Source organism: Actinoplanes sp. NBRC 103695, from assembly GCF_030269485.1.
Classification (GTDB): Bacteria; Actinomycetota; Actinomycetes; order Mycobacteriales; family Micromonosporaceae; genus Actinoplanes.
In genome coordinates, this window is the sequence record NZ_BSTL01000025.1 from 56,684 (window position 1) to 112,490 (window position 55,807).

General features: G+C 70.6%; 55 protein-coding genes and 1 pseudogene (2 of these 56 cut by a window edge). 23 read left to right on the forward strand and 33 right to left on the reverse strand.

The genetic code is table 11. The annotated features are described in order from the left end of the window. Together QSK31_RS35855 and QSK31_RS35860 are read left to right on the forward strand one after the other, a co-directional pair. Positions 1–781, forward strand: partial view of a potassium transporter Kup gene (locus tag QSK31_RS35855; protein ID WP_285689131.1) — the 3' end only. It extends 1,124 nt beyond the left edge of the window; 781 of the gene's 1,905 nt are visible here — the last part of the coding sequence; its start codon lies off the left edge, out of view; it ends in the stop codon at positions 779–781. 75 nt (positions 782–856) lie between these two features. Further along, entirely contained in the window at positions 857–2,206 is a 1,350-nt protein-coding gene (locus QSK31_RS35860) for a discoidin domain-containing protein (protein WP_285689132.1), read from the forward strand. On the opposite strand, the gene QSK31_RS35865 is transcribed toward QSK31_RS35860, so the two are convergent. The 4 genes and pseudogenes from QSK31_RS35865 to QSK31_RS35880 all read right to left on the reverse strand — a co-directional run bounded on the left by QSK31_RS35865 (position 2,182) and on the right by QSK31_RS35880 (position 4,916). Further along, positions 2,182–2,472: a hypothetical protein gene (locus tag QSK31_RS35865; protein WP_285689133.1), complete on the reverse strand. Its 291-nt coding sequence runs from the start codon at positions 2,470–2,472 to the stop codon at positions 2,182–2,184. The genes QSK31_RS35860 and QSK31_RS35865 overlap by 25 nt on opposite strands. A gap of 127 nt (positions 2,473–2,599) precedes the next feature. Beyond that, positions 2,600–3,049 (reverse strand): annotated as a pseudogene (locus QSK31_RS48935) (CPBP family intramembrane glutamate endopeptidase); the annotation flags it as partial. 109 nt (positions 3,050–3,158) lie between these two features. Beyond that, positions 3,159–3,740, reverse strand: a complete 582-nt coding sequence (locus QSK31_RS35875; RefSeq protein ID WP_285689135.1) for a TetR/AcrR family transcriptional regulator — start codon at positions 3,738–3,740, stop codon at positions 3,159–3,161. Positions 3,741–3,770: 30 nt separating this feature from the next. Next, positions 3,771–4,916, reverse strand: coding sequence for an epoxide hydrolase family protein (locus tag QSK31_RS35880; RefSeq protein ID WP_285689136.1), 1,146 nt, complete (start codon positions 4,914–4,916; stop codon positions 3,771–3,773). Positions 4,917–4,963: 47 nt separating this feature from the next. Between QSK31_RS35880 and QSK31_RS35885 the strand changes: the two genes are divergently transcribed. Beyond that, the gene (locus QSK31_RS35885; protein ID WP_285689137.1) at positions 4,964–8,137 is read left to right on the forward strand and encodes an ATP-binding protein; all 3,174 of its coding nucleotides are present in this window, start codon (positions 4,964–4,966) and stop codon (positions 8,135–8,137) included. Here the strand turns inward: QSK31_RS35885 and QSK31_RS35890 are convergent. From QSK31_RS35890 to QSK31_RS35905, 4 genes are all read right to left on the reverse strand, one after another. Next, a complete protein-coding gene (locus tag QSK31_RS35890) occupies positions 8,134–9,261 on the reverse strand; it encodes an FAD-dependent oxidoreductase (protein ID WP_285689138.1) in 1,128 nt (375 codons plus the stop codon). The genes QSK31_RS35885 and QSK31_RS35890 overlap by 4 nt on opposite strands. A 305-nt stretch (positions 9,262–9,566) precedes the next feature. Further along, positions 9,567–10,511 (reverse strand): SMP-30/gluconolactonase/LRE family protein, encoded by a 945-nt coding sequence (locus QSK31_RS35895; protein ID WP_285689139.1) that lies wholly within the window; start codon positions 10,509–10,511, stop codon positions 9,567–9,569. A gap of 5 nt (positions 10,512–10,516) precedes the next feature. Next, positions 10,517–11,251, reverse strand: coding sequence for an SDR family oxidoreductase (locus QSK31_RS35900; protein ID WP_285689140.1), 735 nt, complete (start codon positions 11,249–11,251; stop codon positions 10,517–10,519). Between the two features lie 142 nt (positions 11,252–11,393). Beyond that, a complete protein-coding gene (locus QSK31_RS35905) occupies positions 11,394–11,717 on the reverse strand; it encodes a hypothetical protein (RefSeq protein ID WP_285689141.1) in 324 nt (107 codons plus the stop codon). Between QSK31_RS35905 and pdxY the strand changes: the two genes are divergently transcribed. Then, positions 11,676–12,527 (forward strand): pyridoxal kinase PdxY, encoded by an 852-nt coding sequence (gene pdxY, locus QSK31_RS35910; protein WP_285689142.1) that lies wholly within the window; start codon positions 11,676–11,678, stop codon positions 12,525–12,527. The genes QSK31_RS35905 and pdxY overlap by 42 nt on opposite strands. 211 nt (positions 12,528–12,738) lie before the next feature. On the opposite strand, the gene QSK31_RS35915 is transcribed toward pdxY, so the two are convergent. From QSK31_RS35915 to QSK31_RS35940, 6 genes are all read right to left on the reverse strand, one after another. Next, positions 12,739–13,980 (reverse strand): PP2C family protein-serine/threonine phosphatase, encoded by a 1,242-nt coding sequence (locus QSK31_RS35915; RefSeq protein ID WP_285689218.1) that lies wholly within the window; start codon positions 13,978–13,980, stop codon positions 12,739–12,741. Between the two features lie 93 nt (positions 13,981–14,073). Then, positions 14,074–14,937: an alpha/beta fold hydrolase gene (locus QSK31_RS35920; RefSeq protein WP_285689143.1), complete on the reverse strand. Its 864-nt coding sequence runs from the start codon at positions 14,935–14,937 to the stop codon at positions 14,074–14,076. Positions 14,938–14,968: 31 nt separating this feature from the next. Next, complete coding sequence (locus QSK31_RS35925; protein WP_285689144.1) at positions 14,969–15,628, reverse strand: response regulator; 660 nt, start codon at positions 15,626–15,628, stop codon at positions 14,969–14,971. Further along, positions 15,625–16,794 (reverse strand): sensor histidine kinase, encoded by a 1,170-nt coding sequence (locus tag QSK31_RS35930; protein ID WP_285689145.1) that lies wholly within the window; start codon positions 16,792–16,794, stop codon positions 15,625–15,627. The genes QSK31_RS35925 and QSK31_RS35930 overlap by 4 nt, the downstream gene beginning before the upstream one ends. 32 nt (positions 16,795–16,826) lie before the next feature. After that, complete coding sequence (locus QSK31_RS35935; protein ID WP_285689146.1) at positions 16,827–17,993, reverse strand: alpha/beta hydrolase family protein; 1,167 nt, start codon at positions 17,991–17,993, stop codon at positions 16,827–16,829. A gap of 93 nt (positions 17,994–18,086) precedes the next feature. Continuing rightward, positions 18,087–18,479 (reverse strand): hypothetical protein, encoded by a 393-nt coding sequence (locus tag QSK31_RS35940; protein WP_285689147.1) that lies wholly within the window; start codon positions 18,477–18,479, stop codon positions 18,087–18,089. 135 nt (positions 18,480–18,614) lie between these two features. Between QSK31_RS35940 and QSK31_RS35945 the strand changes: the two genes are divergently transcribed. Then, complete coding sequence (locus tag QSK31_RS35945; RefSeq protein WP_285689148.1) at positions 18,615–19,772, forward strand: sensor histidine kinase; 1,158 nt, start codon at positions 18,615–18,617, stop codon at positions 19,770–19,772. Continuing rightward, positions 19,769–20,413 carry a response regulator gene (locus tag QSK31_RS35950; protein ID WP_285689149.1) on the forward strand — a complete coding sequence of 215 codons (645 nt, stop codon included), beginning with the start codon at positions 19,769–19,771 and terminating at the stop codon, positions 20,411–20,413. Before QSK31_RS35945 ends, QSK31_RS35950 begins: the two co-directional genes overlap by 4 nt. Positions 20,414–20,453: 40 nt before the next feature. Here the strand turns inward: QSK31_RS35950 and QSK31_RS35955 are convergent, their stop codons facing one another. Then, positions 20,454–20,639 (reverse strand): hypothetical protein, encoded by a 186-nt coding sequence (locus tag QSK31_RS35955; RefSeq protein ID WP_285689150.1) that lies wholly within the window; start codon positions 20,637–20,639, stop codon positions 20,454–20,456. Between the two features lie 332 nt (positions 20,640–20,971). Here QSK31_RS35955 and QSK31_RS35960 point away from each other — a divergent pair, with 332 nt between their 5' ends. Further along, positions 20,972–21,484 (forward strand): DUF1990 domain-containing protein, encoded by a 513-nt coding sequence (locus QSK31_RS35960; protein ID WP_285689151.1) that lies wholly within the window; start codon positions 20,972–20,974, stop codon positions 21,482–21,484. Between the two features lie 46 nt (positions 21,485–21,530). Here the strand turns inward: QSK31_RS35960 and QSK31_RS48940 are convergent, their stop codons facing one another. The 9 genes from QSK31_RS48940 to QSK31_RS36005 form a co-directional block, all read right to left on the reverse strand. Beyond that, a complete protein-coding gene (locus tag QSK31_RS48940) occupies positions 21,531–21,941 on the reverse strand; it encodes a YkvA family protein (protein WP_352244531.1) in 411 nt (136 codons plus the stop codon). Positions 21,942–21,944: 3 nt separating this feature from the next. Next, entirely contained in the window at positions 21,945–22,637 is a 693-nt protein-coding gene (locus QSK31_RS35970) for a cation efflux transmembrane domain-containing protein (protein WP_285689152.1), read from the reverse strand. Next, on the reverse strand, positions 22,637–22,966 hold the full coding sequence (locus QSK31_RS35975; protein ID WP_285689153.1) for an ArsR/SmtB family transcription factor: 330 nt from the start codon (positions 22,964–22,966) through the stop codon (positions 22,637–22,639). The genes QSK31_RS35970 and QSK31_RS35975 overlap by 1 nt, the downstream gene beginning before the upstream one ends. 277 nt (positions 22,967–23,243) lie before the next feature. Next, a complete protein-coding gene (locus tag QSK31_RS35980) occupies positions 23,244–24,506 on the reverse strand; it encodes an MFS transporter (RefSeq protein ID WP_285689154.1) in 1,263 nt (420 codons plus the stop codon). Continuing rightward, the gene (locus QSK31_RS35985; RefSeq protein WP_285689155.1) at positions 24,503–25,927 is read right to left on the reverse strand and encodes an FAD-dependent oxidoreductase; all 1,425 of its coding nucleotides are present in this window, start codon (positions 25,925–25,927) and stop codon (positions 24,503–24,505) included. Before QSK31_RS35985 ends, QSK31_RS35980 begins: the two co-directional genes overlap by 4 nt. Before the next feature lie 8 nt (positions 25,928–25,935). Then, the gene (locus tag QSK31_RS35990) at positions 25,936–26,442 is read right to left on the reverse strand and encodes a GNAT family N-acetyltransferase (RefSeq protein WP_285689156.1); all 507 of its coding nucleotides are present in this window, start codon (positions 26,440–26,442) and stop codon (positions 25,936–25,938) included. Beyond that, complete coding sequence (locus QSK31_RS35995; protein WP_285689157.1) at positions 26,439–26,768, reverse strand: ArsR/SmtB family transcription factor; 330 nt, start codon at positions 26,766–26,768, stop codon at positions 26,439–26,441. Before QSK31_RS35995 ends, QSK31_RS35990 begins: the two co-directional genes overlap by 4 nt. Before the next feature lie 9 nt (positions 26,769–26,777). Next, the gene (locus QSK31_RS36000; RefSeq protein WP_285689158.1) at positions 26,778–27,995 is read right to left on the reverse strand and encodes a M28 family metallopeptidase; all 1,218 of its coding nucleotides are present in this window, start codon (positions 27,993–27,995) and stop codon (positions 26,778–26,780) included. After that, positions 27,992–28,228 carry a hypothetical protein gene (locus tag QSK31_RS36005; protein ID WP_285689159.1) on the reverse strand — a complete coding sequence of 79 codons (237 nt, stop codon included), beginning with the start codon at positions 28,226–28,228 and terminating at the stop codon, positions 27,992–27,994. The genes QSK31_RS36000 and QSK31_RS36005 overlap by 4 nt, the downstream gene beginning before the upstream one ends. A 92-nt stretch (positions 28,229–28,320) precedes the next feature. On the opposite strand from QSK31_RS36005, the gene QSK31_RS36010 reads away from it, so the two are divergent. The 3 genes from QSK31_RS36010 to QSK31_RS36020 are packed head-to-tail and all read left to right on the forward strand — an operon-like array spanning position 28,321 to position 29,843. Beyond that, positions 28,321–28,695, forward strand: coding sequence for an ArsR/SmtB family transcription factor (locus tag QSK31_RS36010; RefSeq protein ID WP_285689160.1), 375 nt, complete (start codon positions 28,321–28,323; stop codon positions 28,693–28,695). Further along, complete coding sequence (locus tag QSK31_RS36015; RefSeq protein WP_285689161.1) at positions 28,688–29,443, forward strand: aquaporin; 756 nt, start codon at positions 28,688–28,690, stop codon at positions 29,441–29,443. The genes QSK31_RS36010 and QSK31_RS36015 overlap by 8 nt, the downstream gene beginning before the upstream one ends. Further along, positions 29,436–29,843 carry an arsenate reductase ArsC gene (locus tag QSK31_RS36020; protein ID WP_285689162.1) on the forward strand — a complete coding sequence of 136 codons (408 nt, stop codon included), beginning with the start codon at positions 29,436–29,438 and terminating at the stop codon, positions 29,841–29,843. The genes QSK31_RS36015 and QSK31_RS36020 overlap by 8 nt, the downstream gene beginning before the upstream one ends. A gap of 51 nt (positions 29,844–29,894) precedes the next feature. Here the strand turns inward: QSK31_RS36020 and QSK31_RS36025 are convergent, their stop codons facing one another. The 3 genes from QSK31_RS36025 to QSK31_RS36035 form a co-directional block, all read right to left on the reverse strand. Next, on the reverse strand, positions 29,895–30,341 hold the full coding sequence (locus QSK31_RS36025; RefSeq protein WP_285689163.1) for a hypothetical protein: 447 nt from the start codon (positions 30,339–30,341) through the stop codon (positions 29,895–29,897). 522 nt (positions 30,342–30,863) lie between these two features. Next, positions 30,864–31,478: an NAD(P)H-binding protein gene (locus QSK31_RS36030; protein WP_352244532.1), complete on the reverse strand. Its 615-nt coding sequence runs from the start codon at positions 31,476–31,478 to the stop codon at positions 30,864–30,866. Positions 31,479–31,517: 39 nt separating this feature from the next. Then, a complete protein-coding gene (locus QSK31_RS36035; protein WP_285689164.1) occupies positions 31,518–31,709 on the reverse strand; it encodes a hypothetical protein in 192 nt (63 codons plus the stop codon). A 64-nt stretch (positions 31,710–31,773) separates the two neighbouring features. Here QSK31_RS36035 and QSK31_RS36040 point away from each other — a divergent pair, with 64 nt between their 5' ends. Beyond that, the gene (locus QSK31_RS36040; RefSeq protein WP_285689165.1) at positions 31,774–33,180 is read left to right on the forward strand and encodes an amidase; all 1,407 of its coding nucleotides are present in this window, start codon (positions 31,774–31,776) and stop codon (positions 33,178–33,180) included. 202 nt (positions 33,181–33,382) lie between these two features. On the opposite strand, the gene QSK31_RS36045 is transcribed toward QSK31_RS36040, so the two are convergent. Continuing rightward, positions 33,383–34,132 carry an NADPH-dependent F420 reductase gene (locus QSK31_RS36045; protein WP_285689166.1) on the reverse strand — a complete coding sequence of 250 codons (750 nt, stop codon included), beginning with the start codon at positions 34,130–34,132 and terminating at the stop codon, positions 33,383–33,385. A 97-nt stretch (positions 34,133–34,229) separates the two neighbouring features. Between QSK31_RS36045 and QSK31_RS36050 the strand changes: the two genes are divergently transcribed. Further along, on the forward strand, positions 34,230–34,586 hold the full coding sequence (locus QSK31_RS36050; protein WP_285689167.1) for a MerR family transcriptional regulator: 357 nt from the start codon (positions 34,230–34,232) through the stop codon (positions 34,584–34,586). 472 nt (positions 34,587–35,058) lie between these two features. Here the strand turns inward: QSK31_RS36050 and QSK31_RS36055 are convergent, their stop codons facing one another. Together QSK31_RS36055 and QSK31_RS36060 are read right to left on the reverse strand one after the other, a co-directional pair. Continuing rightward, entirely contained in the window at positions 35,059–36,303 is a 1,245-nt protein-coding gene (locus QSK31_RS36055) for a sensor histidine kinase (RefSeq protein WP_285689168.1), read from the reverse strand. Then, complete coding sequence (locus tag QSK31_RS36060; protein ID WP_285689169.1) at positions 36,297–36,965, reverse strand: response regulator transcription factor; 669 nt, start codon at positions 36,963–36,965, stop codon at positions 36,297–36,299. Before QSK31_RS36060 ends, QSK31_RS36055 begins: the two co-directional genes overlap by 7 nt. A gap of 164 nt (positions 36,966–37,129) precedes the next feature. On the opposite strand from QSK31_RS36060, the gene QSK31_RS36065 reads away from it, so the two are divergent. The 5 genes from QSK31_RS36065 (at position 37,130) to QSK31_RS36085 (ending at position 44,171) form a co-directional block, all read left to right on the forward strand. Next, positions 37,130–37,651, forward strand: a complete 522-nt coding sequence (locus tag QSK31_RS36065) for a hypothetical protein (protein WP_285689170.1) — start codon at positions 37,130–37,132, stop codon at positions 37,649–37,651. Further along, the gene (locus QSK31_RS36070) at positions 37,648–38,715 is read left to right on the forward strand and encodes a peptidoglycan-binding protein (RefSeq protein ID WP_285689171.1); all 1,068 of its coding nucleotides are present in this window, start codon (positions 37,648–37,650) and stop codon (positions 38,713–38,715) included. The genes QSK31_RS36065 and QSK31_RS36070 overlap by 4 nt, the downstream gene beginning before the upstream one ends. Next, a complete protein-coding gene (locus QSK31_RS36075) occupies positions 38,712–39,410 on the forward strand; it encodes an ABC transporter ATP-binding protein (RefSeq protein WP_285689172.1) in 699 nt (232 codons plus the stop codon). Before QSK31_RS36070 ends, QSK31_RS36075 begins: the two co-directional genes overlap by 4 nt. Further along, on the forward strand, positions 39,407–40,627 hold the full coding sequence (locus tag QSK31_RS36080) for an ABC transporter permease (RefSeq protein ID WP_285689173.1): 1,221 nt from the start codon (positions 39,407–39,409) through the stop codon (positions 40,625–40,627). Before QSK31_RS36075 ends, QSK31_RS36080 begins: the two co-directional genes overlap by 4 nt. A 400-nt stretch (positions 40,628–41,027) precedes the next feature. Beyond that, positions 41,028–44,171, forward strand: coding sequence for a tetratricopeptide repeat protein (locus QSK31_RS36085; RefSeq protein WP_285689174.1), 3,144 nt, complete (start codon positions 41,028–41,030; stop codon positions 44,169–44,171). A 44-nt stretch (positions 44,172–44,215) separates the two neighbouring features. Here the strand turns inward: QSK31_RS36085 and QSK31_RS36090 are convergent, their stop codons facing one another. Next, complete coding sequence (locus QSK31_RS36090) at positions 44,216–45,274, reverse strand: hypothetical protein (RefSeq protein WP_285689175.1); 1,059 nt, start codon at positions 45,272–45,274, stop codon at positions 44,216–44,218. A 42-nt stretch (positions 45,275–45,316) separates the two neighbouring features. Here QSK31_RS36090 and QSK31_RS36095 point away from each other — a divergent pair, with 42 nt between their 5' ends. From QSK31_RS36095 to QSK31_RS36115, 5 genes are all read left to right on the forward strand, one after another. Next, positions 45,317–45,802: a hypothetical protein gene (locus QSK31_RS36095; protein ID WP_285689176.1), complete on the forward strand. Its 486-nt coding sequence runs from the start codon at positions 45,317–45,319 to the stop codon at positions 45,800–45,802. Continuing rightward, entirely contained in the window at positions 45,802–46,071 is a 270-nt protein-coding gene (locus tag QSK31_RS36100; RefSeq protein ID WP_285689177.1) for a hypothetical protein, read from the forward strand. Before QSK31_RS36095 ends, QSK31_RS36100 begins: the two co-directional genes overlap by 1 nt. A 598-nt stretch (positions 46,072–46,669) precedes the next feature. Continuing rightward, positions 46,670–52,072, forward strand: coding sequence for a diguanylate cyclase (locus QSK31_RS36105; RefSeq protein ID WP_285689178.1), 5,403 nt, complete (start codon positions 46,670–46,672; stop codon positions 52,070–52,072). 225 nt (positions 52,073–52,297) lie between these two features. Continuing rightward, positions 52,298–52,528 carry a DUF6461 domain-containing protein gene (locus QSK31_RS36110; RefSeq protein ID WP_285689179.1) on the forward strand — a complete coding sequence of 77 codons (231 nt, stop codon included), beginning with the start codon at positions 52,298–52,300 and terminating at the stop codon, positions 52,526–52,528. Then, entirely contained in the window at positions 52,497–52,838 is a 342-nt protein-coding gene (locus QSK31_RS36115) for a DUF6461 domain-containing protein (protein ID WP_285689180.1), read from the forward strand. Before QSK31_RS36110 ends, QSK31_RS36115 begins: the two co-directional genes overlap by 32 nt. Positions 52,839–52,952: 114 nt before the next feature. On the opposite strand, the gene QSK31_RS36120 is transcribed toward QSK31_RS36115, so the two are convergent. After that, positions 52,953–53,303: a hypothetical protein gene (locus QSK31_RS36120; protein WP_285689181.1), complete on the reverse strand. Its 351-nt coding sequence runs from the start codon at positions 53,301–53,303 to the stop codon at positions 52,953–52,955. 754 nt (positions 53,304–54,057) lie between these two features. Between QSK31_RS36120 and QSK31_RS36125 the strand changes: the two genes are divergently transcribed. Beyond that, on the forward strand, positions 54,058–54,747 hold the full coding sequence (locus QSK31_RS36125; RefSeq protein WP_285689182.1) for a nucleoside/nucleotide kinase family protein: 690 nt from the start codon (positions 54,058–54,060) through the stop codon (positions 54,745–54,747). A 454-nt stretch (positions 54,748–55,201) separates the two neighbouring features. On the opposite strand, the gene QSK31_RS36130 is transcribed toward QSK31_RS36125, so the two are convergent. Beyond that, on the reverse strand, positions 55,202–55,807 hold the 3' portion of the coding sequence (locus tag QSK31_RS36130) for a lactonase family protein (protein WP_285689183.1). 489 nt of this gene lie beyond the right edge of the window; the window shows 606 of its 1,095 coding nt (coding positions 490–1,095); its start codon lies off the right edge, out of view; it ends in the stop codon at positions 55,202–55,204.

Here is a 55,807-nt window from a genome sequence, read left to right on the forward strand (position 1 = left end):
GGTGACCGGGACGATCACGATCACCACGCTGTTGTTCTTCTACGTCGCCCGGTGGAAGTGGCATGCGCCGCTGTGGCTGATCGGGATCGGCGCGACCGTACTCCTGCTCGTGGATCTGTTGTTCGTGGCGGCCAACCTGACGAAGCTGGCGCACGGCGCGTGGCTGCCGCTGCTGATCGGGCTCACCGCGTTCACTCTGATGACGACCTGGCAACGCGGCCGCCAGATCGTCACGGCCGAGCGGGAACGCCGCGAGGGATCGCTCCGCGAGTTCATCGACGACCTTCGTGACAACACGTCGTCGACCGCGCGGGTGCCCGGCACCGCGGTCTTCCTGAACCGCGGCAAGCTGACCGCGCCGCTGGCCATGCGGGCCAACGTCGAGCACAACCGGGTACGCCACGACCAGGTCGTCATCATGTCGCTGCAGACCGAGCCGGTCCCACGGGTGCCGGCCGACGAGCGGGTCACCGTCGACGACCTCGGCTACGACGAGGACGGCATCATCCACGTGACCGCCCGGTTCGGGTACATGGAGACCCCGGACGTGCCGGCCATCCTGCGATCGCTCGGTCCCGCGACGACCGAGGGGCCGCTGCAGCTGGACCAGGCGTCGTACTTCCTGTCGAAGATCGAGCTTCGTGCGGGCCAGGCCCGCACGATGGCGTCGTGGCGGAAGCGCCTGTTCATGGCCACCTCGTACGTGACCGCCGACGCCGCCGAGTACTTCGGCCTCCCCCGCGACCGCACCGTCATCATGGGCTCGCACATCGAGGTCTGAGGGAAGATCCCTTGACCCGGAGTTTGCGCAACGCCCACTATGGAGATCGACATGCTTCGATCAAAGGCGGTGCGTATGCGCGTCCGAGTCGGGATTCTCCTGGCCGTAGTGGCTTCGCTGGTCATGACGGGACAGCCGGTGGTGGCCTCGGCGGCGCCCGCGCAACCGCTGGCCGCCGGGCGGTCGGCCATCTACGGCGGCGGCCCGTTCTACAGCGGCGGCCAGCCCGTCATGGACACGCTGCGAGCCTCCGGTTTCACCACCGTCATCCTCTGGGCCATCCACGTCCGCGCCGATACGGGTGACCTGTGGCTGAACGACATCCGCATCGTGTCCAACGGGCAGTACGTGGGCGACCCCGGCTGGCCGGCCCGGCTCGCCACGCTCAAGCAGGCGCCCACGTCGGTCAACCGGATCGAGGTCTCGGTCGGGTCGGCCGGGCCCGACGACTGGGGCGCGATCGCCACCCTGATCGCTCGGGACGGCACCGGCAGCGGCAGCGTCCTCTACCGCAACTTCCAGGTGCTGCGCATGATCACCGGCGCCGACGCGATCAACGACGACGACGAGCAGTCGTACAACCTGACGGCCAGCACCGCGTTCGCCAACATGGTCATCGGGCAGGGCTACAAGTTCACCTTCGTGCCGTACACCAACATCACGTTCTGGCGGAACCTCAAGAACAACCTGGGCGCCGCCGTCGACCGCGTCTACCTGCAGCTCTACGCGGGCGGGGCGGGAAACAACCCGGCCACCTGGGCGCAGCAGCTGGGCATGCCGGTCGATCCGGGACTGTGGAGCCGGCACGGCTCCGGCTGTTCGAGCGGCGACACCCCGGCCACCGTCGAGAGCCGCATGCGTGGCTGGGTGACCTCGGCCGGCATCCAGGGCGGCTTCCTGTGGCTCTACGACGACATGCAGGCCTGCTCCGCGCAGGGCACACCCGCCCAGTACGCGGCGGCGGTCAACAACGGCACCAGCTCCGCACCTGTGACCCTGCCGCCCGGTCGCAACCTCGCGGTGAACAGGACGGCCACCGGCTCGGCGTCGTGCAGCACCACCGAAACCCCGGCGAAGGCAGTCAACGGCAGCGTCTCCGGCGGCAACAGCGACAAGTGGTGCTCGCTCGCCGCCACCAAGCAGCTCCAGGTCGATCTCGGCGCCGGCACGTCGATCACCGGTTTCGTCGTGCGTCACGCCGGGGCTGGTGGCGAGCAGCCCGCGTGGAACAGCCGCGACTTCGACATCCGGGTCTCCAACGACGGGACGACATGGACGACGGTGGTCCAGGCCCGGGGCAACGCGGCCGACGTCTCCAGCCACGTCACTTCGGTGTCCGGCCGCTACGTACGCCTCGACGTGATCACCGCCGAGCAGGCCGCCAACTCCGCCGCCCGCATCTACGAGTTCGAGATCTTCGGCTGACGCCGCGACACCGTGACGAACCTGCCCTGCCGGTGAGCCTTGCGGAGCATCAGGAATCCGGCGACGCCGCAGACCAGGACGGAGAAGATGCTGGCCTCCGGGCCGAAGTCGCCGCCGCTGACGATCGCCGCGCCGTGCGGGGCGCCGTCGAGCAGGCCACCGACGGAGCCGTCGGAGCCGGACACGGTGGCGCCGAAGATGCCGGACAGGGCGAAGTTCCAGCCCAGATGGACGCCGATCGGGAGCCACAGCTTGCGGGTGAGCACGAAGGCGCCGGCGGTCAGCAGGCCGGCCTGGACGGCGATCGCGATGGCGCCCCAAGACGGTGCCCGCGGGGTTGAGCAGGTGCAGCGCGCCGAACAGCACGCTCGACGCGGCCAGCGCCACGATGGTGCCCGCCCACTCCTCGACGATCCGGAACAGCACGCCGCGGAACAGCAGCTCCTCGCAGGTGGCGACGCCGATCATCATGCCGAACGTGGCGATCATGTCGCCGACGGAGCCCCAGCCCGCGCGGTAGCCGTTGCAGATCGTGATGAGCAGCATGGTGAGGGTGAACAGCCCGGCGCCGACGCCGAGGCCGCGGGTCACCTGCGGTCGCAGGGCGGTCAGCGCGATCTCCGGGGTGGCTCGCTGTTCAACCCAACCCACGATCTTGGCGTACGCGACCAGCGCGGCGGCCGCGGTCGCCACGCCGGCCAGCAACCCGGTGATCGGATTGTTGACGGCCACCGAGTTCAGGGCGGCGAACGCCAGCATGACGACGGTGAAGACGACGATCAGGAACAGCAGCCGGAGCCCGATCGGTCGCAGCCAGCGCGGCGGGGTTCGCTTGTCTTCCATGACTCTCCCTCATCTCGTTGATCGACAAGGAAGACGCTAGGGAAGTCCGGGCCATCGATCGTCACCATCGGGTGGACACTTCCTTGTCCCCCACGAGAGCGACAGGCAGCTACCGGCCCCCGCGCAGCACGGGCAGGAGGACCGCGTCGACGAACGCCTCGCGCTCCTCCGGGCCGGGCGGCTGCCCGTTCAGCAGTGTGCGGGCGAACACGTGCTCGAAGGCCAGCCGGACCACCGCCGGGCCGAGAGCCGGATCGGCCGGTTCGCCCCGGGCCGCGGCCTGGGCGCACAGCGTCGCACCGTCGGCGTCGCAGCGGTCATAGATCTGCCCACGCACCAGGTCGCGCAACTCAGGGTCGTCTCGGACCGCATCGGCGAGGTTGAGCAGGTTGCCTCCGCCGGACATCGACCGGACGATGCCGTCCACGGTGGCGACCAGGTCGGAGCGCAGGCTGCCGGTGTCGGCTGCGATCGGCGCCGGGCCCTCGGACTGCCGGCGTAACGCGTCGGCGATCAGCACGGCCTTGCTGGGCCACTTGCGGTACATCGTCATCTTCGACGCACTCGCGCGGGCCGCGATGGCATCCGTGGTAACCCGGCCGTACCCGAGCTCGCTCACCAGTTCCAGCGCCGCGGTGAGGATCGCGTCCTCGCGTTCCCGGCTACGCCGGCCGGCCGCTCTCTCGGCCACGCGCACACCTCCCTCTGCGTCGGCTCCCGTTCATCGCAGGCCGGCGAAGGTTGCGCGGACGTCGGCGACGAAGCCGCCGGGTTGTTCCAGGGCGGTGAAGTGTCCCCCGGCGTCGAGCTCGTTGAAGTGGACGATATGGGTGTAGCGGCGTTCGAGCCACCGGCGCGACTTCCGCACGTGCTCTTTCGGGGACATGGTGAACCCGGTCGCGAGCGTGGTGGGCGCGTCGACGGTGGCCGGGGCGGACCAGCCGGACTGGGCCATCTCCCAGTACAGGCGGGCGGCCGAGGCCCCGGAGTTGGGCAGCCAGTACAGCATGATGTCGTCGAGCATTTCGTCGAGCGTGAAACTCGCCTCGGCGTCGCCGGGGGTGCCGCAGGTGTCCTGGAACATGGCGTAGATCCAGGCGGCCTGCGCCACGGGCGAGTCGGTCAGGGCGTACCCGATGGTCTGGGGCCTGGTCGACTGTTGTTTGGCGTAGCCCGACAGGTTGTCCCAGAAGTACTTCGCGCTGGCCAGCATCGCTCGTTCGTCGTCGGTGGCCTCCGCGATCTCGTCCGGGGTGGGTCCGAACATCGCGAAGTTCAGGTGCATCCCGATCAGGCCGGCGGGTGCGCGGCGGGCGATCTCGTCGGTGACCGCGCAGCCCAGGTCGCCGCCCTGAGCCCCCCAGCGGTGGTAGCCGAGGCGGTCCATCAGGGCGATCCAGGCGTCGGCGATCCGTCCGGGGCCCCAGCCGGTCTCGGCCGGCTTCGCGGAGAAGCCGAAGCCGGGCAACGTAGGCAGGACCAGGTGGAAGGCGTCGCGCGGGTTGCCACCGTGCGCGGCCGGGTCGGTCAGCGGGCCGATCACCTTGCGGAACTCCAGCACCGAGCCGGGCCAGCCATGCGTCATGACCAGCGGCAGGGCGTCGGCCTCGGGTGACCGTACGTGCAGGAAGTCGATGTCGAGGCCGTCGATCTCCGTACGGAACTGGCCCAAGCTGTTGAGTTCCGCCTCGCAGGCTCGCCAGTCGTAGTGGTCGCGCCAGTAGGACACCAGCGCCCGCAGCTTGTCCGGCGTGGGGCCCTGGCTGGTGTCGGTCACGGTGCCCCCCGCCGGCCAGCGCACGGCGGCGAGGCGACGCCGCAGGTCTGCCAGGTCCTCGTCCGGGACGGCAAGAGTGAACTGTTCCATGAACTGTACGGTACAGTACACTTCACGGACGGTGCAAGAATGAGGTCGTGCGGATCACCACTCTCGGGTCCCTGGCGGTGGACGGCCGCCCGGTGCGAGGCGACCGGCTCGCCGCGGTGATCCGTGAGCTCGTCGAAGCCCGGGGCCGCGCGGTCTCCACCGGTGCCCTGGTCGACGCGGTCTGGCAGGGCGCACCGCCCGAGGACGCCGTCGGTGCGGTGCAGGCGCTGGTCGGTCGCGTGCGACGGCTCGGTGTGCCGGTGCTCGCCGCTCCAGGCGGTTATCGGATCCCGGCCGACCAGGTGGAGATCGACGCCGTCGCGGCCCGGGCGCTGATCGACCGCGGGCGGCGGGCCTTGGCGGAGGGTGATGTTGCCGGAGCGCGCGGGTGTGCCGACCAGGCGCGAGAGCTGTTCCCGGAGGTCCCGGAGCTAACCGATACGAGCCAGACGCGGCTGTTCGGCGACGCCGTGGGCCTCGGGACGGACGCCGCTCTGGCCGGCGGCGGCCCGTTCGACGATGCGGATCTGCGGCGGCTGGCCACTCGGGTGCCGCCCGACGAGCCGGCCGCCGCGCTGCTCGTGCGTGTCCTGGCGGCCCAGGGCCGCGATGCCGAGGCGCTCGAGCTGGTGGAACGGGTGCGGGCCGAGCTCGCCGACCGGTACGGTACCGACCCGTCGCCGGTGCTCGCCGAGGCACATCTGGCCCTTCTCCGCGGCCGGCTCGTGCGTCCGAGCGGGATCGGTGATCTGCCCGCCGCATGGCGCCGGGCCGCGACCCCGTTGGTCGGCCGCGACTCGGACCTCGCCGCCGTCGGCAAGGCGCTGCTGACGGCGCCGGTGGTGACCGTCGTAGCGGCCGGCGGGGCCGGCAAGACCCGGCTGGCCGCCGAGATCGCCCGCTCGGTCAGCGGCTCCCGGCCGGTGCGGGTCGTCGAGCTGGCCGGCCTGCGCTCACCGGCCGAGGTGCTGCCGGCCGTGCTCGCCGTCCTGGGCGGCGCGGGCACCGACAACCCGGTCCCGGACCATCGCGTCCCCAACCCCGAACACCGCGTCCCCAACCCCGAGCAGCCCGTCCCCAACCCCGCGGCACGAGTTCTCGGCGCATCGGAACGGTTGAAGGCCATCGGTTCCGAGTTCGACGGGCTGCTCGTTCTGGACAACTGCGAGCACGTCCTCGACGCCGCCGCGACCGTCGTGGCCGACCTGCTGGCCGTGGCGTCGCCCGAGGTCAGTGTGCTCGCCACCAGCCGCGCGCCGCTGGGCCTGCTCGGCGAGGTCGTCCACCGGCTGCCCGCCCTGGCCGACGACGAGGCTCTCGATCTGCTCGATGCCCGCGTCCGGGCCGGCGGGACGGCACCCGCCTGGACGCGGGACCAGGCGTTGGCCCTCAGCCACCGGCTGGACAACCTGCCGCTCGCTCTGGAGCTGGCCGCCGCCCGGCTGCGGCACATGCCGATCGGCGATGTGCTGGCCGGGCTCGGCGACCGGTTCGCGCTGCTCGACGACGCGCTCCGTGGGATGCCCGAGCGGCACTCCGGCCTGTGGGCGATGGTCGACTGGAGCCGCGAGCTGCTCGAACCGGCCGAGCAGGACCTGCTGCGCCGGCTGGCGGTCATCCCGGCCCCGTTCACGACCGAGCCGGCGGTGGCCGTGGCCGGCGGCGCCGACGTAGGCGTCGTCCGTCCCGGCCGTGAGTCGCATCGCGTACGCCGGAGCCTGTCCATCCTGGTCGAGCAGTCCCTGCTGCGGCTGGACGAGAACCGCTACCGGATGCTGGAGACGGTCCGCGAGTACGGCGAGGCCGGACTCGACGCGTCCGGCGAGCGCGCGACCGCCATGGCGGGCCTGGTCCGGTGGGCCCGCGAACGAGCGGTGGCGCTGGCCGCCGACTTCATCGGCCCGGCCCAGGTCAAGGCGTTGGAAGGCTGCGCGGGCGACCAGGACAACCTGCTCGCCGCCCTGCGCTGGACCCTCGACCACGACGACGAACCGGCCGCGGTCGACATCGCCGTCGCCCTCTTCCAGCTGTGGACCGTGCGTGGCCGGCATTACGAGGCCGGCGCCTGGGCACGAATCCTGCTGCGCCTCGACGATCCCGCCGCACGGCCCCGATCGGCGATCCTGCACGGCCGAACGAGCGGCCGTACCCTGCCGCACGCCGACCGGCTCGCCTGGCTGTGCGTACTCATCGCAGTGAATGCCGGGAGCACCGCCTCCTCGCGCCTGATCGCCCTGGCCCGCCGCGCCCTGCGGACCTTGTTCGCGGAGCGTCCCGGCGACGTCTCGTCGCGGGTCACCGCGCTGGCCGGCGCACTGTCCGGGTTGGAGCACCCGGACCCCGACACGAGCCTGGCCGACGCCGCGACCCTGATCGCCAACCCCGACCCGTACGTCCAGGGGATGGGCCATTTCTTCCGGGCCGTCCTCACCGAGAACACCACCACCCGGCACGACGCGGAGCTCGCCTACCGCCGGTTCCAGACCGCCGGCGACCACTGGGGAATGGCGATGGCCGCACACGCCGCCGGGCACGCGGCCGGCACCGACACCTGGTTGCGCCGCAGCGAGCAGCACCTGGAGCTGGTCGGCGCGGCCCAGGACGCCCGGTCGACCAGGGTGCTGCTCGACACGCAGCTGGCCCTCGCCGGCGACGCCGAGGCTGAGCGCCGGCTGCTGGAGACCGCCCGCGCGGACGACGGCGCCGAGACGGACGCTTGCCAGGCCGATCTCGCCCTGGCCCAGCTGGCCCTGCGACGCGGACGGCATGACGAGGCTCTCGCCCACACCGGCGCGCTGCTGCGGACGATCGGAGTCGACGACGGACCGGCGCAGCAGCGGGCCGTGTTCCGGATCGCGGCCGCCGTCGTCGACCTGTGGATCGCCGAGGCCCGCGCGGCAACCGAGACGACCGCCGCCGACACCTTGCGGCAGTCCCGTACCGAGGTGCTGACCGCCCACGACCGCCCGCTGCTCGGGGCGTGGGCGATGGCCGGTGCCGAGCTGGCCGCGTTCCGTGGCGAGACGGCGACCGCCCGCGAGTTGTGGGCCTTGGGTACGCGGGTCGGCGCGAACGTCAGCCGGTTCTTCCCGCAGGGACGCGGCGTCCGGCTCGCGACCGTCCTGGGTGACCGGGACAGCTTGCTCGCCGAAGCCGGCAAACTGACCGGCGTCGTCGTGTACGGCCGCATCACCACGCTGATGGACGACCTGCTCGCCTAAGACCCGCCGGTGAGCACGTCGACCAGCTTCTGGGCGGCGTCGTCACTCAGCAGGACCTGGTTGAGAACCGCCTCATCGGCGGCGGCAGCGGCGCTGCGCGGGAACATCGCCTGCTCGTACTCGGCGAGCGCGGCCTCGAGGTCGCCCGGATGCGCGGCGATGGCCGTACCGAGCTCGGCGCCGTCCTGCATCGCCAGGTTGGCGCCTTCGCCGTCCGGGGGCTGCACGTGAGCGGCGTCGCCGAGCAGGGTCACCCCCGCCACCCGGTCCCACCGGTGCCCGGGCGGCAGGGCGAACTGCGGGCGGTGGACCGGGTCGGTGTCGCTCGCGGTGACCAGCGCGGTCAGCTCCGGCGCCCAGCCGTCGACCTCCCGCGCGATCTGGGCGGTCGCGGCGACGGGATCGGCGAAGTCGATGCCGGCGAACCACTCCAGCGGCTTCGACAGGACCAGGTAGGCGCGCAGGTTCCCGTCACTCTCACGGTGGGCCAGAAACCACTTCCCGCTCTCCTCCGGGTCGAACACGAACAGCGACCCGGCACCGACCGCCTTCGCGGTGGCGGGGTGACGGTTGACGCCGTCGACCAGAAACGTCTCGACCGCCGAGCGGCCGCTGTACGCGGGGGTGGCACCGGACAGCAGCGGCCGCACCCGCGACCACGCGCCGTCCGCGCCGACCAGCAGGTCCGTGACGGCCGTGGAACCGTCGGCGAAGGTCACCTCGTGGCCGCCTCCGCCGACCGCGCGCACGTCGCTGACCCGGTGGTCCCATCGCACGGTGCCGGCCGGGAGCGAGTCGAGCAGCATCTGCCGCAAGACGCCGCGCTGGACCTCGGGACTTCCGCCCGAGCCCTCGTCCTGCCGGTCGAACAGGACGGCGCCGTCCCGGTCGAGGACCCGGATCGACTCGCGGCCCGGCAGGACGATGCCGCGGAACTCGTCCATCAGGCCCGCCGCTTCGAGGGCGAGCTGCCCGTTGTAGTCGTGGATGTCGAGCATCCCGCCCTGAGCGCGGGCCGTCGGTGAGGCATCCGCCTCGTAGACCGTGGCCGGGATGCCGTGAACGTGCAGGACGCGGGCCAGGGTGGGGCCGCCGAGGCCGGCGCCGATGATGGTGACTGTCATGCCTGTAGAGGCTGCGCGGCCCCGCCGACACGACAGCGACACGACGCCGACATGGACCTACCAATCGAACGCGCGCGTCGCGTGGTGGGTCAGATCGACGAGCGTCTCGGCTGCCGGCAGTGAGGCATAGCGGCGGCGAGGGCGTGCTCGTCCCGGAGCAGCTGAACCGCCCGCGCGGCATCGGCGCCTGGCTCGCCACCAACGGCGAAGCCGTCTACGGCACGCGGCCCTGGCGGCAAGCCGCTCGACGGGCAGTTGTCGCCGGTCATCCGGGGGGCCGGACCGTAACCTCCCGGACCGTAACCTCAGGGCCGCTGGGCACCCAACGCCTCGACGTAGACGCTGTACAGCGAGCGGCTCGCCGTGATGAAGAGGCGGTTCTTCTTGACGCCGCCGAAGCAGAGGTTCGCGCAGGTCTCCGGCAGGTGGATCCGGCCGATCAGGGTGCCGCCCGGGCTGTAGCAGTGCACCCCGTCGAAGCCCGGACCGCCGTCGCCCGCCGACGCCCACACGTTGCCGCCGGTGTCCACCCGGATGCCGTCCGGTCCACCGGGACTCATCTCGACGAAGACCCGCCCGTCGACCGGCCGGCCGGCGCGCATCTCGAAGACCTTGATGTGGCCGACGTCGACCACGTAGAGCAGCGACTCGTCCGGCGAGAAACAGATGCCGTTGGGCCGTTCCATGCCCGTGATCACGGGTTCGCCGACGCCGGTGACCGGGTCGATCCGGTAGACGTGCCGCGGGATCTCCTCCTCGGCCTTGTCGCCCTCGTAGTGGGAGGCGATGCCCCAGCCCGGATCGGTGAACCACACCGAGCCGTCGGAGTGGGTGGTCACATCGTTGGGCGCGTTCAGCCGCCTGCCCTGATAGGAGTCCATCAAAACCGAGACAAAACCATCATTTTCCGTACGCGTGACGCGCCGCCCCAGGTGCTCGCAGGTGACCAGCCTGCCCTGCCGATCGCGGGTGTTGCCGTTGCTGTTGCCCGACGGCCGGCGGAACTCGTCCACCTGCCCGGTCGACTCGGTCCAGCGCAACATCCGGTCGTTGGGGATGTCGGAGAAGAGCAGGTAGCGCCCGTCGCCGAACCACACCGGGCCCTCCAGCCAGCGGCCGCCGGTCCACAGCCGCTCGACCACCTCGTGGCCCACGACCAGCGGCCCGAACCGCTCGTCGACGATCTCGATCGCCGGGTCCGGGAAACGGACGATCGTCCGGTCGGTCTCCCACGCGCGGCCGTGCTCCATGGCCGTCACCCCCGCCCCACGAACGGCATCGTCGTCGCCATCACGGTCATCGTGAGGACGTTCGCGTCCAGTGGCAGCCCGGCCATGTACCGCACCGCGCGCCCGGCCTCGGTCACGTCCATCACCGCTTCGGGGCGCACCTCGCCGTACGGCTGCAGCGCCCCGCCGGCCGCCCCGCCACCTATCGCGGTGGCCGCGTTGCCGATGTCGATCTGCCCGCAGGCGATGTTCCACTCCCGGCCGTCCAGCGCGGTCTGCTTGGTCAGCCCGGTGACCGCGTGTTTCGTCGCCGTGTACGCGATCGACTGCGGCCGTGGCGTGTGCGCCGCGATCGAGCCGTTGTTGATGATCCGCCCGCCGCGCGGCTGCTGGTGCCGCATCACCCGGAAGGCCTCCCGCGTGCAGAGGAAGACGCCGGTCAGGTTCACGGCGACGACCTGCTGCCAGGCGTCGAGCGGGTGCTCGTCGATCGGGACCGCCGGCGCGGCCATGCCCGCGTTGTTGAAGAGCAGGTCGACCCGGCCGTGCCGCTCGACCGTGTGGTCGAAGAGGTGGCGCACGCTCGCCTCGTCGGTCACGTCGGCCGGCACGGCCTCCACCCCGGGGTTCTGCGCGGCGACTGCCTCGAGCGCCTCGCGGCGCCGCCCGGCGATGACCACCCGCCAGCCGGCACCGGCGAGCTCATGTGCCACCGCCGCTCCGATGCCGCTACCACCACCGGTGATCACCGCGATCCGCATCGGCTCAGCCTAGGTCGTGCTTCAAAACCCGGCCAGGCGCGAGTTTTGAAACACGACCTAGTAGCGCCGGTGCCTGCTCCGGGATATGCGAAAGGGCGCCCGCTCGAAGCGGACGCCCTTTTCAGCAGTGCCGAGCTATGGGTCAGAACCATACTTTTCTGCCACCGACGGGGCGGCCGACGGCACCGAGGATCCAGAGCACAGCTCCGATGACCAGGAGAATGATGCCGATCGTGTAGAGGATGGACACCTTCAGGAAGATGCCCAGCAGCAAGAGGATTAGTCCCAGAATCAGCATGACTGTGTGCTCCGTTTCGTAGGCGGGCATCTCCCGCTGAACCTCATGTACCCAGCACATCGAAATACCAATCAACATCGAAATATCAATCGCGACGAGCCTGCGAAGGGTCTCTAGGCTGGGGTGATGAAGGTTCTGTCCATCCAGTCGGCGGTCGCGCACGGTCATGTCGGGAACTCCGCGGCCGTGTTCCCGCTGCAGCGCATCGGTGTCGAGGTCGTACCGGTCCCGACCGTGAACTTCTCCAACCACACGGGCTACGGCGCCTGGCGGGGGCCGCTCATCCCGCCGCCGGACGTCGCGGAGATCCTGCTCGGCGTGGAGGAGCGCGGCGTGTTCCCGCAGGTCGACGCCGTTTTGTCCGGATATCAGGGTGGGGTCGGCATCGGCGACGTCATCGTCGACGCCGTCCGCCGGGTGAAGGCCGCGAACCCCTCGGCGGTCTACGCGTGCGACCCGGTCATGGGCAACGCCAAGTCCGGGTGCTTCGTCGCACCGGAGATCCCTGAGCTGCTGCGCGACCGGGTCGTACCGGTGGCCGACATCATCACCCCGAACCAGTTCGAGCTGGGGTTCCTGACCGGCACCGAGCCGGCGAGCATCGAGTCGACCCTCGCCTCGGCCGACCTCGCCCGCGCCATGGGCCCCTCGACCGTGCTGGTCACGAGCGTGGAGCGGCCCGATCGGGCGGACGGCGTGATCGAGATGCTGGTCGTGGACGACACCGGCGCCTGGCTGGTGAACACGCCGTACCTGCCGTTCAAGGCGAACGGGTCGGGTGACGTCACGGCGGCCCTGTTCACCGCCCACTACGTCGAGACCGGGGATGCGGCGCTGTCGCTGGAGCGCACCGCCTCCAGCGTCTTCGATCTGCTGGAGACCACCTTCCGGTCCGGCGAGCGCGAACTCCAGCTGATCCAGGCCCAGGAGTTCTACGCCGCGCCGCGCATGCAGTTCCGCGCCGAGAAGGTGCGCTGAGCGGCCGGACTCCAGGGGCCGCTCAGGACTCCACGGGCCGCTCAGGACTCCATCCGGGCGCGCAGCTCGGCCGGGCGCGACCCTCAGCTCGGCGAGCTCGAAGCCTCGTCGACAGCACCCAGCGTGCCGGCGAGCTCGGCGCTGCCGTCCTCCCCGGTGGGCGTCGACAGGCTCGTGGCGGCGTACGCCCGCGATGGGCGAGCGGTCCAGCTCAGGTCGCCTCAGGGTGGAGCAGGTTGTCGGCGGGGGCGATGATCAGCTCGGTGTCGGAGTGCGGCGGGGCCGGGCTGTGCCAGTCGGCGAGCAGGATGGTGGCGTCGTCCTGCAACCGGTCGTCCTGGTACTTCAGGATCGCGTGCACCAGCCGGCGGGCGGACTCCGGTGCGGGCAACTGGTCGGCGGCGGACTTGACGGCGAAGTCGGTCAGCCGCTCGATGCCGAAGAACTCGCCCTCCGCCGAGCGGGCCTCGGTGATGCCGTCGGTGTAGAGCAGGATCCGGTCGCCGGGTTCGAGAGCTTCCTCTACCATCACCGGCGGTCGCTTGTCACCGAGGGTGACCGGCAGGGCGGTCGGGGTGGGCAGGACCTTCGCCACCCGGCCCTGGCGGATGACGATCCCGCTGGGATGCCCGGCGGAGATCACCTGGAGTACGCCGGTGCGCTGGTTGATCTCGGCCAGGACCGCGGTGATCATGCCGAACCGATCGTGCGCGCGGACGGCGTCGTCGATGTGGTGGTAGCTGTCGATGAGGGTGAGGCCGGCACGGCGGGCGTTGCGGTACGAGGCGAGGGCGAGTGAGGCGAGCATGACCGCGCGCATCCCGCCGGCGGAACCGTGCCCGGCGGCGTCGAACAGCGCCAGATGCGCGGTGTCGCCGTTGACGGCGTAGTCGAAGGCGTCACCGCCGACGTCGTAGCAGGGCTCCAGGACGCCGCTGATCGCCAGGTGCCCGGTGGAGAACGACAGCGGCGGCAGTTGCGCGCGCAGCATCTCCGCGGCCAGCCGCATGGGTTCCCGGCGGCGGACCCGTTCGATCGTGTCGCTGTAGAAGCTGCGCGTGATCACCAGCTCAGCGAGCAGGCTCGAGACCAGGACGCACTCGTCGACCGCCTGCTCGTCCAGCGGTTCGGGCGAGACGATTTCGAGTACGCCCATCCGTTCGCTGCCGTTCAGCAGAGGCAGCCACAACCGCGCCCCGTCGCCGTCCCCGTCGCCGGCACAAGGTCTGACCAGCGAGTACGCCCGGCCGGCGAGGGTGCCGTCGACGGCGGTCGCCGCGCGGTGCGGGGCCGAGCCGCCGAGCAGTGGCAGCAGCACGCGCTGCTGGTGGTCCACCAGGTAGAGGATCACGGCGGTGGCGTCCAGGGACCGGGCGGCACGCATAGCCATCTCCGGCAGGTCCTCGGGCCGGGCGTGGTGCGATTGGCGCAGCAGTTGCCGCAGCGCTTCCATGGTGTTCACACCGGTCCCCCTCGAGTCCGCCCAGTCGAGGATGCCTTGCCTGAGCCGCTCTGACGCATCACTGGGTAAACATCACAACCCGCTTCACCGGAGGAAGGAACGCAGCGCCGCCGTCAGGTCGTCCGGGTTCTCCTCGGCGACGTGGTGCCCGGACTCGATCGGATGGCCGCGCAGGTCGTCGGCCCACGGGCCCCAGATGGCGAGCGGGTCGCCGTACAGGTCTTCCATGTCGTCGAGGCTCGACCACAGATACAGCGTCGGGCAGCGTACGGTCCGGCCGGCCCGCCTGTCGGCCTCCTCGTGCTCCCGGTCGACGCCAAGCCCCGCGCGATAGTCCTCCAGCATCGCCCGGACCGTGGCCGGATCGTGGATGGCCTGCCGGAACTCGTCGTAGTTCTCCGTACCCATGGTGTCGGCCTTGGCCTTGCCGCCGTACCAGGCGTCGGGGTCGGCCGTGATGGCCCGCTCCGGCTTGTCCGGCTGGGCGAAGAAGAACCAGTGGTACCAGTCGTGCGCGAACTTCGCGTCGCACCGGGCAAGGGCTTCACTGATGGGTACGCCGTCGATGACGACCAGCCGGCTGACCGTGTCCGGATGGTCCAGTGCCATGCGCAGAGCCACGTAGCAGCCGCGGTCGTGCCCGACGGCGGCGAACCTCTCGTGACCGAGCACGTTCATCAGCCGGACCAGGTCGGCCGCCACCACACGTTTCGACTGCTGGGAGTGGTCAGCGAGGATCGACGCCTTACCGGACCGGCCGTAGCCGCGCATGTCGGGACAGACGACGGTAAACCCGTGATCCAGCAGCTGCGGGGCGACCCGATGCCACGTCGATCCGGTGCGCGGATGCCCGTGGATGAGCAGCACCGGCGGCCCCTCCCCGGCATATCGCACCCGGAGGGCCACGTCTCCCACGTCGATCCGCGTATCGGTGAAGTCGTCGAACATGGGCGATCAGTTCCCCGTCCGGCCGAAGGTTTCACCTCTCCAGAGGCAGGAGGCCGGAACGGTAGGCCCAGACGACCGTCTGCACGCGGTCGCGCGTGCCCGCCTTGGTCATCGCGCGGCTCAGGTGGCTCTTCACGGTGCTGACCTCGACCATCAGCTCGGCCGCGATCTCCGCGTTGGACAGGCCGTGGGCCAGCAGCCGGACGATCTCCGCCTCGCGCGCGGTCAGCACGTCCGGTCCGGTTGCCTGCGGCGTGGCGGCCCGGCGGCGCCGGGCGAACTCGACGATCACGCGCCGGGTGACCGCGTGATCGACCATTCCCTGGCCCGCGGCGAGCCGGCGGATCGCGGCGAGCAGGGTGTCCACGTCAGTGTCCTTGAGAAGGAAGCCGCTCGCGCCGGCCTCGAGCGCGCCGAACACGTACTCGTCCAGCTCGTAGGTGGTCAGCACCAGCACCGCGGGCGGCGGGTCGAGGGTGCCGACGATGTCGCGGGTCGCGGTCAGGCCGTCGCCGCCTGGCATGCGGACGTCCATGCAGACCACGTCGGGCCGGAGCAGGCGGGCCATCCGGACGGCCTCGGGACCGTCGGTGGCCTCGCCGACCACCGTGATGTCGCCGGCCAGCTCGATCAGCGAACGGAAGCCGGCACGCAACATCGGCTGGTCGTCCGCGAGCAGCACGGTGATCATGCGTCGTCCCCGGCGTGCGGGACGGTGAGCCGGACGCGCCAGCCGCCGTCGCCGGCCGGTCCGGCGTCCAGCTCGGCGCCGATCAGCGAGGCGCGCTCCCGCATGCCGATCAGACCGAAGCCACGGCCCTCGCCCACGCGGTCGCCGTGGACGGGCGGGCCGGCCGCCGGCCCGTTGTGGATCTCCATCGTGGTCTCCGACTCTCGATAGGCGAGCGCGATCGTCACCGGGCCGCCGGGCGCGTGGTCGCGAGCGTTGGTCAGCGCCTCCTGCGCCACCCGGTAGAGCGCCAGCTCCACGGCCGGGTCCTGGACGCCGGGCGAGCCGTCGACGGTGAGCACGGCCTCGCCGCCGGACACCAGCCGGTCGATCATCGCAAGACCGCTGCCGTCCGGCAGGTGCGGGTCGGCGCCGTCGCCGTCCCGCAGCGCGCCGACGATCAGCCGCAGGTTGTGCAGCGTGTTCCTGCCCTCCTCGCGGACCGCGGCCGCGTGGCTCCGGGCCGCCTCGGGGTCGCGGTCCAGCAGCCGTTCGACGAGCGTGGCCCGCACGATCAGCGAGGTGAGGTGGTGCGCGGCGACGTCATGCAACTCGCGGGCGGTCCGGGCGCGCTCCGCGGTCAGCACCGCCGCGGTCCGGGCCCGGTGCGCCTCCTCGTCCGCGACGGCACGCGCCACGACCACCTCGGCGTAGCGGCGCCGCATGGTCAGATGCGCGCCGAGCAGGGCCGCGCCGACGTAGAGCAGCAGCGACAGCGCGAGGTGCAGCGCGATCTGGACCAGTTCGAGCGCCGGGTTCCGGAGCGGGGCGAGGCTGAGCACGGCGTACCCGCCGATCTCCACGACGGCGACGATCACCGCGAGGGTGATGGCGGTACGCGCGGTCAGGAGCGAGCCGCAGGTGTAGACCGCGATGGCGAGCCCGACGCCGCGCAGGCCGGTGCCGTGCGGGGCGGCGGCGGAGATCGCGGTCTGGGCCACCAGCATCAGCGTCACGCACCACACCGGGCTGACCCGGCGCAGGCAGACCAGCAGCGTCTGTGCCGCCATCAGCACCAGCACGACCGTGCCGGGCGCGCCGTCCCGGTCGGTCAGCCAGAGCAGCATCGCGGTGAACGGAACGGCGGCCACGGCCAGCGCGCCGTCCTGGATCAGCTTCGTCCGCATCGCCGTCGCTCCTCGTCAGCTTCCTTCGCCGGTCAGCGGTGCCCGGCCAGCCAGGCGGTGATGTCACGCAGCACCGCCGGATCCGGGTTGCCGCGCACCGGCTGGTACTCCGGCGTGACGTTCATCAAGTGGCTGACGCCGGGGTAGGTGATCAGTGTGTGGTCCCGGTTGCCGGCCGTGGCAAGCGCGGCGTCGGCGACGATCGCGCCACGGACCGGGGTCTGGGTGTCGGTCTGGCCGTTCACGAGCAGCACCGGGCCGTCGTACCGCGGAAGCTCCTGGGCCGGGGTCTTGAATCGGCCGAAATCGGTGATGTACTTGGCGAAGCTCTCCGGCAGACCCGGCAGGTTCGGGAACTGATCGAAGCCGATGGCCGCGCGGACGACCGGCTCGACCTCGGTGTCGATGGCCAGTCGGCCGTCGCCGTCCGCGTCGGTCGCGGGATCGGTCAGCATGGCACGGAACTGCCCCGCCACGTCCTCCGGAAGACCGATCAGGCCGCCGGACACCTCGGTCGCGCTGAGCAGGCCGTCGCCGTCGCCGTCGAACTCCTCGTGCAGCTGACCCAGCGTGCGACCCACGGCCTGGTAGTAGATCACCTCGCGAGGGGTGCCGTGGACCACACCCATCGCGACGACACCGGCCGGCTTCGCGATGCCGTACAAGCGCGGGTCCGCGACCAGGTTGCCGACGACCTGGGTGCCCTCGCTGTGGCCGAGCAGGAAGACCCTCGCCGGGTCGACACGTTTCGACCTCCCGGCGAACCGGACGGCGGCGGCCGCGTCTCGTACCGTCTGCTCGTAGGGTTTGTCGGGGTCGAGGAACTTGGGGTTGTCGCTCAGCACAGGGCCGACGCCGACCACGCCGCGCTTGTTGAAACGCAGGACGGCGAAGCCGCTCCCGCTCACCGACCGGGCGACCGATCTGAACGTGGCCACGCCCGGGGCGAGCGTCTGATCCATGTCGTTGTGACCGCTGCCGTGCAGCAGCACCACCACCGGCAGCCGGCCCCTCGCACCCTTCGGATAGGTGAGCTCGCCCTTCGCGGACCACCCACCGTCCATCGTGATCGTCACGGACTCGCGGACGATCCCGGCCCAGTCGCCACCCGGCTTCTCCGCCGCCTGTGCGCGGGCCAGCGGCGCCGGCCCCACGGCGAGTACGGCGGCGGCCAGCACGGCGACCTTCTTCAACTTCATGACGTTCTCCCTGGTCGGTGTCGTTTTGACACCCCAGAGCGTGCCGCTCGGGCAGGGCCGGGCACATCCGGCGGAGGCGGGAAGTCCGGCTTGCTACCTCCGACGGAGGCCTATGGACGAGCGGACTACGCGAAGGTTCGTGCGGACCACGACGCTGAGAATGAACAGGCCGCACACGGCCTGCTCGACGCGCAGCCAGACCGGGAACGCACCCGGCCAGGCGACGACGGCCACGATCGCGACCAGCACCACCATCGAGATGACGCGAAGCCGGCGGAACGAGTCGCGGTGGCCGGCAGCCGCGCGGCGGGCGAACAGCAGGAGCACCGCGGCGCTGGCCGCGACCAGTGGCGTGCGGATCCAGACGGCCGTGGTGACGAGCGCGGGGTTGTGGCGCATCACCACCGTGGCGACGACGGTGGCCACGCTGATCACCAGAAAGGCGGACAGCAGCTTGACGACGGTGTGCAGGTGATCGTTCTTCATGCCGCCCAGCCTGCGTGCCGGATCCGGGGCGAATCATCGGCGTGCGGATCGAAGTTCCGTCTCCACCCGGGGGTGCAGACGCGTCTACAACCGTGGACCGATGCCGCCGCCACGAGATCGCTCTAGGTTCTAGGGGTGCAGACCGAGGAGCCCGCGACGACACGTCTCCGGGTCGTGCGCTGGATGCAACTGCTGACACCGCTGATGCTGGCGTGGTTCGTGTGGGCCGCGGTCACCGCCGAGCCAGGGTTCGGGTTGACGGGCAAGCCGCTGATCGTCGTGCTGGCCACCGCCACGTTCGTGGTCGGGGTGTTCGGCCGCAACGCGACCGCCACCACGCCGATCCGGCCGGCGCACGAGATCTTCGTCGGGGCGATGCTGGTCGGCTCGGTGACGCTGGTGGCGGTGCAGCCGAGCGGTCCGGGCTCGGTGGCGGTGCTGGTCGCCGTCCTGTGCGCCGCGACCGGGCTACTACCCGTCCGCGTGGCCGTCCCGGTGTTGATCGCGGCGTTCGTCGTGCTCGAAATGGTCGCTTCCATCACCGGGCAGGACTTCGGCTTCCTGGCCGTGATCGCCGGGTTCGCCGTCCTGTTCGGCTCGCTCTACCTGGCGTTCCGGCTGGCCGAGGCGCAGCGTGAGACCAGGCGGCTGCTCGCCGAGCTGGAGGCCGGCCAGGCGAGACTCGCCGAGGCGGCCGGGCTGGCCGAACGGCAGCGGCTGGCCCGGGAGATGCATGACGTGCTCGCCCACTCACTGTCCGGGCTGTCGCTGCAGCTGGAGGGCGCTCGCATGCTGGTCGCCGAGGACCCGTCCGACCCACGCCTGCCGGCCGCCGTGGACCGCGCCCACCACCTCGCCCGGACCGGTCTGGAGGAGGCTCGGCGGGCGATCGGCATGCTGCGCGACGACGACCTGCCCGGCCCCGACAGGCTGGCCGAACTCGCCGAGCGGTTCGCCGGCGACCAGGCTGTGCCGTGCGACTTCACGGTGTCCGGAGAGCCGCACCCGCTGGGGTCGGAGGCACGGCTGGCCCTCTACCGGGTGGCGCAGGAGGCGCTGACCAACGTGACCAAGCACGCGTCACCGACGCGCGTCACGCTGCTCCTTGCGTACGAAGTGACGGCCACCCGCCTGATCGTGGAGGACTTCGCCGACCGGGCGCCCGCGATCCCCGAGGAGACGGACGGTTACGGGCTGACCGGCATGCGCGAACGGGCCGAGCTGCTCGGCGGCACCCTCAGTGCCGGCGCGACCGGGCACGGGTTCCGGGTCGAGCTGGCGGTGCCGGCATGATCCGGGTGCTCATCGCCGACGACCAGCGGGTTGTCCGCGAGGGGCTGAGCATGGTGCTTTCCCTGACGAAGGGCGTCGAGGTGGTCGGCGTGGCAGCGGACGGCGCCGAGGCGGTCACGCTGGCCCGAGCCGTACGGCCGGATGTGGTTCTCATGGACCTGCGCATGCCGCGGTGCGACGGGGTGGAGGCCACCCGGCGCCTGCGCACCGAGGCGCCCGAGGTCAAGGTGGTGGTGCTGACCACGTACTCGGACGACCGATCGGTGCTGGAGGCGTTCCGGGCCGGCGCCCGCGGCTACCTGACCAAGGACGCCGGCGGCGAGCAGATCCACGAGGCGCTGCGGCAGGTCCTGGACGACCACGCCGTCATCGACCCGGCCGTGCAGCGCCACCTGATCGACGCCATCGCCGCGGGCGAGCCGCCTTCGCGTCCGGGGTTCCCCGACGGCCTCACTCCGCGGGAGGCCGAGGTGCTGTCCCTGATGGCCGGCGGCCTGTCCAACCCCGAGATCGCCTCTCGCCTGACGGTCAGCGAGGCGACGGTCAAGAGCCACGTCAATCACCTGTACGCGAAGATCGGCGCCCGCGACCGCGCACAGGCCGTCGCCTACGCCTTCCGTCACGACCTGGGCGACTCCTGATTCACCGTGTCGCTGGCGACTGATTCACCGCGTCGCTGTTTCATCGTGTCGCTGGCCATTGATTCACCGTGTCGCTGGCGACGTCGATGCGGTCGGCGTACTCGACCGCCCAGGTCTCGGGCGAGGGTTCGCCCATGATCGCTCGGACGCAGTCCTGGCCGCAGCCGATGTAGGTGCTGAGGTGGTCGATGTCGGTGGCGACGCACCAGGCGCGGCCGGCCACCACAGGCTGGGGCTCTGCTCGAACGGCGGCCTGTTCCCCTCTTGCTCACCGGGCCGCTGTCTCCAGGTGCGGGCCGCGGTCATCGACACGGTCGAGGCGTCGGCGACCGGCCCGCGCAGCAGCAGCATGGTGCGCTTCGGCATGACGATGGTGGCCGCGCCGCCAGTCGGTACAGCGAGCGCCCCGAACCCATTCCGCACCGCGTAGTGACATTCCTCGGACGTGGTGAAACGCCGCAATACGTCGACGAGACGGGTTGCAGGCCGCCGAGGCCGTCTCGTTCCACAGCGATCACTCTGCCTGACTCACCCCCGGCCGGTGGTTACCGTGACAGGGTGCGGCCTGTCGCTCTGACCTATGCGGAAGTCGGTGCCACGCGTGCCGGCCCCCTTCCCGCGGGCTACGGCCACGTTGTCCGCGAAGCCGGCCTGGGAAACGGGCCGGACGTCTTCGAGCGCGCGGCGGCGGCCCTGTTCGATTGGCGGATGCATCGCCGGGCCGGACTCACCGTCGTCAGCGCGCACGGGCCGGCGGCTCCCGGCGTCGTCGTGGTCCTGGGAGCCGGCTGGGGCCCGTTGCGGCTGACCATCCCGTGCCGTGTCGTCTACACCGTCGATGAGCCCGCTCGCCGCGGGTTCGCCTACGGAACCTTGCCCGGCCATCCGGAGCGTGGCGAGGAGGCGTTCACCGTCGCGCTGACCGAGAACGGTGAGGTGCGCTTCCGGATTCGGGCGTTCAGCCGCCCAGCGTCGCTGGTCGCGCGGGCGGGCGGCCCGTTCACCCGCAAGGTTCAAGAGTATGTGACAGACCGGTACCTGCGCGCGATGCGGCATCTCGCCGGCGCATGAGTTCCCGGCCACGGACACCATCTGCCGCCGCGACCGATCATGACCTTCACGGTGGAGACTCTCCCGGGCGGCTGGGCCCCAGCAGGCGTTGGAGGAGCCTGGGCTCGCCCGGCCAGGCGGCCAGCAGGACGTCGCGGGGGACCTGCCGGCCGGCGTAGCGCAGAGCGAGCGCGACCACGACGATGTCGTCGAGGGGGCCGATCACCGGGATGAACTCCGGGATCAGGTCGATCGGGCTGGCCACCCACAGCCCGGCGACGACGATGGCGATCTTCGCGCGGCGGGGAACCCGGGGGTCCTTGCGGAGCCTGCGCACGGTGGTCAGGCAGTCGGGAATGAACGCGGCGAGGTCGCGCAGGATGCCGGGCGGCAGCCGCCGGGCGAGGACGAGCAGGAGCAGCCAGCTCGCGGCGACGCAGCCGACCGCCACTGCCAGACCGATGAGCCAGTCGCGCATCCGTTACGCCGAACCGCTGCAGCAGCCGTCCTCGCAGGCTGCTGAGGTGGCGGATGCCGGGGCGCAGCAGGCGTCGCCGCGCCAGGCGTCGCGGCCCTCCTTGACCGCGACCGCCGCGATCACCAGCGCCGCGACGGGATCGGCCCAGCTCCAGCCGAAGTGGCTGTTCAGCAGCAGCCCGGCCAGCAGGACCGCGGACAGGTAGGTGCACAGCAACGTCTGCTTGGAGTCCGCGACGGCGGTGCGGGAGCCGAGCTCGCGCCCTGCGCGGCGCTGGGCGTGGGACAGGCCGGGCATGACGACCAGCGAGACGACGGCGAGCACGACGCCGACGCTCGAGTGCCCGGCCTCGCCCTGACCCAGCAGTGCCCGGATCGAGTCGAATCCGACGTACGCGGCAAGGGCGAAGAAGGAGACCGCGATGATTCGCAGCGCGGTCCTCTCCCGAGCCTCGGGGTCGCGTCCGGCGAACTGCCAGGCGACCGCGGCGGCGGAAGCCACCTCGATGATCGAGTCGAGGCCGAAGCCGATCAACGCGGTCGAGGAGGCGGCGCGCCCGGCGGTGATCGCGACGACGGCCTCGACGACGTTGTAGGTGATGGTCGCGGCGACCAGCAGCCGGATCCGCCGGGCGAGGGCCGCGCGGCGGGCAGCGGTCGGCCCGGCCGCCGGCGATGGGAGCAGCGGCAGGCTCATCAGCAGCAATCCTCGGCGTCGGCGTCGGCGCACGCGGCCGGGTCGACCGCCAGGACGAGCCCGAGCAGGTCACCGAGGGCGTGCCGCAGCCGCGGGTCGGCGAGTTCGTAGCGGGTACGCCGCCCCTCGGGCACTGCGACGACTAGGCCGCAGCCGCGGAGGCAGGCGAGGTGGTTGGAGAGGTTCTGCCGGCTGACACCCAGCAGGTCGGCGAGCTCGGCGGGGTAGCCGGGCGACTCGCGCAGAGCCAGCAGGAGCCGGGACCGCGTCGGGTCGGACAGGGCATGGCCGAAGCGGGCGAGTACCTGCCCGTGCGTCACCGTCTCCATGACCGCGATAGTACATAATCCCGTGTACTAACGGTGCCGTTTCGATACACCGACGGACTCGCGGAGGCCGGCCCTCAGGGTGCGGTGATCACCGAAAGTCCCAGCGCCGCGGAGATCGGCGCGACGCCCGCGGCGGAGCCGATCAGGTTGAGGACTTGGCCGCCGTGCACCGTACCCATCAGATTCCGTTGGTGCCCGAAGACGCGGCGAGGGTGATCGCCGGCCGTTACCACCTGGGCCGACGTGGGAGGGGCGTCGTGTGGCTCGCGGGCGGCGATCACCCGGCCGCTTCCTCGTCCGGCGCCCGTCCGGCTGCGTGACTGTTGGCGGGCAGGGTGAGCAGCGCCGCGGCGGCGAGCAGGCAGGTGATAGCCGTGGCGGTGAAGACGCCGGTGTAGGTGCCGGTGGTGGTGTGCAGGGCCGCGGCGGCCAGGGGTGCGGTGGCTTTCGCGATGGTCATGGGTACGACGAGCAGGCTGGCGATGGTGGCGTAGCGGCGGATGTCGTAGCGGTCGGCGAGCAGGATCGGTTTGGCGATGGAGCCGACGCCGAAGCCGAGCCCGATGCCGATGACGGCGATGATCGCCGCTGCCGGGTTTCGACCGGCCACGGGCAAGGCCGCGGCGGCGAGTCCTTGCACGACGAAGATGCCGGCGACCACCCGGCTGAGGCGGTAGCGGCGGTGCAGGCCGGTGGTGACCAGGCGCCCGGTCACCGACAGGACACCGAACAGCCCGGCCGCGGTGGCGGCGAAGGTTGCCCGGTGGCCCCAGCCGATCAGGGCGGTGACCAGGTGCACGGTGACCACCGCGATGGCCGCGGTGTGGGCGGTGAAGGCGACGGTGAGCAGCCAGAACCCGCGGTCGGCCAGGACCTTCCGCAGCTGGATCGGCGGGGCCGCGGCGTGGTTTGCGGGGTGCCGGGGCGCGGTCCTGATCACGGCTGCGTGCAGCGGGATGGTCAGCACGGCTTGGATGACGGCCAGGACGAGCAGGGCGGTGCGCCAGCCGTGCCGGTCGACCAGCCAGCCGGTCAGTGGCAGGAAGACGGTGCTGGCGAACCCGGCGACCACGGTCAGGGCGAGCAGCGCGGCCGAGCGCCGGGCCGGGGTGTGCCAGGCGATGATCACGGCGAACGCGGCTTCGTAGAGGCTGGCGGCGCCGGCGACGCCGAGGCCGATCTGCACGGCGTAGAGCTGCCACAGGCCGTCCACCTGGGACCAGGCGACGAGCAGCATCGCTCCGAGCAGCGATCCGCCGGTCATCAGGGCCCGGCCGCCGTGCCGGTCGAGCCACCGCCCGACCGGTACGGCCGCCACTGCGGAGGCCAGCACGGAGGCGGTGAAGGTGCCGGTGATCGCGGTGGTGGAGGTGTGCAGGTCGGCGGCGAGCGGGGTGAGGAAGACCGCGAAGGCGTAGTAGAGGGTGCCGTAACCGACGGTCTGGGTGACGGCGAGCGCGGCGACGATGGAACGTGCCCGCCCGGTGGGAGCGCCCGGGTGGCCGCCGGGTCCGGCGGCCACCGTGTGGGCGGAGGTCACGGGCAGCAGCCGCCGGCCTCGTCGTCGGTCTTGGTGGACACGTCGATGAGGGCGAGCGGGGAGGCGAGCAGGCCGCCGGAGATGCCGGTGGCCAGGCCGCGGCCGGCCGGCTCCGGGGTGGCCACGGCGGCGGGGGTTCCGCAGCAGCTGCCTTCGGTGCTGTCGACGCGGTCGCTGTCGACGGGCGTATTGCTGTTGCAGACGCCGGTCTCGGGCAGGTCGAGCTGGACGTCGCGGGCGGCTTCCCAGTCGCCGGCCAGGGCGGCGACCACGGAGCGGGCCTGCTCGTAGCCGGTGGCCATGAGGAAGGTCGGTGCGCGGCCGTAGGACTTGGCGCCGATGGCGTAGTAGCCGGGTTCGGGGTGGCTGAGTTCGTCGGCGCCGTGCGGGGGGACGGTGCCGCAGGAGTGCTCGTTCGGGTCGATCAGCGGGGCCAGGGTGCGGGTGGATCCCATGATCGGGTCGAGGTCGAGGCGCAGCTCGGCGGTGATGGCGTGGTCGGGCCGGAAGCCGGTGGCGGACACGATCCGGTCGGCGGTGATGGTGCGTTCGCCGTCGGACACGAACACCCCGTCGCCGCCGGTGGTGATCCGCTGGGTGCTGAACGCGGTGAGCAGGGTGATGGTGCCGGCCTCGACGTGCTGGCGCAGGATGCTGCCCAGCGCGCCGCGGGCCGGGAGGGCGTCGGCTGATTCGCCGCCGTAGGTGCGAGCCGGTGAGGCGGCCCGGATCGCCCACGTGATGGTGGTGCCCGGCTCCTGGGCGGCGAGCTCCGCCAGCGAGATCAGGGTGTTGGCTGCGGAGTAGCCGGCGCCGACCACCAGGATCCGCTTGCCGGCGAACCGGTCGCGGTCGCGGCCGAGGACGTCGGGCAGGGCGCTGTCGATGTGGGCGGCAGCGGCGATCTCGCCGTGGGCGGGGATGCCGGAGGCGCCGAGGACGTTGGGGATCGTCCAGGTGCCGGCGGCGTCGACGACAGCCCGCGCCAGGATGTCGGTGCCGTCGTCGAGGCGTACCAGAAAAGGGGTTTGCTCGCGGTTGGTGGTGCGGACGCGGTCGAGGCCGAGGCGGGTGATCGCCGCAACCCTCGCGGCGTAGCGCAGGTGCGGCTTGAGGGCGGGCAGATCGGCCAGCGGCTGCAGGTAGTCCGCGGCGAGCGCGGCACCGGTGGGCAGCACGTCGTCGTCGGGACGCACCCAACCGGCGTCGGTCAGCAGCCGGGCGGCCGCGGCGTCGATGTTGTACCGCCACGGCGAGAAGATCCGCACGTGGCCCCAGTCGCGGACGGCCGCAGCGGGACCGTCGCCGGCCTCCAGGACGAGGAACGGCAGGCCGCGCTCGGCGAGGTGCGCGGCGGCGGCCAGGCCGACGGGTCCGGCGCCGATGACGACGACGGGCAGGTGATCGAGTTGCTGGGTCACGAGGTCTCCTAGGTGATGGCGGGGCTGCGGCGTTCGATGAAGATGACGTCGCGCCACCGGTTGTTCTGGCTGGCGTGCCGGCCGACCCGCTCGCGGACGCCGACGGTGCGGAACCCGCAGGCATGGTGCAGGGCGAGGCTGGCGGTGTTCTCCGGGAAGACCCCGGATTGGAGGGTCCAGATCCCGGCCGCCTCGGTCGAGGCGATCAAGGCCTGCATCAGTGCGCGGCCGATCCCGCGGCCGTGGGCGGCGGGGTCGACGTAGACGGAGTGTTCGACGACACCGCGGTAGGCGATCCGGGGTGACACGTGCGAGACGGCGACCCAGCCGAGCACGGCGCCGTCGGGATCGGCGGCGACCAGGCGGTGGCCGGGCAGTTTGCTCGCGTCGAACGCGTCCCAGCCGGGCGCGGTGTGCTCGAAGCTGGCGTTGCCGCCGTCCATGCCGGCTTGGTAGATCCCCAGCACCGCGGCCGCGTCGGCGGGTGTCATGGGCCGGATGCTCAAGTCGCTCACGAGCAGTCGCCGATCGTGGCGGGGGCGGGGCGGCCCATCACGACATCCGCCGCCGACGGGAAGCAGGCGATGCAGCTGGTGTTGATGCGGTAGTGCCGGGCAGTGCCGACCGGATCGACCAGCACGAACCGCACCTCGGTAAGGACCTTCAGGTGCTGCGAGACGGTGGACTGCGCCAGCCCGACCGCGGCGACGATCTCCCCGACCGGCATCGGGCGAGCCTGCCGGGCGAGATATTCGACGATCTGTACCCGGGTCGGGTCGGCCAGGGCACGGAACCACGACGCGTAGGTCTCCGCGGTCGCGCGGTCGAGCAGATCGCTCATCAAACACCTTCATCGTCTATCGCCGATTGACGATGAAAGTCTAGCGGGGTCGGTGGTGGCGAGCCAGACGGTCGCCACGACGAGCCGGCACACCGCGACCAGGGTGCCGAGGTCGACACGGCCGGGGGTGTCGGCGGGACTGTGGTAGCCGGCCATGCCGGCGCCGATGCCGATCGCGGGCAGTCCCGCGGCGGCGTAGCGGCGGTTGTCGGAGGCCACCGGCCCGGCGGCGAGCGGGACGCCGGTGTGCCGGCCGGCCTGGTCCAGGGCGGCGAGCAGGCGGTGTGCCGGGCCGCCGGCCTCGACTGCGGCGGCTTCGTGCAGGTGCCCGGCGCCGTCGACGTTGATCACCATCGGCGCGGTGCCCGCCCGGCGCAGCTGGGTGGCGTGGTGGGCGGAGCCGAGCGCGCCGATCTCCTCGGCGTCCAGCAGCGCAACAGCCAGACTGTGCCCGGGTCCGAGGAGCCGGGCGGCTTCCAGGACGACGGCTACACCGCTGGCGTTGTCGGCGGCGGCGGGCTGGCGCAGGCCGGGCAAGTCCCCGACGCCGTCGTAGTGGGCGGTGAGCAGTACGGCCGGGACGCCGCCGCTCCAGTGGGCGTGCAGGTTCGCCGCGGTCACGTCGGCCCGGCGGATCGGTGTGCTCGCCTCGAGCCAGCCGGCCCGCGCCGAGGCCGCCCCCGCGACGGCGGCGTAGGCGGCCCGGTCCAGGGCGAGGACGGGCAGCGGGCCGGGATCCGGTCCGGCGAGCATCGTGTAGTGCCAGCCGTGCTCGTCGACGGCCCGGCCGATCAGCAGCCCGAGAGCGCCGCCGGCGTGGCCGTACGCGTCGAACAGCGACATGCCCTCCGGAACCACCAGCCACCGGCCCGCCGGATCGCCGGTCCCGGCGACCGCGAGTCCACCGCGGCGGGCCGCGGGGACGTCGGCGGAGGTGACCTGGGGCATGACCTGGCGTCCGAAGGTCAGCGCCTCGGCAGTGCGGCCGTCATGCCATGCGGCCCGCGGCACGGCGTGGATCTCGGGAACTGATCGCACCTCGAATGGCTCGACTCCGACCTGTGCGCCGGCGTGGCGCAGGCGACCGGCCAGCCATTCACGGGCGGCGGCCCCGCCGGGCGAGCCTGCGCGGCGGCCGGTGAACGGCGCATCAGCCAGCGCGGCGACGGTGGCGGCGAGCCGGTCACCGTCGACGGCGCCGACCATGCCGTCCAGGCCGGTGGTCATCCGCAGCAACCCTTGCCGGTCGTGACCGCGTCCGCCTTCGCCGCGCTCCCGCAGCAAGCGTCGTCGGCGGCCGCTTCCGCGGCGGTGCCGCAGCACGGACCAGATGCGGCTGCGGGCAGGGCCAGGTCGTCGCGGGCCGGATTGCCGCAACATCCGCTCGTCCCGTTCACCCGCAGCGCGGCCGCCGGGTCACCGGTGAACCCGCCAGGAACGGGAGTGCTGGTCTCGGTCATGACACTTCCTCCGTGGATTCGATAAGTCTCGAACTCGATGACTGTCAAAGCCGAGGTTTGCACGCGGATTAGATATGTGTCAACCTCGACGCATGTCAAAATCAGCTGTTGCGACGAACCCGGCGGATGCCGAATCGGACGCGCCGTGCTGCCCGCCGATGACCCAGCAGAAGCTCGACGGCACGGTGGCCGGCACGCTCGCACCCGCGTTCAAGGCTCTGGGTGACCCGGTCCGGCTGCAGCTGATGTCGATGATCGCCTCGGCGGACGGCGGCGAGATCTGCGTCTGCGACCTCACACCGGCGTTCGCGCTGTCCGGGCCGACCATCTCGCACCACCTCAAAACCCTGCGCGAGGCCGGCCTGGTCGACGCGGAACGGCGCGCGAGCTGGGTCTACTACCGGGCACGGCCCGTCCTCATGCGTCAGCTGGCCGCCCTGCTCGCCGTCGACGACAGCGGTGAGTGAGCCGGGCACCGCAATGCACCAGATCGCCCTGTGGCGTCGGCTGCTCGCCGAGTTCCTCGGCACCGCACTGCTGGTCACCGCCGTTGTCGGCTCCGGCGTCATGGCCACCATCCTCTCGCCGGACGATGTCGGGCTGCAGTTGCTGGAGAACTCGGTGGCGACCGCGTTCGCGCTGGGCGCGCTGATCCTCACCTTCGGCCCGGTGTCCGGCGCGCACTTCAACCCGGTCGTCTCCGCGGCCGACTGGTTCCTCGGGCGCCGCACCCGCAACGGCCTGTCCGGCGCCGATCTGGCGGGGTATGCGCTCGCGCAGACCGCGGGCGCGATCGCGGGGTCGATCCTGGCGAACCTGATGTTCGACCTGGCCGCGGTCACCTTCTCCGGCAAGGACCGCTCGGCCGGGCATCTGTGGCTGGGCGAGGTGGTCGCCACCGCGGGACTGCTCCTGCTGATCTTCGCGCTGGCCCGCTCCGGCCGTGCCGCCGTCGCCCCGGCCGCCGTGGGCGCCTACATCGGCGCCGCGTACTGGTTCACCTCATCGACCAGCTTCGCCAACCCGGCGGTCACCATCGGCCGGGCGTTCACCGACACCTTCGCCGGCATCGCCCCGGGTTCGGTGCCCGGCTTCATCGCCGCACAACTGATCGGCCTGATCACCGGCGTCGGCCTGCTGCTGGCGCTGTATCCCACCGTCGGCCGGGCGGCCGGCGAGGTCCTCGTACCCGAAGGAGTCTCTGCTCGTGAGTAACAAACCCAGCGTCCTGTTCGTCTGCGTGCACAACGCCGGCCGCTCCCAGATGGCCGCCGGCTGGCTGCGCCACCTCGCCGGTGACGCCGTCGAGGTCCGCTCCGCCGGCTCCGCCCCCGCCGAGGCCATCAACCCGGCCGCCGTCGAGGCCATGCGCGAGGTCGGCATCGACATCACCGATCAAAAGCCCAAGATCCTCGAGTACGACGTCGCGTACGACTCCGACGTCATCATCACCATGGGCTGCGGCGACGCCTGTCCCGTCTTCCCCGGCAAGCGCTACGAGGACTGGAAACTCGACGACCCCGCCGGGCAGGGCGTCGAGGCCGTCCGCCCGATCCGCGACGACATCAAGGCCCGCATCGAGAGGCTGCTCGCCGACCTCATCCCGGCCACCTGATCACGAAGGCGACCGGGCAGTGGTGCTAGAGATTCCGGAGTTGCCCGGCGATCAGCGGCCATTCGTCGCCCAGGGCGTGTCGGTGCCGCGGTACGCCGGTTCCGCGAATGGCAGGACGAACTGCGTACCCTGCAGGTGCACGGTCGCCGGCTGGGCGACGGCATGCCATTCGCAGGCCCACACCCGGCCGAAAACCTGCACCGATGGGCGGGTGCCGTCCGCCAGCACCACATCGGGCGCCTGCTCGCCGGGAAGCTCTCCGTAGACCATCCACCAGGCTGCGGCACCGTCCCACCCTCCGCCCCGTGAGTGCGGTTGAGCAACACCGGTCCACGCGGCCCACTCGTCCTCGCCGGGGATGAACAACCCGGCGGCCTCGTCACGGTGCTGTACGTCGTTGAGCTCGCGCCAGAAACCGTCGCTCCGCCACTGCAACAGATACCCGACCCCAGGCAGCCGCAGCGTGCTGACCTGCGGCTCACCCACTGATCCAGTCACGGTTCCTCCTTCCAACTGCCCTGCATGAGCACGGCCCGGCGGCGTGACGGAACGGTCCGTGCGCCGCGGTGGCGAAGCCAAGATCATTACCGCCCCATACGGGATGCGTACCCGATCATGGCGGTCGTTGCCGACGTCGTCACGACCCCCGACGGAGCACGGCCCACCTCGAAGTCGAAGAGCGCGAGCAGGCCGGCGATCCACTCGGCACCAGGGGACTGCTCTTCTGCACCGCGTCGACCCGTTCATCGGCCTTACCGACGCTGACTTCACCTTGATTGGTCAACGGCTCGGTTCGGGATCTTCGAGGCCATCCCGCACAATCGAATGAATCGAAACGGTATCCCCGTCTGCCGCCGATAGGGCGCAGCGTACGGCCGCTTCGCCTCGGTGTGCGGTACAAGGCGGTCCGCGGTGTTCAGGACACGGGGCTCCCGGCCGCCATCGACCTCGACAGCTACCACGATGAACGCCGGCGTCCCGCGCATCCGCCGCCGCGGACCGGCCGCGACAACCACCGGTTCACCGGCCCAGCGTCCGAATTTGCTTGTTCTCGATGACCTCGGGGGTTTCGGCCGGCTCGTCCAGAGCAACCCGGATCATCGCCTGGGCCAGCACGTCGACCCCGACCGACAGCGACCCGTAGAGCGCGCGTACCAAGGCATTCGTCCCCTGCGGAAGCACCTTCGCCGGGCGGAAGCAGAACACGTCCATGCCTGGCCGCTGCGCCCCGAACTCGCGTAGCGCGATCTCGGCGCGTCCTTTCACGCTCTTTGGCTTAGTGCCCCAACCACTGACGTAGCAGAATCGAAAATCGCCGGGCGGCAACGCGTCGACGAACGCTATCGGGTAATCGACGGTCAATCGATGGTGGAGAACCTTGTCGCCGCCCGGGGCGACGCGGCTGCCCAGTGCCCAGATGCAGGCATCGTGACCAGCCAACCGGTCGACCACCTCGGAGTTGTACACGTCGAAGTTGTCCAACACGAGCGACTCGACTTTGTCCGAGTCAACCGGTACGGGACGCCGCGCCAAACACGTCACCCTGCTCACGTCGGGTCGGTCGACCAGTTGGCGAAGGGTCTCTGACCCGATGAATCCGGTCGCCCCGGTGAGCAACACTCGCAATGTCAGCACTTCCGTTTCGTTTGGGTCCAACCTGGACCTTGGTGAAGGTCACTGTACGAAGCTAACGGGGTGGTTGATGTGATCTTGCGCCACCCTTGGGTGCACTGTCCATGGGCGGAGGTCTTCGAGTGCGTCGCTCAGGACGGTGACGATCTCGTCGGTGTGGGCGCGCAGGTCTTGTTCGTTGTGAATCGGCCCGTCGAGCAGAATGTTGGCCGAGATGAGGGCGTTGCCGGACATCACGACGGTGCGGGAGCTACGTCCGATCCGTTGGACGTATCACGGGACACGCGTGAGGTGGACGATGACCGACCTGGCCCGCCTGACGGCCACTGAACTGATCGCCGCGTACCGGGACGGTAGCGTGTCCCCGGTTGACGTGACCCGGGCCACGCTGTCCGCGATCGATGCCGGCAACGACGACGTCAACGCCTTCGTCCTGGTTGACGCTGTCGGTGCGGTGGCTGCCGCCGTGCGGTCTGAGGCCCGTTGGCGCAGCGGCAGCGTGCTCGGGCCGGGTGACGGCATACCGACCTCGATCAAGGACCTCCTGTACACCCGTGGATGGCCGACGCTGCGCGGCACAAACCTGATCGATGAACGCGGGTTATGGACCGAGGACGCCCCGACGGTGGCCCGGCTCCGGGAAACAGGAGCTGTCCTGCTGGGCAAGACCACCACGCCGGAGTTCGGCTGGAAGGGCGTCACCGACTCGCCGCGTCACGGCCCCACCGGCAATCCATGGGATGCCGCGCTGACTTGCGGCGGATCGAGCGGGGGCAGCGCGGCGGCGGTCGGGCTCGGCATGGGTGCGTGGTCGGTCGGCACCGACGGCGGTGGATCACTACGCATTCCCGCCGCGTTCACCGGTACGGTCACGCTCAAGCCGACGTACGGGCTGGTCCCGGTGTGGCCCGCGAGCCCATTCGGGACCCTCTCGCACGCCGGCCCGATCACCCGCTGCGTCGCCGATGCCGCTTTGATGCTCGACATCCTCACCGGCTTCGACTCGAGGGACTGGTCGGCGTTGCCCACCCCGACCGCGTCGTTCCTGGACGGACTGGACGACGGCGTGCGCGGCGTGCGCATCGCGTTCTCACCGGACCTGGGCTACGTGCGCAACGACCCACAGGTCGAGGCCGCGGTGCGGGCCGCTGCCGCGGTCCTGGCCGATGCCGGTGCGCACGTCGAGCAGGCCGATCCCGGTTTCGCGGATCCGGTTGAGGCCTTCCACGTGCTGTGGTTCGCGGGCGCAGCCAAGGTCCTTGAGGCCTACGGAACTGACGCCCTGCGGCGCGTAGATCCCGGCCTGCGCCGCGGCGTGGAACGGGCTGCCGGCGTCAGTACCGCGGACTATCTAGAGGCGACCGCGCTGCGAGCGGATCTCGGCGTACGGATGGGCCGCTTCCACCAGTCCTACGATCTGCTGCTCACACCGACCCTGCCGATCACCGCGTTCCCGAAAGGTAGGGACGTCCCACCCGGTTGGCATTCGGTGGACTGGACCAGTTGGACTCCCTATACCTATCCGTTCAACATGACCCAGCAGCCGGCCGCGAGCGTGCCCTGCGGATTCACTTCCGGCGGCCTTCCAGTCGGCTTACAGATCGTCGGCCCTCGCCACGCCGATGCACTCGTACTCAGAGCCGCTCGCGCCTACGAACAGGCCACCGACTGGACCCGCACCCGGCCACCGCTGCCCCGCGGCTGACAACCCGCCACCTGAGCGCGAACCGTGTACCGCCCGGCCCAGCACCAGCAGCCCGCCACCTCATCACATAGCGCTACGGCGAACCAGCAGGGATCCGCGCACGGACATGCCGAAGAGCGGATGTCCCAGGAGCGCGGTGGTCAGGACGTGGACCACGCTCCCACTGGCTCGGTGACCGTTTCGGTGCCCGCGTCGTTGCCGGTCAGGCCGAGGGCCTGATCTGAAAGCCTGCGGGCTGGCGCCCGGTCGTGGCGGCCAGTTCGGCGACCGTCGCGGCCGGGGTGGGGATCAGCGGGGTGGTGGCCAGCCAGGCGTAGATTTCGGGCAGGCTCAGGCCCGGTGGGACCGCTCCGACGAAGGCCTCGTAGTAGAGCGGGGTATTGGGCCCGATGCGCCAGCTCTCCACGAGGCTGCCGACGTCGACGGTGTCGAAGCCGAAGTCGTCGATCAGCTTGGTGACCTTTGCTTTGGCGGCGGGGTCGTCGCCGGTGATGGGCAGAGCGGTTCGGTCCGGGTCGCCGGCCGGGCGGGCCAGTTCGCGTAGCAGCCTGCCGTTGACGTCGTGGAACGCCTTGACCACGGATGAGCCGGACAGGAACCGTTGCACGAGTTCACTGGAGGTCAGTTCGTCGGTGTCGAGTTCCGGGCGCGCCCAGCCAGTCATGGCCGGTGCGTAGTTCATGGTGTCGATCACCGTCGTACCGGCGAGCGGCTCCCGTGGCAATTGCTCGTAGTTGGCCAGCGGGATGGCCGCGACCACGAGGTCACCTGCCTGCGCCGCCTCGGCCGGGGTGGCGGCGCGGGCGAGCGGGCCAAGCTCGGCGATCAGGGCGCCGAGGCTCTCCGGCCCGCGTGAATTGCTGATGACCACGTGCCTACCGGCGATGACCGCGCTGCGGGCGATGGCGGAGCCGATGGTGCCGCTGCCGATGATGCCGAGCGTGCCGTTCATATGGCTGCTCCTCCGCGAAAGGGGATTGAAGGGGTGCGGTGGCTACGCTAAGAGCTGCCATCGATGTGAGGTCCCGGTGATGTGGTGGTGGTCATAGGTGCGCATTGGGGAGTTGTCGGCCCGCACCGGTGCGAGCGTGCGCTCGCTGCGCTACTACGAGGAGCAGGGCCTGCTGACGGCCGAGCGGGACTCGGCGGGCCGCCGCCGCTATGCCGAGGCGGCCGTCGCCCGGGTGGCGCTGATCCGGCGAGGGTTCGCGGCCAGCTTGTCCAGCCGGGTGATCGCGGATCTGCTCCCGCTGCTCGATGCTGAATGCGTACCTCGTACACGGGCCCTGCTGGTCGCTGAGCAGGACCGGCTGGAGGCGCAGATCGCCGCGATGACCCAGGCCCGGGTACGCCTCAGCGAAGTCATCGCCATCGTGACTGACCCCACCTGGGAATGCGACGCATAGGCGTCCCGATCTACCACGTCGTGGGCGTGCACGCCTGATCGCCGGGCTGCCTCGAAAGGCGGCGACGTGCCTTCGAATCTGGCAACGCTCGACATCCACGACAGCTTCGTCAGCCTCGCCTGCGCCCTCACCTGCTGGCACCTCTTGATCAAGTCCCGCAATCAGAGATCCACCGATGGGATTCGATCAAACGCGGTGTGGCGGGCCAACGCCTTCTCACACCCGCCTGAAAGGCCTATAGGGCTGAGTCGAACTGGTCGCGCAAAAGGGGCATACCGGATGATTTGCGTCGTGGCCCGAGCCGGTGGGCGGCTACCGGGTGCGTGTTCTCCCCGCCGCGCTTCGACTTCTCCGCCATGGACGGCTGGGTGTTCAACGCCGGCGACTACCCGGAACCGTGAGGCGCCGAACGCGCCGACCAGCGCGCCGCGCTTCTGTGTGACGCCGGGCTGACGCTCAGTTCCATGGAGTACTAACTGTGGTGCTCTTCCCGTTCGACTCGGGCAGCCCGAGAGCTTGACGCGAGGGCGGGCGAGTCGGGGAGGTGCGGCTCTGTCGTGGGCGCGAGGTATACCTCGACGACCAGGCCGCCGCCGTCTCGTGGAGTGGCGGTGGCAATGCCACCGCAGGCCGCGGCGACGGCGCGCACGATCGACAGCCCGAGTCCCGCGCCGTCGGTGCGCCCGGTGCGTTCGGCGCCGCGGTAGAACGGCTCGAACAGTCGCATGGCTTCGCCGTCGCTGATCACCGGGCCGGTGTTGCTGATCGTCAGGTGCCCGTCCGGGGTGAGCCGTACGAGCACCTCGCCGCCGGGCACGTTGTATCGCAGGGCGTTGTCCATCAGGTTGCGGACGAGTTGGGCGAGCAGCAGCCGGTCGCCGGTGACCGTGCAGCGGCCGGGCACGTCGAGCCGCAGCCCGGGCTGGTCGGGTCGGCGGTCCGCCGCCGCTTCCCGGGCAATCTGGCGGACGACGTCGTCGAACTCCACTGTCTCCCGCCCGCGCCGGCCCTGTTCCCCGCGGGCCAGGGTGAGCAGGCCGTTGATCAGCGCGGTGCACCGGTCGTTGTTGCGGAGCAGCTCGTCACGAACGCGCCGGACCCTGCTCGGATCGGTGGTCGCCAGCCCGATCTGCAACGTCGTACGGGCCACGGCCAGCGGAGTGCGCAGCTCATGCGAAGCGTTGGCGATGAACCGTGCCTGTGCGCTGAAAGCGTCGTCGATCCGGGTCAGCAGGTCGTTGAAGGTGTCGGAGAGTTCCCGGAGTTCGTCGGCCGGGCCGTGCACGGCGATCCGTTCGTGCAGATTGGCGACGGAGATGCGGCGTGCCTGAGTGGTCATCGCATGGACCCGATTCAGCACCCGCCCGGTGACCCACCAGGCCAGAAGCCCGACGATGACGGTCAGCACGGCGAACGCCACGATCCACTGGGTCACGATGGTGCCGATCGCATCGTCGCGCTGCACGGAGATCGAGTCCAGGATTGACAGGGCCGAGGGCTTCCCGTCCGATCCGGTCGCGCCGGACTCCACACCGGAAGTGGGGGCGGGTGGCGCTGATTGCAGGGCCGCGAGGTCGCGCTCGGAGAGGTTGCCGACCCTCGTGATCACGATGCGGTTCTGGACGAAGACCATGGTCACCACCGCGGCGGCCACGATGACGAAGACGCCGGTGTGCATGAGGGTGAGCCGCCAGCGCAGCGTGAGCCGGTTCAGCATGCCGGGCCGGCCATCCGGTAGCCGACGCCGGGCAGAGTGTCGATGATGGAGGGTTCGCCGAGCTTCGCCCGGAGCCGGGACATGGTCACCCGTACGGCATTGGTGAACGGATCCGCGTGTTCGTCCCACACCGTACGCAGCAGTTCCTCGGCGCTGAGGATCGTGCCGTTCGCGGCCATCAAGGCTGCCAGCACACCGAATTCCTTGTTCGACAGCGGGACCGGGCGGCCGGCGCGTGTCACATGTCGCTGAGCCGAGTCGAGCGTGATGTCCTCGTGGCGCAGCACCGGAGGCACGGCCGGTTGGGAGCGACGGCCGAGCGCGTCGAGGCGGGCGACGAGTTCGTCGAAGTCGAACGGTTTGCCGAGGTAGTCGTCGGCGCCGAGCCGTAGACCGGAAACGCGCTCAGCGACCTCGGCGAGCGCGGTGAGCATCAGCACACGGGCGCGTCCGCCGGTTTCCATGATGCGTCGGCAGACCTCGTCGCCGTGCGTACCGGGCAGGTCCCGGTCGAGAACGACCACGTCGTAACAGTCGGTGACGAGCTTGTCCAATGCGGTATCGCCGTCATGGGCGACGTCGACTGACATCGCCCGGTCACGTAACCCTTCGGCGATGTAGCCGGCGAGGAGCTTCTCGTCCTCCACCACAAGCACGCGCATGGCCACCTCCGGGTGCGGATCTCGCGTCGACCGTAGCTCCGGTGGTGTTTCACCGGCATAACAGCAGCTGGCCGGCCACGGTGAAACGCCGGTGAAACACCGGACGCCGTAGAACTTCGGGTCGTACCGGCGGTTGCCGGCCGAGCACGACCCGAGGAGTGGATATGCGCAACGTGACATCGCACCGCCGGCCCCTGATCCGGACGGCCGCGCTCGGACTGATGCTGACCGTGAGCTGTGCGCTCACCGGTTGTGGTGACTCCGGAGGGTCGAAGGACGGGATCGCCACCGGCGGAGGGAAGGATGCCGCGGTCACCCCGAGCGCGTCGGCGGCAGGCAATGACCCCGCGCAGTGGACGAAGTGCCTGCGGGACAACGGGATCGACGTCAAGGACCCGCAGCCCGGAACGGGACCGGACTTGCCGGCCGACAGTCCGGCTCTCACGGCGGCGATGGACAAGTGCAAGCAGTACGAGACCAGTCAGAGCGGCAGCACCGGAGTCAACCCGAACGATCCCAAGCAGGAGGCGCAGCGGCGCAAGTTCGCCAAATGCATGCGTGACCAGGGCGTCGACTGGCCCGACCCGGTCCCGGGTCAGGGGATGAAGGTGCCCGCGCAGACCCCGGAACTCGCGGCCGCGTTCCAGAAGTGCATGCAGCAGGTCCCGGTGGACGGCAGCAAGTGAGGAAGCGTACGAAGGTGGCGGTGGTCGCCGTGGCGGTGACCGCCGCCGTGATCGCCGGGTCCGTGGTGATCCTCACCCGCGACGACCGCGGGGGCGAGCAGGTCGCGGCCGGCCAGGATCTGACGACACCGGTGGTGAAGACCGATCTGGTGGAGACCCAGCAGGTCGACGGAACCCTCGGCTACGCGGGGACGGTCTCCGTCGAGACCGACCGGAGCTCGATCGTGACCTGGCTTCCGCAGCCGGGTGACACCATCACCCGAGGACAGCATGTGTACGACGGCGACAACCAGCCGGTGCCGTTGCTGTATGGAAAGCTGCCGTTCTGGCGCGAGTTGTACCACGGTGTCGCCGACGGTCCGGACGTCCGGATTCTCGAACAGAACCTGCGGAAGCTCGGCTACGGGGGTGGCCTGAACGTGGACGACGAGTTCACCGCCGCCACGGCCGCGGCGGTGCGGAAATGGCAGAAGGCTCTCGGCGCCGAACGCACCGGCCGGGTCAAGGTCGGCGACGTGGTCGTGCTCCCCGGCGCCATCCGGGTGGCCGAGGTCAAAGCCAAGATAGGTACACGCGCGGCCGGTGAGGTCCTCACCGCGACCGGTGTACGAAAGCAGGTGACTGTCGACCTGCCGCCCACCAAGTCGGCGCTGGCGGTCCGCGGCAGCAAGGTCACCGTGGGATTGCCGGACGGTAAGAACGCGAGCGGAAAGGTCGTCACGGTCGGTACGACGGCCAAGGCTCCTTCGGGCGATGACGACGGTGGCGACAAAACCCCCACCTTGCCCGTCGTCATCGCGTTGGACGATCCCGCGGTGACGGGCGCCCTGGACGGTGCGCCGGTCACGGTCGACTTCCGGGGAACCGTACACAAAGGGGTCTTCGCCGTGCCGGTCAACGCCTTGCTGGCACTGGCCGAGGGTGGCTTCGGGGTCCAGGCCGTCGCCGGCGACGGCACGAAGCGGATCGTCGTGGTCGAACTCGGCGCGTTCGCCGGCGGCCGGGTCGAGATCAAGGGCAACGGGCTGACGGCGGGCATGAAAGTGACGGTGCCGGCAACATGACTGAAGCACCTCCGGTCATCGAACTGGATCGGGTCACCAAGTCCTATCCCGGCGGCGTACGCGCGCTCCACGACGCCTCACTGCGGATCTGGCCGGACGAGCTGACCGCGATCGTCGGGCCCTCCGGATCCGGGAAGTCCACCATGTTGCAGCTCATGGGCACCCTGGACCGCCCGACCAGCGGGACGGTGCGCATCCTCGGGCACGACGTCGCCGAACTCGACGACGTCCAACTGTCGGCGGTACGCGCGAACTGGATCGGCTTCGTCTTTCAGCAGTTCTACCTCACCTCCCACCTGACGGCCGTGCAGAACGTCGCCAACGGGCTCTTCTATCACGGAATCGCCCGCAAGAAACGGCTGCGCGAGGCGGCCACGGCGCTGGAACGAGTCGGCCTCGGCCACCGGCTGGGACACCGCCCCCAGGAACTGTCCGGAGGCGAACGCCAGCGGGTCGCGATCGCCCGCGCGCTGGTGGCCCGGCCGGCCATCGTGCTCGCCGACGAGCCCACCGGTGCGCTGGACTCCCGCTCCGGCGACACCATCATCGAGCTGTTGCACGAATTGCACAGTGAGGGCACCACGATCACGGTGATCACCCATGACAACGGCATCGCCGCCGCGTTCGACCGTCAGGTGGAGATCCTCGACGGTGAGATCCGCTCCGACCGCAGCGCCAGGTTGGGCGCCGCATGAACCCGTCAATCGCCACCACGCCCTCGCCGCCGCTGCCTCGAACGGCACGGCTGCGCACCAGCGACCTCATCGGCGTTGGTCTGCTCGGACTGCGCGGCCGGCCATTGCGCGCGATCCTGTCCGGGCTGGGCATCGCGATCGGGATCGCCGCGATGGTCGCGGTGCTGGGCGTCGGCGCCGCCAGCCAGGCTCAGCTCCTGGACAAGATCGCCGGCCTGGGCACCAACCTGCTGACTGTCGAACCGGGACAGAATCTGGTCGGCCAGAACCCCCCGCTGCCCGACGAGGTCGTCGACATGATCAAACGGATCGGCCCCATCCAGTCGGCCACCGCGACCGGAACCGTCAAGGGCGCAACCGTACGGCGCACCGACAAGATCGACCCGCGCGAGTCGCAGGGCATCGAAGTCGCCGCCGCCCGCCTGGATCTGCTGGACACCCTCGGCGGCAAGCTGGCCGGCGGAACCTGGCTGAACCAGGCAACCGCGCGGTACCCGGCCATCGTCCTCGGCTCGACGACCGCCCAGTTGCTCGGCGCCGAACCCGGAGGGCAGGTGTTCATCTCCGGCCAGTGGTTCACCGTGATCGGTGTCCTGGAACCGCTCGACCTGGCCCCGGAGATCAACACCTCCGCCCTGGTCGGCTGGGACGTCGCCACCGGCCGCCTCGGATTCGACGGCCACCCGACCCGCGTCTACACCCGTTCCGTCGACGAATCCGTGGACGCGGTGCGAGCAGTCCTGGCGCGTACCGCCAACCCGCAAGATCCGAGTGCGGTGAAGGTGAGCCGGCCATCGGACGCGCTCACCGCGCAACTGGCCGCCAAGAACACCTTCAACAGCCTCTTGATCGGACTGGGCGCGGTATCCCTGCTGGTCGGCGGTGTCGGCGTCGCCAACACAATGATCATTTCGGTGCTGGAACGCCGCCAGGAGATCGGACTACGGCGTGCTCTCGGCGCCCGACGACGCCAGATCCTGCTCCAGTTCCTCACCGAGGCAGTCGCGCTCTCCGTACTCGGCGGCCTGGCCGGCGCCGCGATCGGCCTCGCCGGTGTCACCGTCTACGCCACGTTCCAGGGCTGGCCGACGGTCATCCCGACAACCGGAATCGCAGGCGGCGTCACCGCCTCGATCGCGATCGGCGCCATCGCCGGCCTCTATCCGGCCATGCGCGCCGGACGCCTCCCCCCAACGGAAGCGCTGACCGCCGGCTGACCAACCCAGACGTACGAGCCACAGGATCCTCCGCTTGCCGCGGGTGCACTTCGCGATCACGCGAAGCCACGAGCGCGCCTTGCTGGCCGCGGGTGGAAGCGGCGACGACGGACCGGTTGCCGAGATCGTCGAGGAGATCGATGAGTGCTGGAACGATCGACTGGAGGTCGACACGGACATGCCGTCCGCAGTTCGAGCCTCGATGTCAGGCAGCGCAGCAGAATTTCGCTCTCGCGGTCATGGTTCCCATCTTGACCTCGGCGCAACTTGCCGTCGTTCCGTCGAACATCCTCTTTAGACCAACCCGTCACGATCACCAAGCCGGCTGGGTTCTGCGCAACGGAAACTTTGCCGGATCGAGGGAGTGCATCGATCACGGTCGAAGCGGGACTATGAGCTGATGGTCGGACAGCGGCGACTCCGGCACATGGCGGCCGACGCCGCGCTGCTGGCCGCCGTGGCCGCCCTGCTGCTCTTCGCCCCTGCTGCGGCCCTGGCCGTCGCAGACGCACCGATCCCGCCCCGAACGCCGGAACAGCAGCAGGTCACGGCGTCAGGGCCCGTCGTCCGGCAACTCCCGGCCGGGCTACCCGCCGGGACCACTGTCCCCCGCACGGCCACCGACCTGGAATCGCTCGCCATCCGAGCGCTGGGCCCGGAAGGTGGCCCGGCGCTCGTTGCGCTGCTCGGCCGCACCACCGAACTGCAGAACGAGAACGATGGGACCACGTATCCCTACCGTTTCTCTCCCATGGTCGCCCTGCTCGACCGGGCACCCGCGCGGGGTCGCTCCGCCGCGGCCGGCGAGCTCGGTGCCGTCCTGATGCTGCTTGCGGCCCGCGATGACGATCCCGTGGCGGTGAACGCAGCCGCCGCCGCGTTCGCCGTCCTGGACCGGGCCCGCGCGACCGGCGGCTGCGATGCCCAGCTCAACCTGCTGCTACTACTCGATTCCGATCAGGCGGCACCGAAGGACGATCCCGCCCGGGCCGAGTACGCACGAACCGAGCGAGCCTGCCCCGGCGATCCGACCCCGGGCTGGGTGCACGGGCAGCAGTTGTCACAGACGGATTTCCATGCCGACGCGGAGGCGCTCTTCGCCGACCTGGAACGACGCTTTCCCGGCACGGTCGGCGTCCGCACCGGCCGCGCTGACGTTCATCTGCGGGCGGGGCTCGCCGAGCTTTCCCGCCAGCCGTTCACCGCTCGGCACGAGCTGCGCATCGCTGAGGCCGGATACCGGCAGGTGATGGCGGCCGACCCTGGCTCGGCGGTTCCCGGGCTGGCCCGGACCCTCATCGCCCTGAACGACGGGCGTGCGGCCGCCGAACTGCTCGACGGCACCTCTCACCAGGAGCTGCTCGTCACCGCGTGGGAGGCGGCCGATGACTTCGGCCGCGCCGAGTCCGCAGCGGCCGGCACGCCCGCGCAGCCCTCCGGTCTGGTGCTCTTCCCGGCGCCGACGCTGGACCAGGATGCCGCCACCGGCCGCCCCGGCGAAGGTGACCTCCAGGAAGACGGACCCCAGTCCTGGGGAACCGGGACCGCCGTTCCGTTTTCCGTCATCCTGCGCATTGAGAACAAGGGCGGCGGCGCTTCGGTGGACGACGTGTCCTTCATCCCCGACTTCCGCCCCGAGGAATTCACCATCGGCTCGTACACCGGCTGCCTGGACACACGCCGCCGCCGCGCCGCCATACTCGCCGGGCATCCCGCGGCGGCGCTCACACCCGGACCGGAGGACGACGGGTCGTGCGGACTGGTCCCCGGTTTCATCGCTGACGTCGCCCGGCTGGAGAGCGGTCGTCAGGGCAGAGGCTCGGACGAGGTGCAGGACATGCGGCAGAACCTCTGGCGCTGGGCGGGAGACCTGCCGCACGCCGAGGCTGCGATCCGTTCCTGGATGGCTACCGCCGCCCCGACAGAACCACGACCGATACGGAGACTCGCCGAGGTGCACTTCCTCAGCGGCCGGTACGACGTGGCCGCCGACGCCTTCGGCACAGCGGCTCGCATAGCCCGCGCAGCCAAGTGGGACGACCCCACCGTGGCAGAGTCGCTGCTCGGCCGGGGAGCCGCTCTACTGCGGGCGGGACGGTACGAGGAAGGGACAACGCTCCTGCGCATCGTGGCCGAGGACGCCGAAGCGGACTGGGCCTTCTTCCGGCAAGGACCGAACTTCGCGGATCCGAAATTCGCGGTCGCCGCCTATCACGCCCGTGCCCAGCTGGCGGACGCCGAGCGCGGTGCCGGTGCCGCCCGTGCCGCCCTCGACGATTACGCCGCCGCCCGGTTTCTCGCGCCCGACGTCGACTACGGCAACACCGTCGGCTTCCATCCGGAACGTCTCGACGGCAACGCGGCTCTCGCCCACCTGGCCCTCGGCGAGCTCGCGCCGGCCCGCGTGACGATCGACCGGGCACTGGCCGCCGACCCTTGGAACCCCGCGTTCCTCATGACTGCCGGTTTCGTGGCCGAACGCACCGGCGACAACGAGGCGGCTGCCCGTTACAACGCCTCGGCGGTGGCAAGCGACCCCGGCGCGTACCCCGCCGCCAACGATCTCGGGGTGGCCCTGTTGCGGCTCGGCCGGCACGACGAGGCAGTCGATGCACTGCGTCGCGCGGTGGGTGCACGGCCCTCGTACGCCCTCGGCTGGTTCAACCTCGCGAACGCACTGCCCGGTATCCTCGCCTCCCAGGGCGCCTACGCCAGGGCCTTCGCGCTGGACCCGTCCTTGCGGGACCGTCCACATACGCCGCTGATCGACCCCGGGATCTACGCCACCGGCCTGGACCTGTCCAAGCCCCTTCCTGCGGGCTGGAGCCTGGCCGCGGTGCAGACCGTTTCGCCCGCGCCCGCCGCCGGGCTGCTCACGATCCTGGTAGTGGGGTTGGGCCTGGCCCGCGCGGCCGGGGCGGGAGCGGCGTCGACGCTGCAGCAATGGCTGGAGACGCTCGCCGACCGGCTCGACCGGCTGCCACTGCTGGGGCGGCTACACAGCCCCGGCTGGGCCTTGGGAGCCACGGTCGTGGTCTTCGTGGTCTCGTCGCTGGTACATACCCGGGTCCGGGCTTCGGAGACGGTGGCGCTGGCGCTCGGGGTGCTGGTCCTCAGCGTGGCGGGGGTGCGGGCCCGGCAGATCGCCGGCCTGCGGGAGGGTGTGGCGGTCAACCAGCGGACGTGGGGGCCAGGGCTCGCGTTCGGACTGGCCACGTGCTGGGTGGCCCCGTGGGCCCCGTTGCCGGTGATCACCACCGGACCCGTCAGCCCGGTCGAGGACGGGACCCCAGCAGCATCGCCACCCCGGGCCCATGCCGCCTTACCCGTCCTCCTCGGCCTTGTGGCCATCGTCCTGTTCGTCGAGTCGGCGGCATTCGGCGCACCTGTCGTTCAGGCTCTCGCGAACGCCGCCCTGGTGATGGTCGCGTCCGCCCTGGTACCGGTCGGCCCTCTCGACGGTGCCCACCTTAACCGCGCCGGGCTGCTCGCCGGCACCGGACTGCTCGGCGCCGCCGTACTCACCGGTCTCGCCCTGATCTGACCGGCGATCGCCGAAGGTCCGCTGCTGAACAGGGGCTCCGCTAGCTAATTGATCTCGTCGCCGTTCTCGTTCAGCTCTGGCGGATGATGCCTCGGATCTTCGGCCGCGTCGAGGTAGTAGGTCGGCGGGTCCGCGAGGCGTCTGGTTGCCTCCCACGCGGCGTCTCGTTCAACTGGGCTCATCGGCCGGGAGAGCCGTGCTACGTAGTCGTCGAAGGACTCGCCCCGCTGCCAGTCCCTTTCGCCGGGCGGCTGCGCCCGCCGTACGAGGGCGGCGGCGTCCGTGGGCTGAAGATCAGCGAAAGCCGTGAGGGTTGATCGGTGTTCGGTGGTGGGCAGTCGTGGCGGGCCGGCATCTGGCCGGTGGTGTGGCCAGGGCCAAGTGAGCGCGTAGATCTGCTCGTTGGCGGCAATCTCCCACGTTCCGTTGGTCACGTCGATCCGTAGCAGGTGGTCGCCCAGGTCCGGGTCCTGCCGCACGGGTAGCAGGAGGTGGTCCGGGCTCTCCCAGACTGGTGTGGCCGACCCGAATCTACGCGCGCCCGGGGGCAGCGGGTAGGTCCGTGACCGGCCGCCGTCGGTGACGGTGAGAACGCCGTCGGCCCCGACGGCCGCGGTGCGGCCGTGCTCAGCGGAGAAGTAGTGCGGGTGCCGTGGTGCGGCTGGTCCCTCCCAACCGGCGACCGGCGGCGGCTCTTGCGCAGGTTTGGGCGCTGGGTCACCGACGGTCCAGGTCAGATCCGCACCGTTGCAGCGGAACCAGACAGTGTGTCTGTCGGCGCCGAGGATCTGCACGTCGAACTCGAGGTTCGGCGGCCATGGCAGGGCGTAGGTCCGTTCGCCGGTGAGGTCGAATACGTGCAGTTTGCGGTACGGGTTCTTGCCGTCCCACCATTCCTGGGCGGCCATCGTCCGCCCGTCCCGGCTGATCTTGAAATCGAGGGGCACCGTGTTGCCGAGAAGCCGCTGGCGCCCATCCCAGCGCAGCGTCACGGCGGTGCCGGTGCCGACCAGGACGATGCCGCCGTCGTACTCCACCATCGCCGAGGGTGTGCCGACCGTGGAAGGATGTGACGGCACCGCCCGGCCCTGCCGCACGAACATGATCGGGCTGGTGCCGGTGAGGTAACCGATACGTGGCAGCGGATGACCGGGGCGCGGCTCACCAGCGTCCAACTCGCGACCACCCGCGGGGCCGCGACCGCGCCGGCCTGGGAATTCACGCTGGCGGGAAGTGCGGTGCGGCTGACCCGGATCGCGGTGGCGCCCTCGGCGATCGTCTCAGTCGCACCACCCTCCTGGGACCCCGACAGCGCCCCGGGCGGACTGGCCATCGACTCGGCTTCCGGAACAGTGACCGGACGTCAGCTGTCGGTCTCCTTCACGGGCTCGCCGGGGACTCGGAACGAATCGTGCGGCGCGGACTACACCGCCGAGGCGGTCGAGTCGGCCGCCGCGATCGTGGTCATCGTCCACGAGCACCGGCATCCGGGCGATGAAACCTGCCCGGCAATCGGCGCATTGCGGAACGCTTCCGCCGAGCTGGCCGAACCGTTGGGCGAACGTGCCGTACTGGAGATACAGCAAGGGTTGCCAGTGCCGCTCAGCCTGAATGAAATGAGCGAGCAGTGATGCCTCTGCTGTCCACTGTGACGGGCGGGTTGTGCGGCCAGCGGAAGAAGACATCACCGGCCGCCTCCTGGGCGGTCACCTTCGTTGATTTCGCCGGCTATGTCCCGGCAGTCCTCGAGGAGGGTGTCGCGGTCGTTGTCGATCGCGGCGATCTCCGCGTCGGGGTCAGCGGGCGGCTCTTCGCCGTATTCGGGCCACAGCAAACCAACCGAAACCAGGTGCCCTATGCGGGTCCGTCACGCCGCCGGGTGTTGGTGTTCGGCCGGTAGGTGGTGGTGGACAACAGCGAGGCGAGTCGTTCCCGGGTTTCCTCGGACAACGGTGGTGCGTCGGCAACGAGTCCGATCGCTGCCTCGATCGCTGCTTGGGTTGCGGTGTCGATCGTGGTGCGCCGGTTCCCGGTGCTCCGGCGTCGCCGAGGCGGCTGGGGCGCAGTGGGTGGGTGGGCCATCGGTAGCGTCCCCCGTGCGTCCTGATGGCCGGTGTCGTGCTCGATGCTGCCGGGGGGGCGGGGTAGCCGCTTCGGTGGCCGACCGGTCGCCTACGGGCGGGCGACGTTGCGGCGGGTTCGGGGTCTGGCTTGTGGCCATGTTCCTCCTCTGCGAATGTTTGCCGGTGGTGTGGAAGTCGCGTGCATACGCGGTTCGCCTCCTTCTGGTGCTCGACGTTGATCACAGGTGTTGCCGGGACCGCGAGTGGCAGACGCCGGTAGCTGCAGCGTCAACCGGTCACGGCACCGTCGGCCGGCGGCTACCCGACGCGGTACGCGCTGATCGGGTCCGCCCTCCGCGCATACGAGGCTGGTACGCGCTGGTGTTGGCGTAGGGTTCCCAATATGTTCGGAGCGTCAGCGAATGGGTGCGGAGAGTGACTTACCTGCTCGCGGGCCCCGTCGGCGCCGAAGGCCCGGTCGATCTCGGACCTGAAATCGAGTTCATCGTCGAACTCGGGCGGGGGTCGCGGTCGATGGTCTATCGCGTGCGTCACCGCGGTGGAGGGCATGACGGGGAGTATGCGGTCAAGCTGCTCCGTGATAGTGACGCCGACAGGGCGGAGGTGGTGGCCTTCCGCCGGGAGGCCGCGCTGTTGGCGTGCCTCGACCATCCGGGGGTGACCCGCATCCATGAGGTGGGCGAGGCCGTCGGACGCCCTTACCTGATCATGGAGCTGGTGTCAGGCGAGTCTTTGAGCCAGGCGCTCGTTGCGGGTCCGCTGCCGGAGTCGGTGGCGGTCGACCTGATCCGTCAGGTCGCTGACGTGCTAGTGGTGGCGCATCGCGCAGGCATGGTCCACCGCGACATCAAGCCGGACAACATCATGATCCGGTCTGATTCCACCGCCTGCCTGATCGATTTCGGGTTGGCCGGGCGGGCCGCGGCAGCGGTGGCCGACGCCACCGTCGGTACTCTGATCTACAGCGCGCCGGAGCAGACCGGGGCGCTGAACCGTCCTGTCGACGGCCGGGCCGACCTGTATGCCCTGGGCATCGTGCTCTATGAATGCCTGGTCGGCAGTCCGCCGTTCCAGGCGGACGATGCCGGCGACCTGATCAGGCTGCACATGGCAGCGAGGCCGCCGTCCGTGCGGGCACAGCGGCCGGAGCTCTCCATCGCCGTTGCCGCCGTTGTCGAACGCCTGCTGGCCAAGGACCCGGACGACCGGTTCGCCGGCGCCGAGGACCTGCGTGCCTGCCTGGACCGCATCGCGGCCGGCGAGACCGAGGTCTCGCCGGCGGTCGCCGGGACGCGGATCGGCCGGGACAGCCCACTCGTGGGCCGGACCGAACCGAGTAGCCGGCTCGCGGCGCGTTGGCGGCTCGCGGTAGCGGGGCGCGGCGGGATCGCTGTCGTGCACGGCCCGCCGGGCAGTGGCAAGAGCCGGCTCGTGCGGGAGCTGACAGGGATGGTGCCGGCGGATCAGCCGGCGTTGTACGGCAAGTGCGTGCCGGACGCGGCGGCGCCGATGGCGCCGATACTGGAGGCCGTCAGGGGCCTCCTCGCCGGCGTACGCCAGCTCGGCGAGCCCGACCGGCAGATGGCCGAGGAACGGTTGCGCGCCGTCGCCACGACGGACGCCGGGCTGCTCGCGGTGCTGTCCCCGGCGTTGGCGCAGCTGCTCGCGGTTCCGGAACCGGCGCTGCCGGACCTGGACGAGCCGGACAGCCAGCGGCGGTACGTGGACGCGGTGGCCGCGCTGCTGACCGGAATCGCCGACGCCTTCGGCGGCGCCGTTCTCCACCTAGACGACGTGCAATGGGCCGACGAGCCCACTCACCGGGTGCTCCGGCAGCTCGCCGGGCGGATCGGCGACTCCCGGCTGCTGGTGGTCGCCACGGCCCGCGACGACGACGCGGGCCGTGCGACGATCACCGACCTGCGGACCGACCTCGGCGAGGCCTGCGACACCGAGATCACGCTGGGACCACTCGACGAACCGGCGGTCGCCGGACTGGTCGCGGAACAGCTGGGACTGCTCCGGCCACCGCCCCGGCTCGCCGAGAGGCTGACCACCCGCAGCGGCGGCAACCCGCTCGCCGTACTGGAATATGTGCGGGCCATCATCGACGTCGGCCTGCTGACCCCCGACTGGGGCGCCTGGCGCCTGGACGAGGCCGGGCTGGAGGCGCTGGCGCTGCCCACGCAAGTGATGGACCTGGTGCTACGCCGGGTCGAAGGACTCGGCGACCTGGCTCGCCGGCTACTCACCGCTGCCGCCGCCGTCGGCAACCGGTTCCCGCCCGAGCTGGTCGCTCAGGTCTGCGGCATCGACGGCGCGGTCGCCGCGCCCACGTTCGCCCGGGCGGCCGAGCACCGCCTGATCGAGAGCGCCAAAGGCGGTGCGCTGGTCTTCCTGCACGACCGCATCCGCGAGGCACTGCTCGGCGAACTGGACGACGACGACGCGTGCCGGTTGCACCAGCGGATCGCCGAGGAACTGGACCGCGACGTCGCCGGCCGGATCGCCTCCGACGAGGAGGTCTACGCGATCGCCCGGCACTATCTGCGGGGCGAGACCGAGCGGTCCCCCGAACGGCTCTACCGTGCGGCACTCGCCGCCGGAACATTGGCCTTGCGGCGCTATCAGCCGTCCGACGCGGTCCAGTTCCTGGTCTCCGCCGAGGCGGCCGCCCAGTCCTCGGGCCTGCCGGTCAAGCCGGCGTTCCGGATGAGCATCGCCGGGGCCGCGAGCCAAGCCGGCAACTACGACCTGGCCGAACGGCAGCTGACCATCGCACTCGCCGACGAGCCCGACCCAGTGGGTCGCGCCGGCCTGTACTCGACCATGGCCAGGAACGACTACCTGCGAGCAAGAGGCGTCCACGGCATGGAGATGTGCCGTCGAGGGCTGGCCGAGCTCGGCCACCCGCTACCGCGCAACCCTGCGGTCCTGGCGATCACCACGATCGCGCTGTTCGGGTGGGGGCTTGTCCTCGGCCGCCTCCCAGCGTCGCTGGTCCGGGCCACAGGTGCACGATGGGAGTTGTACCGGCTGCGCACGGAACTCTATCTAGGCGCGGCAGGCAACGCGGGCATAACCGTCCAGATGCCCCTATTGGCACTGATCAGTCTTCGCATGTTGCATCTTCGGCACCGGCTTGGCCACGGGTCCGAATACGCTCAGGCCCTTGCCGAATTCGCCGCGCTGGCCAGCATCGTCGGCGGGCGCAAATCGGCCAGGAGGCTGCTGGCCCAGGCGGCAGCCGCGGCAGAGGACATCGGCGACCCTCGACGCCTGGCGCAAGTGCTGTGGATAAATGGCCTCGTGCACGACACCGTCCCCGCCCTCGACTACCACAGCGGCGCGTACTCTCGCAGGGTACTGGAGCGGCATGAGCGTTTCCTCGATCTCGGCGAATACCTCTATAGCGCCGGCGTTGTCGGCGCCATCCAGATCTTTCGTGGGTACGCCGATGAGGCGGAGCGCTGGCACGCCCGGAGCGTGGTCAGGGCAACGGCCGGCTCGAACGAATTCCTCGGCAGCACCATCGCCGTTGTCGCCCCGCAGCTCGCGGCGCTGACCGGCCGGCCGGCCGAGGCGGCCGGCCAACTGCACGAGATTCGCCGATATCTGGCGACGGCGCCGGAGAACCGGGCCCAGAGCGTCAACGTGGCGTTGACCGCGGTTCAGAACGCGTTGGAGCAGGGCGAGACCGGCGCGGCCTTCGACGATGCCGTCGCCGAGTTCACCGCACTCCGCCTCAAGCCAGCCACGACGTTCGCCATTTACCGGCCGTTCTGGGTGTACCAGGCTTTCGGCCGGCTCGCCCAGGCTGCCGCAGCGACGCCGGAGCAGCATGCGCAGCGGTACACCGCCGCCCGGCGGGCCGTGGTCGATTTGCGCAAGGCCGCCGACGGACCGGTGCTGCGCGCCTTCCACCTGACCGCGGAGGCCGGCCTGCGCCAGCTCGGCGGCGATCCCGCCGGCGCCTTGCGGCACCTGGCCGCGGTGGAAGCTGACGCCGGCGTGGACGTCCCGCGGCTGGGCTACGAGGTGGCCCGTGTACGGGCCCGGGCATACGCGGGACTCGGCCGGCCGGAGGATGCCCGCCGCCAGGCGCAGGTAGCTCTGGCCCTGGCCGAGGCGTACGGCTGGATCGGGCGGGCCCGCTGGATCGGCGACGAGTTCCACCTGGACCGCAATCCGTCCGAACACACGCACAGTCGCGGGCCGGCAGGGCTTCGCGCGGGCGCCCAGTCCAGAACCATCGACCTACGCAGGCACCGAGCGAACGCGGTCCACCAGGTGAGCCTCGCCGCGGCGAGCATGCTGGATCCCGATCAGGTCACCCGGGTCGCGCTCGACGAGATCGTCCGGACCTTCTCCGCCGAACGCGCGTTCCTCTTCCTGTACGACGCCGGCGCCGACCGGCTCGTGCCATACCTCGGCCGCGACGACACCGACCAGGACCTCCAGCAGCTGACCGGCTATGGGTCGACGCTCGTGCAGCGGGTCTACGACAGCGGCGAAGCCCTCGTGGTCACCGGCAGCGAACAGGGCGCCGCCCTCGGCTCGCGAAGCGCGGTCGTGCACGGGCTACGCAGTATCATGGTTGCCCCGCTCGCTGTCCGCGGCCGGCTGCTCGGCGTCGTCTACCTCGACAGCCGCGTCGCCCGTGGCGTCTTCACGACCGACGACGTGGACACCCTGGTCGCGATCACCAACCACGTGGCGCTCTCGCTGGAGACGGCCCGCACGGCACAACTCGAGGTGGACGTCCACGCCGCACAGCGCCAGCGCGACCTGGCGGAGACCCTGCGCCGGGCGATGACCGACCTGGTCGCCATCCGCGATCCGCGGCTGGTCGCCCGGCAACTCCTGGTCACCTTGTCGGCCAACCTGCCGGCGCACGCCGCCGTCCTGCTGTACCGCGAACACACCGACGCGCCCTTGACGATCACCGTCCGCCCCGCCCGCGACGACCGCGACCCCGAGCCGGGCGGGCTGACCGATCAAGTGGACCCGGGGCTGTTGACCACAGACATGACACTCCTCGCACTACTGTCGGAGACCACGCCGGTGCACCATACGGTGACCGAGCAGGCTCCACCACTGCCGAGCCTGCTCGGCCGGGAGACCCGGGCGTGGCTCGCCCTGCCACTGTTCCTGCACGGCGAACACCGCGGGTTGCTGGTGGCCGCGACCACCGGCGCAGCCTTCACCGACACCGAGCAGGAGATCGCTGCCACCTTGGCCAGCCAGGGCATCGCCGCGCTGGACAACGCCACCCTGTTCCAGCGCATCGAGGGCCTGGCTAGCCGCGACGGACTGACCGGCCTGCACAACCGGCGCCATTTCACCGACATCATCACCGAACACGCGACCCGCGGAATCGGCGAGCCGAGCCCGGTCGCCGCCATCATGATCGACATTGATCACTTCAAAACGGTAAACGACACCCACGGCCACAGCGTCGGCGACGAGGTCATCCGGGCCGTCGCCGACCGGCTCGCCGAAAGCCTGCGCGACGGGGACCTGATCTGCCGCTACGGCGGCGAGGAGTTCGCGGTCCTGCTACCGGACACCCCGGACGAGCAAGCCCGCGCCATCGCCGAGCGGCTCCGCCGTACGGTCGCGGCCGAGCCGGTGACCACCGCGGCCGGGCCACTGCCGGTGACCGTCAGCGTCGGGCTGGCCATCTCCTCCCGCCACGTCACCGACCTGACCACCATGCTCGACATCGCCGACGGCGCCCTCTACGAAGCCAAACGCGGTGGCCGAAACCGCGTGGCGACCGCCGGCGACGCCGCGACCGCGTCGTCTCACGGCTAAGCCTCGATCCGCGGTCGGCTCGACAGCCGTCGAACCCCCGTCACCTCCAGCGTCATCCACCGACTCGGCCCAACGCTTGCCACCGGCCGACCTCCGCGCGACTTGACCCGTACTCCCTCGACGCGCGGTGGCGACTGTCCGGTCTCAGAAATCATGTCGTTCGGCCATATGGCGGCCTGGGCTGCGACAAGTAGGTGTAGACGAACCCGCCGACCCGTAGCGCCCGTGGGCGAGGCCGACAGCCCGTTGGGTCGCGACTTCTGTCTGACCTTGGTACGCGGGCCGGGCCGCGATGAGGTCATCGAGCGGCTGGGCGGCACGGAGCGGGTGGACATCGTCGGCGCGAGTCGGCTGCACGAGGCGGCAGATCTGGTGAGGTGGCGTCCGGATGTCTCCGAGAACGGCGCCTTCTACGCCGACCCGGGTGACCGGCTTGGTGCTGGTGGGGGTCGCTGACGCCGGTGCCTGGTCGATGATCGTGGAGCCCAACGGATTCTTCTGTACGGAACCGTCCGTCGTCGCGCTGTCTCGTGGCGGTGAGCAGGTGACGTTCTACCTCAACGAGAACACGTCGCCGGCCTTCACGTGGGCCCGTGAGGGTGAGGTGCTGGTGGAGTTCTGCCCCGACTATGCGGCGTCGCGGACCGGCAGCACGCCGGACGCCCTCGACGAGATAGTCGGCGAGCTGGGCTTCGGCGACGATCTCGGCCATGAGCGCACGCTCGCCCTCATGGAACGGCTGACCGGTGTCCGGGTCACACCGTGACCTTCCGTCTGGCCGTAGACTGCCCGGTCATGAGCGTGGTCACGTTGGTGGCGGCCGTGCTCGGTCTGGCATTCGGCCGCGGCGTGTGCTCGTCGGCATCGCCGCGATGGCCTACTAGGGTGCCGTCCCAGGCCACTGGTAGACCAAGGCCGCCGGTGGGAGCTCGTCATCGGTGAGTAATCGGACTAGTTCGTCGAGCAGTCCGTTCAGGTCCTCCAGACCGGCCAATCCATAAGTCTTGTTGACGACTCGGTCGTCGGTCAGGCGCACGGTGGAGAGATCAGCCTCGCCGGTGTTCCATATCGTGACCTCCACCAGCCACTCAGCGGACTCCAACTCAACACCCGTCACCGCCTTTCCGTGATTCGGGTGCACCGGACGCACACGCTGACGCAATCCGAGCGCCGCCCACACCGACACCCGGTCCTCGAGCGCCGACGGCAGCTCCTCGAGAGGAAAGGTCACGGCGGCGATTATTCTGACGGGCGGCGCCGGGCGCATCTGGATTTACCGCTGATAACGCTCGACAGAGCTCAACGGTCGGCCGTCGCCGGCGGGTGACCGGTGGGGCTTGAGCATCGGCGCCACCGTTTGGTGCCCGGCGTACTCAACTCGGCCATAAGTTGATCGCCGACGGCGACGCGCGTCGAGGATGGTCGCGAACTCGACCGCGCGGGCCATCTTCGCTCGGACTCGGCTGGTGCCGGTCGCCGCAGCCTCGATCAGCCAGGCGTGGGCGCCGTCGCCGATGGCCAGGAAAGCGGCCGCCGCCTTGCTGCGTGGCCGTGGCCGTGGCCGCGGCGGACGCGGGTGATTCCCGCCCGGATGGTGCGGATGGTGCTCGTCGAGGATGCGCGGGTTGCTTGGGGTGGACAGCAGGTGCCGGGCGATCTCGGCGGTGCCCGTGTCCGCACCTCGTGCGACGGAGCCGGCAGGCGGTTACGGGAGCAACGCCCGCCAGCCAGCACAACCGTACGAGGTCCGCCGCTCCGTGGCGCACTGACATGCCGCCATCCGGGCACTGATCGGTCGGACGGCGGTCACTCTCCGTGCCGAAGGGCAACGCCATGGCCTGCGTCCGGACATGGCCGATGTGAGCGCGCGAGGTTCCGGGTCATCGCAGAAGCACGATGCCGGCCGCCTCCGCGAACCCGTTTGCGTACCTGCCCGTTGACGCGATTGAGTCGGAGCCCACGCAGCCTCTGGCATCATCGCTTCAATGGCTGCGTTCCGGAAGCAGGTGCTTGGCGAAGTGGCCGACCGGATACTCGCGCTGCGGCTGGATCACCCGACACGCGCGGGGATCGACGGCCACTCCGCGGCTGGCAAGTCGACCCTGGCCGACGAACTGGCCGCCACCCTGCGCGGGAGGACGGCTCGGCCCGTGCTCCGGGTCACGATCGACCGCTTCAAACGGCATGTCGACCTGCGTACGCAATATCCGCCCGGATCGCCGGAGAGCTACTACTTCGAGGTGTTCGACGTCGATGCCATCCGCGACGAGTTGCTGGCGCCGCTCGGTCCAGGTGGCAATCGCCGCTACCGGAGCCAGATCATGGACTTCAACGGTCGTACGCCCATCGACTCGAGCGTCCAGGTGGCCCCGGGCGACGCGATCCTAGTGGCGGACGGCGGGTTCCTGCAGAAGCCGGCCCTGTCACGACACTGGGACTTGCGCGTCTACCTCCACATTGAAACGGCGGAGGTGCTGCGCCGCGGCACGATCCGCGATCAGGCGTGGATGGACTCGGCAGAGGCGGCGGCTGCGCGATACCGCACGTACTACATCCCCGGCGAGGAGCTTTACCTGGCCGAGATCCGCCCGGCCGAACGAGCCGACATCGTCATCGACAACCGCGACTTCGACGCACCCTGCATCATGCGTGACCTTCCCAACCAAGGTCGATAGTACTGACCGCGGCGCCTAGCCGCGGACGATCGCCACACCGCGTGAGTGTCTCTCGTACCCGAGTGCGCTGTCATGGCCGATGAGAGTGCGTCAACGTAAGCACCTATTGCGAGAATCGGGGTGACCGTTAAACCATCAGCGGCTCGGCCGTCACTGCGCCGATTCCGTTCGATCTATTCACGACCCGGGGGCTAGAACAGCGACAACGCCAACGAACAATCGCACACCTCGCCAGCCGGCATCGTTCTCGACTCGCCTGCCTGCCGTGGCCGCCGGTGTCCTGGCCCGGCCGGTTGAGCGTCGACGGAATCGTGTAAAGGACTCCCTGGGAATGCTCGACCCTGCGGTCGACCGAACCTGATCGTTCGAGGCTTCGCCGGTATCGGGCACCACGTGCGCCGAGATAACGTCCCGCCGCACGCCCCATCCCGGGTGGCGTGCGGGCGGGGCGAGGTCAGTTGGCGGCGATGCCTTCACCGCCGACGGTGCCGGTGACCGTGGCCGAGCCGGTTGCGGTCAGAGACCCGTTCGCGTTGATCCGGTAGGCGTCGACGATGCCCTCGGCGCCGGTCTGGACGTAGAGGTGATGGCCGTCGGCGCTGACGGCGGCGTCCACGGTGCCCGGGTGGGTGCTGATGGTGCCCAGCGTGGTGAGCGTGCCGCCGGGGCCGGCACGGTAGGCCGAGACGGTGCCGCTGCCGGCGTTCGAAACGTAGAAGGCGCCGTTGGCGTACACGATCCAGCAGGTCGCCGCCTGCCCGGTTGCCGCCGTGTCGAGCGCGGTGATCGTCCCGTTGCGGTGCAGATCGAAGGTCGCCACCGCATTCGGGCCGGCCTCGGCGACGGCGAGGTTGCCGACACGGTCGAAGGTCGTCGCGAACGGGACCGCGCCGTCCTCGACGTTCACGACCGGCGACTTCGACAGACCGCCGAAGTGGTTCACGGCGAACACGTCGACCGCGTTGGTGTTGGCCTTGGTCGTGACCAGCAACTGTGAGCCGTCGGGGCTGAATGCGACCTGCCCCGGTGTGTGGGTGAACTCCGGTGCGGCGGCCGAGTC

What these genes read in the sequence shown, in the direction of transcription:
- QSK31_RS35970 (WP_285689152.1), bottom strand. Translation starts at nt 22,637, where the DNA reads ATGAGCCTGCCGCTGCTCCCATCGCCGGCGGCCGGGCCGACCGCTGCC.
- QSK31_RS35860 (WP_285689132.1), top strand. Translation starts at nt 857, where the DNA reads ATGCGCGTCCGAGTCGGGATTCTCCTGGCCGTAGTGGCTTCGCTGGTC.
- QSK31_RS35940 (WP_285689147.1), bottom strand. Translation starts at nt 18,479, where the DNA reads ATGAAGAACGATCACCTGCACACCGTCGTCAAGCTGCTGTCCGCCTTT.
- QSK31_RS36075 (WP_285689172.1), top strand. Translation starts at nt 38,712, where the DNA reads ATGACTGAAGCACCTCCGGTCATCGAACTGGATCGGGTCACCAAGTCC.
- QSK31_RS35950 (WP_285689149.1), top strand. Translation starts at nt 19,769, where the DNA reads ATGATCCGGGTGCTCATCGCCGACGACCAGCGGGTTGTCCGCGAGGGG.
- QSK31_RS35925 (WP_285689144.1), bottom strand. Translation starts at nt 15,628, where the DNA reads ATGATCACCGTGCTGCTCGCGGACGACCAGCCGATGTTGCGTGCCGGC.
- QSK31_RS48940 (WP_352244531.1), bottom strand. Translation starts at nt 21,941, where the DNA reads ATGCGCGACTGGCTCATCGGTCTGGCAGTGGCGGTCGGCTGCGTCGCC.
- QSK31_RS36045 (WP_285689166.1), bottom strand. Translation starts at nt 34,132, where the DNA reads ATGAACGGCACGCTCGGCATCATCGGCAGCGGCACCATCGGCTCCGCC.
- QSK31_RS35930 (WP_285689145.1), bottom strand. Translation starts at nt 16,794, where the DNA reads ATGCGGACGAAGCTGATCCAGGACGGCGCGCTGGCCGTGGCCGCCGTT.
- QSK31_RS36100 (WP_285689177.1), top strand. Translation starts at nt 45,802, where the DNA reads ATGCCTCTGCTGTCCACTGTGACGGGCGGGTTGTGCGGCCAGCGGAAG.
- QSK31_RS36095 (WP_285689176.1), top strand. Translation starts at nt 45,317, where the DNA reads ATGACCGGGGCGCGGCTCACCAGCGTCCAACTCGCGACCACCCGCGGG.
- pdxY (WP_285689142.1), top strand. Translation starts at nt 11,676, where the DNA reads ATGAAGGTTCTGTCCATCCAGTCGGCGGTCGCGCACGGTCATGTCGGG.
- QSK31_RS35900 (WP_285689140.1), bottom strand. Translation starts at nt 11,251, where the DNA reads ATGCGGATCGCGGTGATCACCGGTGGTGGTAGCGGCATCGGAGCGGCG.
- QSK31_RS35975 (WP_285689153.1), bottom strand. Translation starts at nt 22,966, where the DNA reads ATGGAGACGGTGACGCACGGGCAGGTACTCGCCCGCTTCGGCCATGCC.
- QSK31_RS36060 (WP_285689169.1), bottom strand. Translation starts at nt 36,965, where the DNA reads ATGCGCGTGCTTGTGGTGGAGGACGAGAAGCTCCTCGCCGGCTACATC.
- QSK31_RS36090 (WP_285689175.1), bottom strand. Translation starts at nt 45,274, where the DNA reads ATGTTCGTGCGGCAGGGCCGGGCGGTGCCGTCACATCCTTCCACGGTC.
- QSK31_RS36005 (WP_285689159.1), bottom strand. Translation starts at nt 28,228, where the DNA reads ATGACCGAGACCAGCACTCCCGTTCCTGGCGGGTTCACCGGTGACCCG.
- QSK31_RS35915 (WP_285689218.1), bottom strand. Translation starts at nt 13,980, where the DNA reads ATGGAAGCGCTGCGGCAACTGCTGCGCCAATCGCACCACGCCCGGCCC.
- QSK31_RS36000 (WP_285689158.1), bottom strand. Translation starts at nt 27,995, where the DNA reads ATGACCACCGGCCTGGACGGCATGGTCGGCGCCGTCGACGGTGACCGG.
- QSK31_RS36055 (WP_285689168.1), bottom strand. Translation starts at nt 36,303, where the DNA reads ATGCTGAACCGGCTCACGCTGCGCTGGCGGCTCACCCTCATGCACACC.
- QSK31_RS36040 (WP_285689165.1), top strand. Translation starts at nt 31,774, where the DNA reads ATGACCGACCTGGCCCGCCTGACGGCCACTGAACTGATCGCCGCGTAC.
- QSK31_RS35995 (WP_285689157.1), bottom strand. Translation starts at nt 26,768, where the DNA reads ATGAGCGATCTGCTCGACCGCGCGACCGCGGAGACCTACGCGTCGTGG.
- QSK31_RS35890 (WP_285689138.1), bottom strand. Translation starts at nt 9,261, where the DNA reads ATGACAGTCACCATCATCGGCGCCGGCCTCGGCGGCCCCACCCTGGCC.
- QSK31_RS35880 (WP_285689136.1), bottom strand. Translation starts at nt 4,916, where the DNA reads ATGGAACAGTTCACTCTTGCCGTCCCGGACGAGGACCTGGCAGACCTG.
- QSK31_RS35935 (WP_285689146.1), bottom strand. Translation starts at nt 17,993, where the DNA reads ATGAAGTTGAAGAAGGTCGCCGTGCTGGCCGCCGCCGTACTCGCCGTG.
- QSK31_RS36125 (WP_285689182.1), top strand. Translation starts at nt 54,058, where the DNA reads ATGGCTGCGTTCCGGAAGCAGGTGCTTGGCGAAGTGGCCGACCGGATA.
- QSK31_RS36035 (WP_285689164.1), bottom strand. Translation starts at nt 31,709, where the DNA reads ATGTCCGGCAACGCCCTCATCTCGGCCAACATTCTGCTCGACGGGCCG.
- QSK31_RS36080 (WP_285689173.1), top strand. Translation starts at nt 39,407, where the DNA reads ATGAACCCGTCAATCGCCACCACGCCCTCGCCGCCGCTGCCTCGAACG.
- QSK31_RS35920 (WP_285689143.1), bottom strand. Translation starts at nt 14,937, where the DNA reads ATGTTCGACGACTTCACCGATACGCGGATCGACGTGGGAGACGTGGCC.
- QSK31_RS36065 (WP_285689170.1), top strand. Translation starts at nt 37,130, where the DNA reads ATGCGCAACGTGACATCGCACCGCCGGCCCCTGATCCGGACGGCCGCG.
- QSK31_RS35905 (WP_285689141.1), bottom strand. Translation starts at nt 11,717, where the DNA reads ATGACCGTGCGCGACCGCCGACTGGATGGACAGAACCTTCATCACCCC.
- QSK31_RS36085 (WP_285689174.1), top strand. Translation starts at nt 41,028, where the DNA reads ATGGTCGGACAGCGGCGACTCCGGCACATGGCGGCCGACGCCGCGCTG.
- QSK31_RS35895 (WP_285689139.1), bottom strand. Translation starts at nt 10,511, where the DNA reads ATGGAGCACGGCCGCGCGTGGGAGACCGACCGGACGATCGTCCGTTTC.
- QSK31_RS36010 (WP_285689160.1), top strand. Translation starts at nt 28,321, where the DNA reads ATGTCAAAATCAGCTGTTGCGACGAACCCGGCGGATGCCGAATCGGAC.